50 protein-coding genes (2 of these 50 running past the window's edge) are annotated in these 56,688 nt (G+C 72.3%); 25 read left to right on the top strand and 25 right to left on the bottom strand.

The window, feature by feature from the left end:
• Window positions 1–393, top strand: partial view of a methylated-DNA--[protein]-cysteine S-methyltransferase gene (locus OF819_RS06425; protein ID WP_267242380.1) — the 3' portion only. It extends 93 nt beyond the left edge of the window; only the last 393 of its 486 coding nucleotides appear in the window; its start codon lies beyond the left edge, outside the window; its stop codon occupies window positions 391–393.
• A gap of 76 nt (window positions 394–469) precedes the next feature.
• Here OF819_RS06425 and OF819_RS06430 read toward each other — a convergent pair whose 3' ends face one another.
• Window positions 470–1,063: a TetR/AcrR family transcriptional regulator gene (locus OF819_RS06430; protein WP_267242381.1), complete on the bottom strand. Its 594-nt coding sequence runs from the start codon at window positions 1,061–1,063 to the stop codon at window positions 470–472.
• Window positions 1,064–1,175: 112 nt separating this feature from the next.
• Between OF819_RS06430 and OF819_RS06435 the strand changes: the two genes are divergently transcribed.
• On the top strand, window positions 1,176–2,186 hold the full coding sequence (locus OF819_RS06435; RefSeq protein WP_267242556.1) for an NADP-dependent oxidoreductase: 1,011 nt from the start codon (window positions 1,176–1,178) through the stop codon (window positions 2,184–2,186).
• A gap of 110 nt (window positions 2,187–2,296) precedes the next feature.
• On the opposite strand, the gene OF819_RS06440 is transcribed toward OF819_RS06435, so the two are convergent.
• The 3 genes from OF819_RS06440 to OF819_RS06450 all read right to left on the bottom strand — a co-directional run bounded on the left by OF819_RS06440 (window position 2,297) and on the right by OF819_RS06450 (window position 5,566).
• Window positions 2,297–3,022 (bottom strand): SIR2 family NAD-dependent protein deacylase, encoded by a 726-nt coding sequence (locus OF819_RS06440; protein WP_267242382.1) that lies wholly within the window; start codon window positions 3,020–3,022, stop codon window positions 2,297–2,299.
• Between the two features lie 188 nt (window positions 3,023–3,210).
• A complete protein-coding gene (locus OF819_RS06445) occupies window positions 3,211–3,711 on the bottom strand; it encodes an NUDIX domain-containing protein (protein ID WP_267242557.1) in 501 nt (166 codons plus the stop codon).
• Between the two features lie 169 nt (window positions 3,712–3,880).
• A complete protein-coding gene (locus OF819_RS06450; RefSeq protein ID WP_267242383.1) occupies window positions 3,881–5,566 on the bottom strand; it encodes a BCCT family transporter in 1,686 nt (561 codons plus the stop codon).
• 111 nt (window positions 5,567–5,677) lie between these two features.
• On the opposite strand from OF819_RS06450, the gene OF819_RS06455 reads away from it, so the two are divergent.
• Window positions 5,678–6,832 carry a glycerate kinase gene (locus OF819_RS06455; protein WP_267242384.1) on the top strand — a complete coding sequence of 385 codons (1,155 nt, stop codon included), beginning with the start codon at window positions 5,678–5,680 and terminating at the stop codon, window positions 6,830–6,832.
• Between the two features lie 739 nt (window positions 6,833–7,571).
• Here OF819_RS06455 and pssA read toward each other — a convergent pair.
• The 9 genes from pssA to OF819_RS06500 all read right to left on the bottom strand — a co-directional run bounded on the left by pssA (window position 7,572) and on the right by OF819_RS06500 (window position 18,553).
• The gene (gene pssA, locus OF819_RS06460) at window positions 7,572–8,429 is read right to left on the bottom strand and encodes a CDP-diacylglycerol--serine O-phosphatidyltransferase (RefSeq protein ID WP_267242558.1); all 858 of its coding nucleotides are present in this window, start codon (window positions 8,427–8,429) and stop codon (window positions 7,572–7,574) included.
• The gene (locus OF819_RS06465; protein ID WP_267242385.1) at window positions 8,422–9,078 is read right to left on the bottom strand and encodes a phosphatidylserine decarboxylase; all 657 of its coding nucleotides are present in this window, start codon (window positions 9,076–9,078) and stop codon (window positions 8,422–8,424) included. The genes pssA and OF819_RS06465 overlap by 8 nt, the downstream gene beginning before the upstream one ends.
• A 170-nt stretch (window positions 9,079–9,248) precedes the next feature.
• On the bottom strand, window positions 9,249–10,454 hold the full coding sequence (locus OF819_RS06470) for an acyl-CoA dehydrogenase family protein (RefSeq protein ID WP_267242386.1): 1,206 nt from the start codon (window positions 10,452–10,454) through the stop codon (window positions 9,249–9,251).
• Between the two features lie 3 nt (window positions 10,455–10,457).
• Window positions 10,458–10,982 carry a MaoC family dehydratase gene (locus tag OF819_RS06475; RefSeq protein WP_267242387.1) on the bottom strand — a complete coding sequence of 175 codons (525 nt, stop codon included), beginning with the start codon at window positions 10,980–10,982 and terminating at the stop codon, window positions 10,458–10,460.
• Window positions 10,983–10,987: 5 nt separating this feature from the next.
• The gene (locus OF819_RS06480; RefSeq protein ID WP_267242388.1) at window positions 10,988–11,956 is read right to left on the bottom strand and encodes an HpcH/HpaI aldolase/citrate lyase family protein; all 969 of its coding nucleotides are present in this window, start codon (window positions 11,954–11,956) and stop codon (window positions 10,988–10,990) included.
• Window positions 11,953–14,007 (bottom strand): protein meaA, encoded by a 2,055-nt coding sequence (locus tag OF819_RS06485; RefSeq protein ID WP_267242389.1) that lies wholly within the window; start codon window positions 14,005–14,007, stop codon window positions 11,953–11,955. The genes OF819_RS06480 and OF819_RS06485 overlap by 4 nt, the downstream gene beginning before the upstream one ends.
• Window positions 14,008–14,017: 10 nt before the next feature.
• Entirely contained in the window at window positions 14,018–15,355 is a 1,338-nt protein-coding gene (ccrA, locus tag OF819_RS06490; RefSeq protein ID WP_267242390.1) for a crotonyl-CoA carboxylase/reductase, read from the bottom strand.
• Window positions 15,356–15,726: 371 nt separating this feature from the next.
• Window positions 15,727–16,611, bottom strand: a complete 885-nt coding sequence (locus OF819_RS06495; RefSeq protein ID WP_267242391.1) for a TetR family transcriptional regulator — start codon at window positions 16,609–16,611, stop codon at window positions 15,727–15,729.
• 145 nt (window positions 16,612–16,756) lie between these two features.
• Window positions 16,757–18,553 (bottom strand): 3-hydroxyacyl-CoA dehydrogenase family protein, encoded by a 1,797-nt coding sequence (locus OF819_RS06500; RefSeq protein ID WP_267242392.1) that lies wholly within the window; start codon window positions 18,551–18,553, stop codon window positions 16,757–16,759.
• A gap of 315 nt (window positions 18,554–18,868) precedes the next feature.
• Here OF819_RS06500 and OF819_RS06505 point away from each other — a divergent pair, with 315 nt between their 5' ends.
• Window positions 18,869–19,435, top strand: a complete 567-nt coding sequence (locus OF819_RS06505) for a HEAT repeat domain-containing protein (protein ID WP_267242393.1) — start codon at window positions 18,869–18,871, stop codon at window positions 19,433–19,435.
• Window positions 19,436–19,683: 248 nt separating this feature from the next.
• Here OF819_RS06505 and OF819_RS06510 read toward each other — a convergent pair whose 3' ends face one another.
• Window positions 19,684–20,712, bottom strand: a complete 1,029-nt coding sequence (locus OF819_RS06510; protein WP_267242394.1) for an Rv2578c family radical SAM protein — start codon at window positions 20,710–20,712, stop codon at window positions 19,684–19,686.
• 136 nt (window positions 20,713–20,848) lie between these two features.
• Here OF819_RS06510 and OF819_RS06515 point away from each other — a divergent pair, with 136 nt between their 5' ends.
• The 3 genes from OF819_RS06515 to OF819_RS06525 all read left to right on the top strand — a co-directional run bounded on the left by OF819_RS06515 (window position 20,849) and on the right by OF819_RS06525 (window position 24,911).
• Window positions 20,849–21,292, top strand: coding sequence for an SRPBCC family protein (locus OF819_RS06515; RefSeq protein ID WP_267242395.1), 444 nt, complete (start codon window positions 20,849–20,851; stop codon window positions 21,290–21,292).
• Between the two features lie 247 nt (window positions 21,293–21,539).
• Complete coding sequence (locus OF819_RS06520; protein ID WP_267242396.1) at window positions 21,540–24,029, top strand: SpoIIE family protein phosphatase; 2,490 nt, start codon at window positions 21,540–21,542, stop codon at window positions 24,027–24,029.
• 141 nt (window positions 24,030–24,170) lie between these two features.
• A complete protein-coding gene (locus tag OF819_RS06525) occupies window positions 24,171–24,911 on the top strand; it encodes a class I SAM-dependent methyltransferase (RefSeq protein WP_267242397.1) in 741 nt (246 codons plus the stop codon).
• Between the two features lie 295 nt (window positions 24,912–25,206).
• On the opposite strand, the gene OF819_RS06530 is transcribed toward OF819_RS06525, so the two are convergent.
• Window positions 25,207–26,814, bottom strand: a complete 1,608-nt coding sequence (locus tag OF819_RS06530) for a hypothetical protein (RefSeq protein ID WP_267242398.1) — start codon at window positions 26,812–26,814, stop codon at window positions 25,207–25,209.
• A 218-nt stretch (window positions 26,815–27,032) separates the two neighbouring features.
• Between OF819_RS06530 and OF819_RS06535 the strand changes: the two genes are divergently transcribed.
• The 4 genes from OF819_RS06535 to OF819_RS06550 are packed head-to-tail and all read left to right on the top strand — an operon-like array spanning window position 27,033 to window position 32,312.
• On the top strand, window positions 27,033–27,866 hold the full coding sequence (locus tag OF819_RS06535) for a M55 family metallopeptidase (protein WP_267242399.1): 834 nt from the start codon (window positions 27,033–27,035) through the stop codon (window positions 27,864–27,866).
• Window positions 27,859–29,229, top strand: coding sequence for a M20/M25/M40 family metallo-hydrolase (locus tag OF819_RS06540; RefSeq protein WP_267242400.1), 1,371 nt, complete (start codon window positions 27,859–27,861; stop codon window positions 29,227–29,229). The genes OF819_RS06535 and OF819_RS06540 overlap by 8 nt, the downstream gene beginning before the upstream one ends.
• Before the next feature lie 12 nt (window positions 29,230–29,241).
• Window positions 29,242–31,377, top strand: a complete 2,136-nt coding sequence (locus OF819_RS06545; RefSeq protein ID WP_267242401.1) for a S9 family peptidase — start codon at window positions 29,242–29,244, stop codon at window positions 31,375–31,377.
• On the top strand, window positions 31,374–32,312 hold the full coding sequence (locus OF819_RS06550; protein ID WP_267242402.1) for a S66 peptidase family protein: 939 nt from the start codon (window positions 31,374–31,376) through the stop codon (window positions 32,310–32,312). Before OF819_RS06545 ends, OF819_RS06550 begins: the two co-directional genes overlap by 4 nt.
• 31 nt (window positions 32,313–32,343) lie before the next feature.
• On the opposite strand, the gene OF819_RS06555 is transcribed toward OF819_RS06550, so the two are convergent.
• Window positions 32,344–33,426, bottom strand: coding sequence for an adenosine deaminase (locus OF819_RS06555; protein ID WP_267242403.1), 1,083 nt, complete (start codon window positions 33,424–33,426; stop codon window positions 32,344–32,346).
• A gap of 77 nt (window positions 33,427–33,503) precedes the next feature.
• Window positions 33,504–34,250, bottom strand: a complete 747-nt coding sequence (locus tag OF819_RS06560) for a GntR family transcriptional regulator (protein ID WP_267242404.1) — start codon at window positions 34,248–34,250, stop codon at window positions 33,504–33,506.
• Between the two features lie 285 nt (window positions 34,251–34,535).
• Between OF819_RS06560 and OF819_RS06565 the strand changes: the two genes are divergently transcribed.
• The 3 genes from OF819_RS06565 (at window position 34,536) to OF819_RS06575 (ending at window position 37,012) form a co-directional block, all read left to right on the top strand.
• On the top strand, window positions 34,536–36,011 hold the full coding sequence (locus OF819_RS06565) for an MFS transporter (protein WP_267242405.1): 1,476 nt from the start codon (window positions 34,536–34,538) through the stop codon (window positions 36,009–36,011).
• A 123-nt stretch (window positions 36,012–36,134) separates the two neighbouring features.
• Complete coding sequence (locus OF819_RS06570; RefSeq protein WP_267242406.1) at window positions 36,135–36,392, top strand: LapA family protein; 258 nt, start codon at window positions 36,135–36,137, stop codon at window positions 36,390–36,392.
• A gap of 38 nt (window positions 36,393–36,430) precedes the next feature.
• The gene (locus OF819_RS06575; protein ID WP_267242407.1) at window positions 36,431–37,012 is read left to right on the top strand and encodes a GNAT family N-acetyltransferase; all 582 of its coding nucleotides are present in this window, start codon (window positions 36,431–36,433) and stop codon (window positions 37,010–37,012) included.
• A gap of 45 nt (window positions 37,013–37,057) precedes the next feature.
• Here the strand turns inward: OF819_RS06575 and OF819_RS06580 are convergent, their stop codons facing one another.
• Together OF819_RS06580 and OF819_RS06585 are read right to left on the bottom strand one after the other, a co-directional pair.
• Entirely contained in the window at window positions 37,058–37,411 is a 354-nt protein-coding gene (locus OF819_RS06580) for a VOC family protein (protein ID WP_267242408.1), read from the bottom strand.
• A 566-nt stretch (window positions 37,412–37,977) separates the two neighbouring features.
• On the bottom strand, window positions 37,978–38,787 hold the full coding sequence (locus tag OF819_RS06585; protein WP_267242409.1) for a methyltransferase domain-containing protein: 810 nt from the start codon (window positions 38,785–38,787) through the stop codon (window positions 37,978–37,980).
• 279 nt (window positions 38,788–39,066) lie between these two features.
• Here OF819_RS06585 and OF819_RS06590 point away from each other — a divergent pair, with 279 nt between their 5' ends.
• Both OF819_RS06590 and OF819_RS06595 read left to right on the top strand, forming a co-directional pair.
• Entirely contained in the window at window positions 39,067–40,347 is a 1,281-nt protein-coding gene (locus OF819_RS06590; protein WP_267242410.1) for an aminotransferase class I/II-fold pyridoxal phosphate-dependent enzyme, read from the top strand.
• 11 nt (window positions 40,348–40,358) lie between these two features.
• A complete protein-coding gene (locus tag OF819_RS06595) occupies window positions 40,359–41,432 on the top strand; it encodes an MBL fold metallo-hydrolase (protein WP_267242411.1) in 1,074 nt (357 codons plus the stop codon).
• 249 nt (window positions 41,433–41,681) lie between these two features.
• On the opposite strand, the gene OF819_RS06600 is transcribed toward OF819_RS06595, so the two are convergent.
• Both OF819_RS06600 and OF819_RS06605 read right to left on the bottom strand, forming a co-directional pair.
• Window positions 41,682–42,410, bottom strand: coding sequence for a DedA family protein (locus tag OF819_RS06600; RefSeq protein ID WP_267242412.1), 729 nt, complete (start codon window positions 42,408–42,410; stop codon window positions 41,682–41,684).
• A gap of 11 nt (window positions 42,411–42,421) precedes the next feature.
• Window positions 42,422–43,207 (bottom strand): MBL fold metallo-hydrolase, encoded by a 786-nt coding sequence (locus OF819_RS06605; protein ID WP_267242413.1) that lies wholly within the window; start codon window positions 43,205–43,207, stop codon window positions 42,422–42,424.
• Between the two features lie 418 nt (window positions 43,208–43,625).
• On the opposite strand from OF819_RS06605, the gene OF819_RS06610 reads away from it, so the two are divergent.
• From OF819_RS06610 to OF819_RS06630, 5 genes are all read left to right on the top strand, one after another.
• The gene (locus OF819_RS06610) at window positions 43,626–45,686 is read left to right on the top strand and encodes an alkaline phosphatase family protein (RefSeq protein ID WP_416370486.1); all 2,061 of its coding nucleotides are present in this window, start codon (window positions 43,626–43,628) and stop codon (window positions 45,684–45,686) included.
• A gap of 154 nt (window positions 45,687–45,840) precedes the next feature.
• Window positions 45,841–46,362 carry an ATP-binding protein gene (locus OF819_RS06615; RefSeq protein WP_267242415.1) on the top strand — a complete coding sequence of 174 codons (522 nt, stop codon included), beginning with the start codon at window positions 45,841–45,843 and terminating at the stop codon, window positions 46,360–46,362.
• A 64-nt stretch (window positions 46,363–46,426) separates the two neighbouring features.
• A complete protein-coding gene (locus OF819_RS06620; RefSeq protein ID WP_267242416.1) occupies window positions 46,427–47,743 on the top strand; it encodes a VWA domain-containing protein in 1,317 nt (438 codons plus the stop codon).
• Complete coding sequence (locus tag OF819_RS06625) at window positions 47,743–48,501, top strand: hypothetical protein (RefSeq protein WP_267242417.1); 759 nt, start codon at window positions 47,743–47,745, stop codon at window positions 48,499–48,501. Before OF819_RS06620 ends, OF819_RS06625 begins: the two co-directional genes overlap by 1 nt.
• Window positions 48,502–49,026: 525 nt before the next feature.
• The gene (locus OF819_RS06630; RefSeq protein WP_267242418.1) at window positions 49,027–49,452 is read left to right on the top strand and encodes a hypothetical protein; all 426 of its coding nucleotides are present in this window, start codon (window positions 49,027–49,029) and stop codon (window positions 49,450–49,452) included.
• On the opposite strand, the gene OF819_RS06635 is transcribed toward OF819_RS06630, so the two are convergent.
• The 3 genes from OF819_RS06635 to OF819_RS06645 form a co-directional block, all read right to left on the bottom strand.
• Window positions 49,442–50,269, bottom strand: a complete 828-nt coding sequence (locus OF819_RS06635; protein WP_267242419.1) for a helix-turn-helix domain-containing protein — start codon at window positions 50,267–50,269, stop codon at window positions 49,442–49,444. The two genes, OF819_RS06630 and OF819_RS06635, sit on opposite strands and share 11 nt — an antisense overlap.
• Window positions 50,270–50,315: 46 nt before the next feature.
• Window positions 50,316–50,741, bottom strand: coding sequence for an SsgA family sporulation/cell division regulator (locus tag OF819_RS06640; RefSeq protein ID WP_267242420.1), 426 nt, complete (start codon window positions 50,739–50,741; stop codon window positions 50,316–50,318).
• 236 nt (window positions 50,742–50,977) lie between these two features.
• Entirely contained in the window at window positions 50,978–52,036 is a 1,059-nt protein-coding gene (locus OF819_RS06645) for a phosphatidylinositol-specific phospholipase C domain-containing protein (protein ID WP_267242421.1), read from the bottom strand.
• A 239-nt stretch (window positions 52,037–52,275) separates the two neighbouring features.
• On the opposite strand from OF819_RS06645, the gene OF819_RS06650 reads away from it, so the two are divergent.
• Both OF819_RS06650 and OF819_RS06655 read left to right on the top strand, forming a co-directional pair.
• On the top strand, window positions 52,276–53,820 hold the full coding sequence (locus tag OF819_RS06650; protein WP_267242422.1) for an ATP-dependent DNA ligase: 1,545 nt from the start codon (window positions 52,276–52,278) through the stop codon (window positions 53,818–53,820).
• A gap of 116 nt (window positions 53,821–53,936) precedes the next feature.
• Window positions 53,937–54,242, top strand: coding sequence for a 4a-hydroxytetrahydrobiopterin dehydratase (locus OF819_RS06655; RefSeq protein ID WP_267242423.1), 306 nt, complete (start codon window positions 53,937–53,939; stop codon window positions 54,240–54,242).
• 36 nt (window positions 54,243–54,278) lie between these two features.
• Here OF819_RS06655 and OF819_RS06660 read toward each other — a convergent pair whose 3' ends face one another.
• Window positions 54,279–55,124, bottom strand: coding sequence for an NAD(P)H-binding protein (locus OF819_RS06660; protein ID WP_267242424.1), 846 nt, complete (start codon window positions 55,122–55,124; stop codon window positions 54,279–54,281).
• A gap of 95 nt (window positions 55,125–55,219) precedes the next feature.
• Between OF819_RS06660 and OF819_RS06665 the strand changes: the two genes are divergently transcribed.
• Window positions 55,220–56,206, top strand: a complete 987-nt coding sequence (locus tag OF819_RS06665; RefSeq protein ID WP_267242425.1) for an AraC family transcriptional regulator — start codon at window positions 55,220–55,222, stop codon at window positions 56,204–56,206.
• Window positions 56,207–56,233: 27 nt separating this feature from the next.
• Window positions 56,234–56,688, top strand: partial view of a class I SAM-dependent methyltransferase gene (locus tag OF819_RS06670; RefSeq protein WP_267242426.1) — the 5' portion only. 412 nt of this gene lie beyond the right edge of the window; only the first 455 of its 867 coding nucleotides appear in the window; the start codon lies at window positions 56,234–56,236; its stop codon lies off the right edge, out of view.

Below are 56,688 nucleotides of genomic sequence, written 5' to 3' on the forward strand. Positions count from 1 at the left end.
CACCAACGGCACCGCCCGCCCGAGGAGACCTTCGGCGAACCGGACCCGCGCCCCTTCGGCGAGACGATCCGCCAGCTGAACGCCTACTTCGCCCGCGAACTCACGGAGTTCGACCTGCCGCTGCACCTGGAGGGCACGCCGTTCCAGCGCAGCGTGTGGCAGCAGCTCCGGACGATCCCCTACGGCGAGACCCGCTCGTACGGCGAACTCGCCCAGGCCCTGGGCAAACCGGGCGCCTCCCGCGCCGTCGGCCTCGCCAACGGCAAGAACCCGATCGGGATCATCGTCCCGTGCCATCGGGTGATCGGCGCGTCGGGGAGCCTGGTGGGCTACGGGGGAGGGCTGGAGCGCAAGCGGCGGCTGCTGGCGTTCGAGAGCGGCACGTCCGGCTGAGCCCGGGGCGCTCCGACCGGGCGTCGGACCGCCCCTTGCCGAACGCGCGGCCGGGTTCGCCGGACCCGCGGCGGTTTCAGCCACGGGTTTGAGGGCGGCGCTTCTCCTCGGCGTCGCCGTTCTCTGCGCTTGCCAGGATCGCGCCCGCGACGACATCGAAGAGGTGATCGGAGCGTGGCGTGAGCGAGGGCTGATCACCGAGCCATGCGAGCGCCGCTACCAGCGCAAACAGATCGGTGCCGTCAATGTCGGTCCGCGCAGTGCCCGCGGCCTGAGCGCGGGCGAGGAGCCGTGTGCCGGCCGCGCGCATGGTGACGCACGAGGCATGGAGTGCGGACTCGGTGTCCTCGATGGCGGCCGTCAGCAGCGCCACAACGCCCCGGTACTCATGTGCGCAGGCGACGCAGTCGCGCAGCCACGCAACGAGTGCGTCTTCCGGCGAGCTCGACGTTTCAAGTTCGCCCGCCCTTGCCGTCAGCTCGTCGAAGCTCGTGCGGAGCAAGGCATCGAGCAGCGCCTCGCGCGTCGGGAAGTGCCGGAGCAGCGTGGCGAGCCCAACGCCGGCCCTCCGCGCGATGTCGCGCAGTGATGCGTCGACGCCCTGCTCGGTGATGACGGCGCCCGCAATGGCGAGTAGGTGGTCACGATTCTTCCTGGCGTCGGCACGCATCTGTCCCTCTTGACTATCCGGATCACTGATCCATATATTCGGATCAGTGATCCGGATAATGTGGATCGCTGATCCGAATAAGCGTATCCCCTGGCGGGGGTTGGAGAAGACGATGCCGACACACACGATGAGAGCGATCCGGCTGCATGAGCACGGCGGCCCTGAGGTTCTGCGCTACGACGAGGTGCCGATCCCCGAGCCGAGGCCGGGGGAGGTGCTCGTTCGCGTACACGCGGTCGGTGTCAACCCTCCCGACTGGTACCTGCGCGACGGGCTGACCAACCTGCCTCCGGAGACGAGGCCGAAGTTCGACCTGCCCGTGATTCCGGGGACGGACGTGTCGGGCGTCGTGGTGGCCGCCGCCGCGGACGTGGACGGCCTGTCCATAGGCGACGAAGTCTTCGGTCTCCTCCGGTTTCCCAGCTTCGACGGCAGGGCGTATGCCGAGTACGTGGCCGCGCCCGCGTCGGACCTCGCACGCAAGCCGGCCGGCATCGACCATGTGCACGCCGCCGGGGCGCCTATGGCCGGGCTGACGGCGTGGCAGTTCCTGATCAAGCTCGGACACGATCACCCGTCCCCCTTCCAGGCGGCGCGGCACCGTCCGCCGGCCCTCGGCGCCGACACGATGGTGCTCGTCAACGGCGCCGCGGGCGGCGTGGGGCACTTCGCACTGCAACTGGCGAAGTGGAAGGGCGCACATGTCATCGCGGTGGCATCGGGCGCTCATGAATCGTTCCTGCGCGAGCTCGGCGCCGACCAGTTCATCGACTACACCAGGAGTCGTCCCGAGGAACTCGTCCACGGCGTCGACCTCGTCCTCGACACCGTCGGCGGCCGCGACAGCAGTCGCTTCCTGCGCACGCTCAAGCGCGGCGGCGCCCTGTTCCCCGTGTTCTTCGGCGAATACGACGACGAAGAGACCGCGAAGCTCGGCGTCACGGTCTCAGGCACCCAGGTCCGCTCGAACGGCGCGCAACTCGCTGAACTGGGAGGCCTGCTCGACGCGGGCACGGTCCGGGTGGCGATAGACAGCACGTATCCGCTCGCGGATGCCCGAGCGGCGCACGAACGCGCAGCCCGAGGACACATCCAAGGCAAGATCGTGCTCACGGTCGCTTAGGAGACGAGCCGACTCACAGGCGCGGCGCGTTTTTTCGTTCAGGGCACGACGCCGACATGCGGTGTCCGGGGGGCTTCGGAGCGGTGGACCGCGGGCGGAGCCCCCGGGCGCTACACTGCGGCGATCCGCTTCAGCAGCGCCGGAAGCGCCGTGCCGATCGGCTCGCGGACAACCTCCGCGGCCAGTTCGTCGTACGGCGTCGGCTCCGCGTTCACCATGATCAGCCGCGCCCCGTGCTCCGCCGCGATGCCCGCGAGGGACGCGGCGGGCTGTACCTGAAGCGAGGAGCCGACCGCGATGAACACCTCGCAGGCCTTGGCGATCGACATCGCCTGGCCGAGGACGACCGGGTCCAGCCGCTGGCCGAACATCACCGTCGCCGACTTGAGGATGCCGCCGCAGTCCAGGCAGGGCGGGTCGGCCTCGCCCGCCGCCACCCGCCGGAGCGCCTCGGCCATCGGCGTACGGGCATGGCAGCCGGTGCACACCACCGTCCGCGCGGTGCCGTGCAGTTCGAGCACCTTGCGCTCGGGCATGCCGCCCAGCTGGTGCAGCCCGTCGACGTTCTGCGTGATCACCCGCAGCGAGACGCCGGGCTGCCGCTCCAGCTCGGCGACGGCTCGGTGCGCGGCGTTCGGCTCGGCCCGCCAGGCAGCGCTCTCCCGGCGCATCAGCCAGGAGCGGCGGCGGATCTCGGGATCGGCCATGTAGCAGTCGTAGGTGACGAGCTTCTCGGCCTCCGGATCACGCCGCCACAGGCCCTGGGGGCCCCGATAGTCGGGGATGCCGGAGTCCGTGGAGAGGCCGGCGCCGCTGAGGATGGCGACGAGAGTCATGCCGCGAGCGTACGCAGGGCCGGGCGGCGACGGCGAGCCGTTATCCGGAGCGCGCCGTCGACTGCGGACGGCGACCTCGAAGGACCGCAGCCGCGGCCCGCGGGCCTGTTCAGCGGCGGCCGTCCGTCCGACACCGGCTGTCGGCATGCAGCGGCCGGTGGCCGGAGTAGCCGCCCGCCGCCGCCAGGTCAGCCGCGGCCCGCGGCCGGGGGCCGTCCGTTCTCCAGTTCCACCGGGCCCGTCCGCGCCTCAAGCGCGTCGAGTGAGGCCAGTACGCGACGGCCCAGCGCCCCCGGCAGATGGGCGGGGATCTCGGGCCGGGAGACCGTGCGCCAGGAGAGCAGTTCCTCCTCCTGCAGCCGGATCGCCTTGAGCTGCGCCTCGCTCAGCACCCCGCCGTCGTACACGTACGCCACGATCGGCGGCCGCCCGGGCCCCGGCACCCAGTCGACCGCGAGCAGTGCGCCCAGCTCCACATCGAGGCCGATTTCCTCCAGGGTCTCCCGGCGCGCAGCCTCGCGTGGGCTCTCGCCGTGATCCGATTCGACGGTCCCGCCGGGAAGCGCCCACCCGGGACGGTAGTTGGGCTCCACGATCAGTACGCGGCCCTCCTCGTCCCGGAACAGCGCGGCCGCCCCGGCCAGGACGCGGGGCAGTGAGGCGATGTACGCGGCGTACGAGGCGGACAGGTCGGACGGAGCAGACGGGCCGGACGGAGCAGACGGGCCGGAAGGGCCGGAAGCGCTGGTCACACCTGGCAGCGTAGGACACGGGCGGCAGCCGGTGCGGGCGGCGCCCGCACCCGCGGCGTCCTGACGCCAGCCGGTGCAGCCGTATCCGGCGCAGCCCGTATCTCCTTCAGCCCGTCCGGTCGTCGCGCTCGTCGGTCTCGGAGCGGGACTTCGCCGCACGGCGCAGCCGGTGGTGCCGGTCCGGCGTCTGCTCGGTGATCGCCTCGCCGACCATCGCCTTGACCGCGTCGCGCAGCCCGTGCAGGGCGTGATGACGCGGCGGCCCCGCGCCCGGATCGGTCAGCAGCTCTGTCAGCAGCGCCCAGCACAGCCCCAGCATCACGATCACGAAGGGCAGCGCCACCAGAATCGTCGCCGTCTGCAGCGAGCTCAGTCCTCCCACGACCAGCAGCACCGCGGCGACCGACGCCATCAGCGCACCCCAGATGACGACCAGCCAGGTCGGCGGGTGCAGCGCCCCGCGGCTGGTGAGGGAGCCCATCACCAGCGAGGCGGAGTCGGCGCTGGTGACGAAGTACGTCATCACCAGCACCATGGCGACATAGGAGGTGACCGTGGAGAGCGGCAGCCCGTCCAGCATCCCGAACAGCGAGGCCTCCACGCCTTCGGCGACAGTCGCGCCCAGGTCTTCCTGGCCGGTCGAGTCCAGCCGGATCGCGGTGCCGCCCATCACGCAGAACCAGACGACGGTCGCGCCGCTGGGCACCAGCAGCACGCCGATCAGGAATTCCCGGACGGTGCGGCCGTGGGAGATGCGGGCGATGAACGTGCCGACGAACGGCGCCCAGGACAGCCACCACGCCCAGTAGAAGATGGTCCACGCGCCCATCCACTCGGCGTCGGTGAAGGCTCCGGTACGGGTGGCCATCGGCAGCAGGTCGTTCAGATAGCCGCCGATCGAGGCCGGGATCGTATCCAGGATGTAGACGGTCGGGCCGAGGAGGAAGACGAAGGTCATCAGCACGGCGGCCAGCACGATGTTGATCGTGCTCAGCCACTTCACGCCCCGGTGCAGCCCGGAGAAGGCCGAGACCACGAACGCCGAGCCCAGCACCGCGATGATCGTCAGCTCGGTGGAGATGTCGTCGGTGACATCGGCGGTCAGGTTCAGGCCCTTCGCCACCTGGAGCGCGCCCAGGCCCAGACTGGTCGCGGTGCCGAAGACGGTCGCGAACACGGCGAGCAGATCGATCACCTTGCCCTGCCAGGACACCGCACGGCGCGCGCCGATCAGCGGCACGAACGCCGCGCTGAGCCGATTGCCGCGGCCCTTGCGGAAGCCCGCGTACGCCAGGGCGAGCCCGGCGATGCCGTAGATCGCCCAGGGGGTGAGCGTCCAGTGGAAGAAGGAGGTCTCCATCGCGGCGGCCGCGGCGGCGTCGGTCCGCGCCTCGGCGCCGCTCGCGGGAGGCGGGCTCAGAAAGTGCTGGAGCGGCTCGCCGACGCCGAAGAACATCAGACCGATGCCCATGCCGGCGCTGAACATCATCGCGATCCACGCGAGGTTGGTGAACTCCGGCTCCGAGTCGTCGCTGCCGAGGCGCACCCGGCCGAACCGGCTGAAGGCGATCAGGACGCTCAGTACGAGGAAGATGTCGGCCGCGACGACGAACAACCAGGCGAAGTTGTTGAGGACCCAGCCCAGGGCGGTGGAGGAGGCGTCGTCGAAGGAGTCCTTGCCCAACGCCGCCCAGGCGACCACCGCCGCGACCGCCACGACGCCGATGCCGACGATGGTGTGATCGGGCCTGGCTTCCTCAGGCTTCAGATGATCGATCGGTTCCGTGCTCATGGCGTCACACTATGGTGTGCCAAGTCCGGGCATGGTGGGGTGGCACGCCGTCTGGGGGTGCGGATAGGGTCGGGGCGGCGCGACTGCCTGTTCGACAGCAAAGGATGCAAGGTGACGGACGGAGCAGTGATTCAGCCTGCGCGCGTGCTGGTCGCGGCTGACAAGTTCAAGGGCTCGCTGACGGCCGTGGAGGTCGCGGAACGCGTGGTGACCGGCCTGCGGCGGGCGGTTCCGGGGCTCGCGGTCGAGACGCTGCCCGTGGCGGACGGCGGGGACGGCACCGTCGCGGCGGCGGTCGCGGCCGGTTTCGAGCGGCGCGAGGTACGGGTCACCGGGCCGCTCGGGCAGCCCCTGACGGCGGCGTTCGCGCTCCGGGACGGCACCGCGGTGGTGGAGATGGCCGAGGCGTCCGGCCTGCAGCATCTGCCTGAGGGGGTGTTCGCCCCCCTCACTGCGACGACGTACGGCTCCGGGGAACTGCTGCGGGCCGCGCTGGACGCGGGCGCGCGCACGATCGTCTTCGGCGTCGGCGGCAGCGCGACGACGGACGGCGGGGCGGGGATGCTGGCGGCGCTCGGGGCGCGCTTCCTCGATGCGCGGGGTGAGCCGGTGCCGCCGGGGGGCGGCGGGCTGCGGGAGCTCGCCATGGCCGATCTGTCCGGTCTCGACGCCCGCTTCAAGGATGTGGAGCTGGTCCTCGCCAGCGACGTCGACAATCCGCTGACCGGGCCCAAGGGCGCGCCGGCCGTCTACGGCCCGCAGAAGGGGGCGAGCGCGGAGGACGTCGCCACGCTGGACGCGGCGCTGGCCCATTACGCGTCCGTGCTGGAGACGGCGATCGGTCCGCGGGCGGCGGAGTGCGCGCTGGCGCCCGGGGCGGGCGCGGCGGGCGGCATCGGCTACGGGGCGCTGGTCGGGCTCGGCGCGAGCTTCCGTCCCGGCATCGAGGTCATGCTCGACGTGCTCGGCTTTGCCCCGGCGCTAGAGCGCGCGACCCTCGTCATCACCGGTGAGGGCTCACTCGACGAGCAGACCCTGCACGGCAAGGCCCCGGCGGGCGTGGCGGCGGCGGCCCGCGCACGGGGTGTCGAGGTCGTCGCGGTCTGCGGCCGCCTGGCCCTGCCCCCCGCGGCCCTCGGCCGCGCGGGCATCCGCCGCGCCTACCCTCTCCTCGACCTGGAGCCCGACCCGGCCCGCTGTATGGCGGAGGCGGGGCCGCTGCTGGAGCGGGTGGCGGAGACGATCGCGTGGGACTTCCTGGGCTGAGGGGGCGTTTCCCCCACCCCGCCCTTCCCCTACGCCCAGGGGGCGTGGGGGGACCCCCACCCCGCAACTGGGGGCTCCGCCCCCAGCCCCCCTTCGGGGGGAGCGCTTGCGGGGCTGCCGCCCCGCACCCCGCTTCCCGGCGGCTCCGAGCCGGGGGTGATGGCCGCCCCGGTCCGCGGCAGAGCTCTGGCCCCCGCCAGGGGGTTCGGCGTTGGGAGCTGTCGGCGGGGGTGGCCCGGTGGCTGGGGTCTGGCCCCGTTCGGGGGTTTGGCGGCCGGTGGGCCGGTGGCTGAGCTGGTCCGGCGGCTGGAGTCCGGCGGTGCTTGGGGTTTTGGGGTTGGGAGTTGTTGGCGGGGGTGGTCTGGTGGCTGGGGTCTGGCCCTGCTCGGGGGTTGGTGCGCCCGGTGGGTCGGTGGTTGAGCTGGTCCGGTGGCCGGAGTCCGGCGCTGTTCGGGGTTTTTGGGTTGGGAGTTGTCGGCGGGGGTGGCCTGGTGGCTGGGGTCTGGCCCCGTTCGGGGGTTGGGGCCCGGTGGGCCGGTGGCTGAGCTGGTACGGCGGGCGGAGCCCGGCCCCCGCTCGGCGGCTTCGCGCTGGGTCGGCGGCGTTGCACGGGCCGCACACCGCGGAGGCGCTGCGGGGCGTCGGCCCCGGCCCGTCGCAGGGGCGGAGGCGAAAGGGGTGGGCCCCCGGCGCACAGTGGATACTGCGCGCCGGGGGCCCACCCCGTGTCGCCGTCACGTCACGGCAGCTGCGACGCCGCCGCCCTCGCCTCGCGGCGGTTGTAGCGGAACGTGTTCACCCGGCGCGCCGTCGCGAAGAGCGGGATCACCGCGCCCAGCACCACCTGGAGCGCGCAGCCCGTCTGCAGCAGCAGCTGGCCGCCCGGGGCGTCGAACGCCCAGGCTGCCAGCAGGCCCATCGCAGAGACGATCCAGCCGAGCATCGCCACCGCGAGGACACCCCGCGGCTTGGGGTACTCGACTCGGCTCACCATCAGCCAGGCGGTGCCGATGATCGCCAGCAGGGTGGGGATGAAGGGCAGCTCAAGGAGCACGATCGAGACGACCGTGAGCGCCCCGAAGGGGGACGGCATGCCTTGGAACATGCCGTCCTTCATCGTCACGCAGGAGAATCTGGCAAGCCGCAGCACCACCGCCAGCAGCACCACGATCGCCGCCACCGCCGAGACCCGCTGGTGCGCGTCGTCGGCGACCATGCCGTAGACCAGTACGAAGTATGCCGGCGCCAGCCCGAAGCTGATCAGGTCGGACAGATTGTCCAGCTCCGCGCCCATCGGCGAGCTGCGCAGCTTGCGCGCGACCAGACCGTCGAACAGGTCGAAGATCGCCGCGCAGAGCATCAGGATCACGGCCGTCGCGGCGGAGTGCCGCGCCATGCCGGTCTCATCGCTGCCGGTGAGGTGCGGAATCAGAATGCCGGTGGTGGTGAAGTACACCGCCATGAAGCCGCAGGTGGCGTTGCCCAGGGTGAGGGTGTCCGCTATCGACAGCCGCAGCGACAGCGGCATGTCCTCCGTGTCGTCTTCTTCCTCGGTGTCCGCCGCCCAGCCGGCCGCCTGTGTGTCGGGGTCAATCACGGTCAAGGCGAGTCACCCCCGCGGTCGTGGTCTGCCCGACCTCGACGGCGACCTCGACACCTTCCGGGAGGTAGATGTCAACGCGCGAGCCGAACCGGATGAGTCCGATGCGCTCGCCCTGTTCGACCTTGGCGCCCTGGGGGGTGTACGGCACGATCCGGCGGGCCACGGCGCCGGCGATCTGCACCATCTCGATGTCGCCGAGCTCGGTGTCGAAATGCCATACGACGCGCTCGTTGTTCTCGCTCTCCTTGTTGAAAGCGGGAACGAATCCGCCGGGGATGTGCTCGACGGAGGTCACGGTGCCCGCGAGCGGAGCACGGTTGACGTGGACGTTCAGCGGGCTCATGAAGATCGCGACGCGGGTGCGTCCGTCCTTCCACGGCATGATGCTCTGCACCACGCCGTCGGCGGGCGAGATGACCCGGCCCTGGGCGATCTCGCGCTCGGGGTCGCGGAAGAACCACAGCATGCCCGCCGCGAGGGCGGTGGCAGGCACGGCGATGGCCGCGGCACGCCTGGAACGGCGCGAGCGCGCCAGGCTGAGTGCCGCGGTGGCGACGGTCGGCAGAAGCCACGGCGATGCTCCGCGCGCGAGGCGTACGCCGAGGAGGCTGTCGCGAGGTGCAGAGGTTTGGCTGTGGGGCATGGATGACCTTCGTAGCGGATGATGCCGCGCTGGCAACGGGGGGACGGCGGCTTTCCGGCGATGTTATCGGGTGCGGGCCGCAACTGGGAAAGCCAGAAGTCGAGTCGGCGGCCGGAAGCGGATAACAGGGTGTGATCTTCTTCGCGGCCAAACCGGCTCAAACGCGACAATCATCCCTGGAATCGGTACTCCTCAAGCAGCCGACGCCCAATGATCATTTTCTGGATCTCGGCGGTACCTTCACCGATCAGCAGCATCGGAGCCTCGCGGTAGAGGCGCTCGATCTCGTACTCCTTGGAGAAGCCGTAGCCGCCGTGGATGCGGAAGGCGTCCTCGACGACTTCCTTGCAGTACTCGGAGGCGAGGTACTTCGCCATCCCTGCCTCCAGGTCATTTCGTTCCCCGGAGTCCTTTTTGCGAGCTGCGTTGACCATCATCGCATGAGCGGCCTCGACCTTGGTAGCCATCTCCGCGAGCTTGAACTGAATCGCCTGGTGCTGGGCGATCGGCTTGCCGAAAGTATGACGCTGCTGGGCATATGAGACACCCAGTTCGAACGCACGCTGTGCGACGCCGCAGCCACGTGCCGCGACATTGACGCGCCCGACCTCGACCCCGTCCATCATTTGGTAAAACCCTCGGCCGGTGGTCCCGCCGAGCACCCGATTGGCCGGAATGCGCAGTCCGTCCATGATGAGTTCGGTTGTGTCGACGCCCTTGTAACCCATCTTGTCGATCTTCCCGGGGATGGTCAGTCCGGGCCGGACCTCGCCGAAGCCGGGCTCCTTCTCCACCAGGAAGGTCGTCATCGACTTATGCGGCGGGGCGCCTGCGGGGTGTCCTTCGTCACTTCGCACCAGCACGGCCACCAGCGTCGAGGAGCCGCCGTTCGTCAGCCACATCTTCTGGCCGTTCAGGACGTACTCCTCGCCGTCCTTGACCGCCTTCGATGTGATGGCCGACACATCAGAGCCGAGCCCCGGCTCGGACATCGAGAACGCGCCGCGCACCTCGCCGAGCGCCATCCGGGGGAGGAAGGTGTCCTTCTGCTCCTGCGTGCCGTGCTGCTTGAGCATGTACGCCACGATGAAGTGCGTGTTGATGATGCCGGAGACGGACATCCAGCCGCGGGCGATCTCCTCCACGCACAGCGCGTAGGTGAGCAGCGACTCGCCCAGTCCGCCGTACTCCTCGGGGATCATCAGCCCGAACAGGCCGAGCTCCTTGAGCCCTTCGACGATCTGTGTCGGGTACTCGTCGCGGTGCTCCAGCTCGGTGGCGACCGGGATGATCTCCTTGTCGACGAAGTCCCGGACCGTGGCCAGGATCTCCTGCTGGACGTCGGTCAGCCCGTGCGTCTGGGCGAGTCGGGTCATGGCTTACTTCTCCGCCTTCTTCGAGGGCTCGGCCAGCTCGGGCCTGCCCGGCTGCTCCCCGCCCCGGTCCTTGATGTACGTCTCGGTCGGCACCATCACCTTGCGGCGGAAGACGCAGACCAGCGTGCCGTCCTGCTTGTAGCCCTTGGTCTCCACATACACGATCCCGCGGTCCGACTTGGACTTCGAGGGCGTCTTGTCCAGCACGGTCGTCTCGCCGTAGATCGTGTCCCCGTGGAAGGTCGGGGCGACATGCCGCAGCGACTCGATCTCCAGATTGGCGATCGCCTTGCCGGAGACGTCCGGCACGGACATGCCGAGCAGCAGCGAGTAGATGTAGTTGCCCACGACGACGTTCTTGCCGAAGTCCGTCGTCTTCTCCGCGTAGTTCACATCCATGTGAAGCGGGTGGTGGTTCATGGTGAGCAGACAGAACAGGTGGTCGTCGTACTCGGTGACGGTCTTCCCCGGCCAGTGCTTGTAGACCGCCCCGACCTCGAACTCCTCGTAGGTGCGTCCGAACTGCATGGTGCTCAGGCCTCCGGCTTCTCGAACTTCGATGTGCGGGTCATGCCGGCGGCGCGGCCCTTGCCCGCGATGACCAGGGCCATCTTCCGGCTGGCCTCGTCGATCATCTCGTCGCCGAGCATCGCGGAGCCCTTCTTGCCGCCCTCCTCCGAGGTGAAGTAGTCATAGGCGTCGAGGATCAGCTCCGCGTGGTCGTAGTCCTCCTGCGAGGGCGAGAAGACCTCGTTGGCCGCGTCGACCTGGCCGGGGTGCAGCACCCACTTGCCGTCGAAGCCCAGCGCGGCGGCGCGGCCGGCCACCTCGCGGAAGCCGTCGACGTTCTTGATCTGGAGGTAGGGGCCGTCGATCGCCTGGAGGTCGTTGGCGCGGGCGGCCATCAGGATCTTCATCAGGATGTAGTGGTACGCGTCCGCCGGGTAGCCGGGCGGCTGCTCGCCGACGACCAGCGACTTCATATTGATGGACGCCATGAAGTCGGCGGGGCCGAAGATGATGGTCTCGACGCGCGGAGACGCCTGCGCGATCGCGTTGACGTTGTTCAGCCCCTGCCCGTTCTCGATCTGCGCCTCGATGCCGATCCGGCCGACTTCAAAGCCCATCGTCTTCTCGATCTGCGTCAGCAGCAGATCAAGCGCTGTGATCTGCTCGGCGCTCTGGACCTTGGGCAGCATGATGCAGTCGAGGTTCGGGCCCGCGCCCTCGACGACCGTCACGACGTCCCGGTACGTCCAGTGGGTCGTCCAGTCGTTCACCCGGACGACCCGCGTCTTGCCCGTCCAGTCGCCCTCGTTGAGGAACTTGACGACGGTGTGCCGCGCCTCGGGCTTGGCCAGCGGTGCGCAGGCGTCCTCAAGGTCCAGGAAGACCTGGTCGGCCGGCAGCCCCTGGGCCTTCTCCAGGAAGCGGGGATTGGACCCGGGCACCGCGAGGCAGGAGCGGCGCGGGCGCAGCCGGTTCACAGGCGGCGTAGTCATGCGGGGACCTCCGTGTTTTCGAGAGGGCTGAGCTTGTTCGCTGTGCGGATCTCGTCGACGATACGGCCGATGATCTCCGTGATGCCGAAGTCCTTCGGGGTGAAAACGGCGGCGACGCCCGCCGCCTTCAGTTCGGCGGCGTCGGCGTTGGGGATGATCCCGCCGACGATGACCGGAATAGGGGTATCTCCCGGGCCGCTTGGCCCAGGGGAAGCGGCCGCCCCGGCCTCGCGCAGCCGGTGCAGCACATCGGGCACCAGCTCGGCGTGCGAGCCGGACAGGATCGACAGGCCCACGCAGTGCACATCCTCCGCGAGCGCGGCGCTGACGATCTGCTCGGGGGTGAGCCTGATGCCCTGGTAGACCACTTCGAAGCCGGCGTCACGGGCCCGTACGGCGATCTGCTCGGCGCCGTTGGAGTGGCCGTCCAGACCGGGCTTGCCGACCAGCAGCCGCAGCCGGCCGGTCCCCAGCTCCTCGGCGGTGCGGGCGACCTTCTCCCGTACGACGGCGAGCGGCGAGCCCGCCTCAGCGGCCACCGCGACGGGGGCGCTGGAGACCCCGGTCGGGGCGCGGAACTCGCCGAAGACATCGCGCAGCGCCCAGGCCCACTCGCCGGTGGTGACGCCCGCGCGGGCGCACTCGACGGTGGCGGCCATCAGATTCTCCGTGCCGGCCGCGGCCTTCTTCAGCGCGGACAGCGCCTCGGCGGCCCGCGCCTCGTCGCGGCCCGCACGCCACTCGTGCAGCGCGGCGACGACCCGTGCCTCGTTCGCCGGGTCCACCGTCATGATCGCGGTGTCCAGATCGGCGGTGAGCGGGTTGGGCTCGGTCGACTCGAAGCAGTTCACACCGACGATCTTCTCCTCGCCGGCCTCGATCCGCGCCCGGCGCTCGGCGTGCGAGGCGACGAGCTGCGACTTGAGATAGCCGGACTCGACGGCCGCCATGGCGCCGCCCATCTCCTGGATATGCGCGATCTCCGCGAGCGACTCCTCGACCAGGGCGTCCACCTTGGCCTCGATCACATGCGAGCCGGCGAAGATGTCCTCGTACTCCAGCAGATCGCTCTCATGGGCGAGGACCTGCTGGATGCGCAGCGACCACTGCTGGTCCCAGGGGCGGGGCAGGCCCAGCGCCTCGTTCCAGGCCGGAAGCTGCACCGCGCGGGCGCGGGCGTCCTTGGACAGGGTCACCGCCAGCATCTCCAGCACGATCCGCTGGACGTTGTTCTCCGGCTGCGCCTCGGTCAGCCCGAGCGAGTTGACCTGGACGCCGTAGCGGAAGCGGCGCTGCTTGGGGTTCTCGACGCCGTATCGCTCGCGGGTGACCTGGTCCCAGATGCGGCCGAAGGCGCGCATCTTGCACATCTCCTCGACGAAGCGGACGCCCGCGTTCACGAAGAAGGAGATACGGGCGACGACATCGCCGAACTTCTCCCGCGGCACCTGCCCGGAGTCGCGCACCGCGTCCAGGACGGCGATCGCGGTGGACATCGCATAGGCGATCTCCTGGACGGGCGTGGCCCCGGCCTCCTGCAGGTGGTAGCTGCAGATGTTGATGGGGTTCCACTTGGGGATGTGCGCCACCGTGTACGTGATCATGTCGGTGGTCAGGCGCAGTGAGGGGCCGGGCGGGAAGACATGCGTCCCGCGCGACAGATACTCCTTGACGATGTCGTTCTGCGTCGTGCCCGACAGCTTGGCGGCGTCGGCGCCCTGTTCCTCGGCGACCACCTGATAGAGCGCCAGCAGCCACATGGCGGTGGCGTTGATGGTCATGGAGGTGTTCATCTGCTCCAGCGGGATGTCCTGGAACAGCCGGCGCATGTCCCCGAGATGGGAGACCGGGACCCCGACCCGGCCCACCTCGCCGCGGGCGAGGACGTGGTCGGGGTCGTAGCCGGTCTGCGTCGGCAGGTCGAACGCCACCGACAGACCCGTCTGGCCCTTGGCGAGGTTGCGCCGGTAGAGCTTGTTGGACGCCTCGGCCGTGGAGTGACCGGCATATGTCCGCATCAGCCACGGCCGGTCCCTCTTGCGCTCTGTCATGGTAGGAACCTCAAACGTTCCGGAAGCGGTTAATGGCGTCGAGGTGCTTGGCGCGCATCTCCTCGTCGCGCACGCCCAGGCCCTCCTCGGGGGCGAGGCAGAGGACGCCGACCTTGCCCTGGTGGACGTTGCGGTGGACGTCGTGCGCGGCCTGGCCGGTGTCGTCGAGGGAGTAGACCTTGGACAGCGTGGGGTGGATCTTGCCCTTGGCGATCAGGCGGTTGGCCTCCCACGCCTCACGGTAGTTGGCGAAGTGCGAGCCGATGATGCGCTTGAGCGACATCCACAGATAGCGGTTGTCGTACTCGTGGTGGTAGCCGGAGGTGGAGGCGCAGGTCACGATGGTGCCGCCCTTGCGGGTGACGTACACGGACGCGCCGAAGGTCTCCCGGCCGGGGTGCTCGAAGACGATGTCGACGTCCTCGCCGCCGGTCAGCTCGCGGATGCGCTTGCCGAAGCGCTTCCACTCCCTGGGGTCCTGGGTCTGCTCGTCCTTCCAGAACTTGTAGCCCTCGGCGTTGCGGTCGATGATCGCCTCCGCGCCCATGGAGCGGCAGATCTCCGCTTTCTGGTCGCTCGACACGACACAGATCGGCGTGGCGCCGCCGGCGAGGGCGAACTGGGTGGCGTAACTGCCGAGTCCGCCGCTCGCGCCCCAGATCAGCACATTGTCGCCCTGCTTCATCTGCGCGCCGTTGCGGGAGACCAGCTGGCGGTACGCGGTGGAGTTCACCAGGCCCGGGGCCGCGGCCTCCTCCCAGCTGAGGTGGCCGGGCTTGGGCATCAGCTGGTTCGACTTGACCAGCGCGATCTCGGCGAGTCCGCCGAAGTTGGTCTCGAAGCCCCAGATGCGCTGCTCGGGGTCGAGCATGGTGTCGTTGTGGCCGTCGGAGGACTCCAGCTCGACGGAGAGGCAGTGGGCGACGACCTCGTCGCCCGGCTGCCAGGCGTTGACGCCCGGTCCGGTGCGCAGCACCACGCCCGCGAGGTCGGAGCCGATGATGTGGTACGGCAGGTCATGGCGGCGGGTCAGCTCGCTGAGCCGTCCGTAGCGCTCCAGGAAGCCGAAGGTGGACAGCGGCTCGAAGATCGAGGTCCAGACGGAGTTGTAGTTCACCGAGCTGGCCATGACCGCGACGAGCGCCTCGCCGGGTCCGAGCTCCGGCAGCGGGACGTCGTCGACATGGAGGGACTTGCGGGGGTCCTTCTCCCGGGTTTCGAGGCCGGCGAACATCTCGACCTCGTCCTTGTGCACGGTGACCGCGCGGTACGACTCGGGGAGCGGCAGTGCGGCGAAGTCGTCGGAGGTGCTCTCCGGCGACGAGATCGCGTCCAGGATTTCCTTCACGGTGTTGCCTCCGGCAAACGGTGCGTTGAGGGAACGCAGAGGGGTACGTCGGAGCTTTGCTTGCTGCTGCTGTGGAGGTGGTGTGCCGTCGGTTCGGCGGGTGGTGCTGTGGCAGCGCGCTGTGGGCGCGGCAAAGGTGCCTGTGACGCAGGCGTCCGGGCGCACAGATGGTCTGCGGGGACAGTCGGCGTACGAGAGGTCTCTGCACGCCGGCCGCCCGGACAACCTCAACGTATGGCACGGCGTGCCAGGTGACAAGACACTGCGTGCCAACAATTTCTCTCAATTGTCATCCCGCGGGCACGCATGAGCAACAACGGCCGCCCCGTCGGGGCGGCCGTTGCGGACGGTGTGCTGTTGTGCGCGAGAGGTCAGTCCCCGGCGAGGGCCTTCCGGATGGCGCTCATGACCTCTTCCAGCGGCGCGTCCGTCCGGGCGACCGTCACCACCACGTCCCGGGACTCGGCCGCCGCCTCCGAGGGCTCGGCGGCCTCCGCGCCCTCCATGGCTTCCACGGCCTCCGCGCCCTCGGCGCCCCTCGGGCTTCTGGCCGCCAGTCCCCGGCCCACGCCGATGCCTGTGCCGAAGGTCTCCCGGACGATCGCGAAAGCGTGGTCGAGCTGCGCCTCGACATCGCCCTTGCCGCCCGCGCGCAGCCAGCGCCGCAGCACATGGTTGTGCGCGGTGACGACCGCGGACGCGGCCACCTCCGCCAGCAGCGGATCGTCATTGCCGTCGTGGTGGTCGCGTTCGTCGAAGTGGCCCAGCAGATAGCGGGTGAACAGCCGCTCATAGCGGGCCACCGAGGCGATCTCCCGCTCCCGCAGCGTCGGCACCTCGCGGGTGAGGCGGTAGCGCTCGACGGAGACCGCGGGGGAGGCCGCGTACATCCGCATGACCTCCTTGATGCCCCGGCACACGGTGTCGAGGGGGTGCTCATGGGCCGGGGCCGCGTTCAGCACCGCCTCCGCCCGCACCAGCGTGTCGTCGTGGTCCGGGAAGATCGCCTCCTCCTTCGACCGGAAGTGCCGGAAGAAGGTGCGGCGGGCGACCCCGGCCGCGGCCGCGATCTCATCGACCGTCGTCGCCTCGTACCCCTTCGTGGCGAACAGCTCCATGGCCGCGGCCGCCAGCTCACGGCGCATCTTGAGGCGCTGTGCGGCGGCCCGGCCGCCCGCCGTGCTCTCGGCGGCGCCGGGTGCGGCGGCGGTCGTCTGGGCGGACTTGGGCGGCGCGGACTTGGACGGCTGGGACATGCCCTGAACGTACTGCATTCGTGCAGGAGAGCGCGCCTGAGGGGCCGGGAGCGGGCCCGGCGGTCCGGCCGGGCCGCCGGGGGCGGGGCCGCCCGCCGACGGCTCGGCCGCCGGATCGAGCAGCCCGCCCCAGCCCCCGTACGGCTCAGCGCCGGGCATATTCGCGGAAGCCGCGCCCCGTCTTGCGGCCCAGGCAGCCCGCGGCCACCAGGTGCTCCAGCAGCGGCGCGGGCGCCAGGCCCGGGTCGCGGAACTCCTGGTGCAGCACCTTCTCGATGGCCAGCGAGACATCCAGGCCGACCACGTCCAGCAGCTCGAAGGGGCCCATCGGATAGCCGCCGCCGAGCTTCATCGCCGCGTCGATGTCGTCCAGCGAGGCGTAGTGGTCCTCGACCATCTTGATCGCGTTGTTGAGGTACGGGAAGAGCAGCGCGTTCACGATGAACCCGGCCCGGTCCCCGCAGTCCACCGGATGCTTCTTGATCTTCGCGGTCACCTCGCGGACCGTGGCATGCACCTCGGGCGAGGTCAGCACGGTGCGGACCACCTCGACCAGCTTCATCGCCGGGGCCGGGTTGAAGAAGTGCATCCCGATGACGTCCTGCGGGCGCGAGGTGGCGCGCGCACAGGCGACGACCGGCAGCGAGGAGGTGGTGGTGGCGAGCACCGCGCCCTCCTTGCACACCTTGTCCAGCGTGGCGAACAGCTGCTGCTTGACCGCCAGGTCCTCAGCGACGGCCTCGACCGCCAGATCGACGTCCGCGAAGGAGTCCAGCGTGCCGGCCGGAGCAATGCGCGCCAGTGCGCCGTCGCGCGCCTCCGCCGTCATCCTGCCCTTGTCGACGGAGCGGGAGAGCGACTTGGCGATACGGGCCTTGGCCGCCTCCGCCTTCTCCTGGCTGCGCGCCGCGAGCACCACGTCATAGCCGGCCTTGGCGAACACCTCGGCGATGCCGCTCGCCATCGTCCCGGAGCCCGCCACGCCGACCGAGCGCACATCACGGGTGTCCACGGCCTCGGCCGCCCGCTGCTTGGGCGTCAGCTCGTCCGCCACCAGCACATCGGTGCCCGGCGCGGCGTAGGTGTAGAAACCGCGGCCCGCCTTGCGGCCCGTCAGCCCCGCCTCGCTCAGCTGCTTCAGAACCGGCGCGGGCGCGTGCAGCCGGTCGCCGGAGGCCGCGTACATCGCCTCCAGCACGGTGCGCGCGGTGTCGACGCCGATCAGATCGAGCAGCGCCAGCGGGCCCATGGGCAGCCCGCAGCCGAGCTTCATCGCGGCGTCGATGTCCTCGCGGGAGGCGTACTTGGCCTCATACATCGCGGCGGCCTGGTTGAGATAGCCGAACAGCAGCCCGTCGGCGACAAAGCCGGGCCGGTCGCCCACCGCGACGGGCTCCTTGCCCAGCTCGCGGGCGAGGGCGGTGACCGCCTCCACGGCGTGCGGGGCGGTCAGCACCGAGGAGACCACCTCGACCAGCTTCATCGCCGGCGCCGGGTTGAAGAAGTGCAGCCCGAGGACCCGCTCCGGGTGCTCGGAGTCCGCGGCCAGCCGGGTGACGGAGAGGGCGTTAGTGCCGGTGGCGATGATTGCGCCGGGGCGGACGATCTCGTCCAGCGCACGGAAGACCTGCTGCTTGGCCTCGTATGACTCCGGGACCACCTCGATCACCAAGTCCGCGTCCGCGGCGGCCTGGAGATCGGAGAACGTGCGGAAACGGGCGAGGGTGTTGCGGCGCTCCTCCTCCGTGATGCGTCCGCGCTCCACGGCGCGCGCGGTGGCTGCCTCAAGGGCGTCGACCGCCTTGCGGGCGGCGACGTCGCTGATGTCGATGCCGATGACCTCGCGGCCGGCGCGGGCGAGCACCTCGGCGATGCCGGTGCCCATGGTGCCGAGGCCGACGACGGCGACGGTGCGCAGAGGGGTGTCCGAAGGCGTGTCCATCACAGGACTCCAGGGATGAGTGACGACTGATGAACGGCGTATGAGGGGAACGCCGTGAGGCGCGCGCGGCGCACGGGAAACGCGGCCACGCGGCGCAGGGCAGTGCGTGGCGAAGGGCCGACGGACTCTGTCCCGGAGTCCCGTCGTACTGCGTGCCGAAACCGACTGCACTCTCGGCGGCTGCGTCACCAGGCCACCGGGAGCCGAGCGGGGGTAACCCGCTCACTTGAGATTAACTCGCGGGTAACGAGCGCGCCAGTGCCGGGCGGGTGTGATCTGGGTCGCGACCGGCCGGACGCCGATAGGCTGACGGTCATGGACGCGGAGTTACGGTCACTGGCGGAGCGGCTGCGGAAGGAGTCGGGGGGCTCCGAGGAGTACGAGCGGCTGCTCGTCACCGAGGACGGGGAGGAACTCGCGGATGTGCTCACCGCACACGAACGCCCCTTGTGGGCGCGGGAGATGGCGGCCTTCAGACTCGGCTGCGCCGGTGACAGCCGGGCCTTCGAGGCGCTGGTGCTGCTGCTCAACCACCGCGACCCGGCCCGCAATGTCTCCGCGGCCGTCGCGCTGTCCCGCCTGAACGACCCGCGCACCCCCAAGGCGGCCGCCGCGCTGGCCACGAACGAGCTGCGCGTCGCCTATGCGCTACTGCCCGTGCGCCTGCTCACCAGGCTGCGGGCCCCGGAGTCCGCCCCCGCCCTGATGACCGTCCTGCGCCGCCGGCTGGCGCCCGGCGATCCGTACTGGAAGGTCGCGCTGGCGTGCGTGGAGGGGCTGGGCGCGCTGGGCGACAAGCGCGCGGCGCCGCTGCTGGATACGGCGCGGACGCATCCCCGCCTGTGCGCGGCGGCGGAGGCGGCGCTGGCCCGGCTGTCCTGACCCGGGGCTTAAGCCCCCGGACCCCCGCGCCTCAATCTCCCCCAGCTACCGCTGGGAGGTACCCCCAGGCGGGGCTGGGATTTGGCGTAGCCAAATTCAGCCCGTCCGGCGTTTGAGGACACGGCCGAAGGCCGTACAGGGGGTGTGGGGGCTTAAGCCCCCAGTTTCGGGATGGGGGTCCCCCCACGCCCCCTGGGCGTAGGGGGAGGGCGGGGTGGGGGAAAACGCACGCCGCAGGCGGAACCGGCTCACAGGAGCGTCAGCTGCGTGCCCCGCTCCGGCTCCGCCACCGGGCGGGCGTTGCCGCGAGACCCGCCGCGGCCCGCCGTGGGCCCCACCCCGAACTCCGCCGCCAGCTCATGCACCTGCCGTGTAACCCGCCGCTGGTACCACCGCGGCGCATACGCCCCGTCCCCGTACAACCGCTCGTACCGCCCCACAAGCTGCGGATGCGTCCGCGCCAGCCACGCCATGAACCACTCCCGCGCCCCCGGCCGCAGATGCAGCACCAGGGGCGTCACCGACGACGCGCCCGCCGAGGCGATCGCACGAACGGTCGCGCGGAGCTGGTCCGGGCGGTCTGAGAGGAAGGGGAGCACCGGGGCCATCAGCACCCCGCACCCGATGCCGCTGTCGGCGAACGCGCGTACGACGTCGAGGCGGCGCTCGGGCGAGGGGGTGCCCGGCTCCACCGTGCGCCACAGCTCGCCGTCGGTGAAGCCGACGGAGACGGAGATCCCCACGTCCGTCACATCGGCCGCCTGCCGCAGCAGCGGGAGGTCCCGCAGGATCAGCGTGCCCTTGGTGAGGATCGAGAAGGGGTTCGCCCGGTCGCGCAGCGCCTCGATGATCCCCGGCATCAGCCGGTAGCGGCCCTCCGCCCGCTGATAGCAGTCCACGTTGGTGCCCATGGCGATATGCGCTCCCTGCCAGCCGCGCGCGGCGAGCTGCCGTCGCAGCAGCTCCGGCGCGTTGATCTTCACCACGATCTGGCTGTCGAACCCGAGGCCCGTGTCCAGGTCCAGATAGCTGTGCGTCTTGCGGGCGAAGCAGTACACACATGCGTGTGTACAGCCGCGATACGGGTTGACGGTCCACTCGAACGGCATCTGCGACGCCCCCGGCACCCGGTTCAGAATCGAACGCGCCCGGATCTCATGGAAGGTGATCCCCCGGAATTCCGGGGTGTCAAAGGTTCTGGTGGTCACCGCCGAGGCGCTGAACAGCGCGGGGTCTGCGGCTGCCGCGGGGTTCTCGGCCAGATGGTCCCAGCGCATGGGCGCCTCCTCAGTCGCTCTGGCCACAGAATAGAACACATGTTCCCTTGATCGCCGCAACCCTGATTTGGGCGGCCGCAGCCGAGGTGGTTGGCTAGCGCTGCCCGAGCAACAACCGAATGCTGGAGGAACAGGAATGGCGCAGGTCGAGGCCACCACAGAACGGATCATCTCGGCGGACGCGGAGACGGTGTTCGATGCGCTGGCCGACTACGAGAACACCCGCGCAAAGCTCCTGCCCGAGCACTTCAGCGAGTACGAGGTCAAGGAAGGCGGCGACGGCGAGGGCACTGTCGTCCACTGGAAGCTCCAGGCCACCAGCAAGCGGGTCCGCGACTGCCTGCTTGAGGTGACCGAGCCGACCGACGGGCAGCTCGTCGAGAAGGACCGCAACTCCTCGATGGTCACCACCTGGATCGTCACCCCCGCGGGCGAGGGCAAGTCGAAGGCCGTCGTCACCACGGTCTGGAACGGCGCCGGCGGCATCGGCGGCTTCTTCGAGCGCACCTTCGCGCCCAAGGGCCTCGCCCGGATCTACGACCTGGTGCTCGCCAAGCTCGCCGCCGAGGTTGAGAAGTAGCCATCGGGCTCACCGGTTCGAGTGGTTTCCCCGCGGCCTGTGGTGCGCGTCAGCGCCACGGGCCGCGGGCGCTCTCCAGGAAGGGCCCGGAGACTGGCTCTTCGTCAGCTTCTCCATGGATTCGCGTTCTCCATGGATTCGCGCGGGCGCACGACCTATTCCCGCGTTGCCCCGCGCATGGCGGACCAAGAGCCGTACGGTGGTGGCGAGGCCGCGGCCAGGGCCGCGGGGAAGGAGCCTGACACCCATGGACAGTGGTGTTCCGCCGGAGCCGCAGTCGCGCGCCGCAGCCGGGCGGATTCCGCTTGCCGTGGTCGTCGTGGACGGGAGCGGGCTGGTGTCCCACTGGTCCACCGGGGCGCGGCGGCTGTTCGGACCGGACAGGCAGGAGGCGGTCGGACAGCCGGTCGTCGAGCTGCTCCCGGTCTCCGGGGCCCTCTCCGCGGACGGCGAGCCCGGCATGTACGGCCCTGAGCCGTCCCCGTACGACCCGGCGGCACTGGGCCCCGGGCTCGACGCCTCCCTGCACGGGCTGACCGCCTACCCCGCCGCGGGACGGGCCCGGATCTCCCGGCAGCCCCGCGTCGCGGAGGACGGACGACGCGACGACCGCGTCGACGTGCTCTGGTGGGCCTACCCGCTGATCGGCCCCGGCACCGGGCGGCTCCTCGTGCTCGCCGCCGACGCCGCCAGGCTCGCGACGGACGACACGAGCGCCGACGCGGCCGCAGACGCAAGCCCCCGCGCGGCCGCAGACGCAAGCGCCGCCGAGCGCATCGCACCCGGCTTCGCCCTGCACACCGAATTCCCCGGCTTCGACGAACTCGCGCTGCGGCTGCCGGAGATCCTGCCCAGCATGAGCGTGCAGGAGTCCTCCCGCATCGTCTCCCAGGTGCTGGAGCTGGGCTATCCGGTGCTGGAGTTCAGCCACCACGACCGGGTGCCCGTCACCCCCGACTGGGGCGTGCCCAAACGCGCCGAACGCACCGCGCGCCGCCGCGCGGCCCGGCAGGCGGCCGCCGCCGGAGAGCAGGTGGACGCCGCCGACCTGGCGAAGGACCTCGAATACGCCGCCGTACGCGAACGGCTTGAGTTCCTCAACGAGGTCAGCGGACGCATCGGCTCCTCGCTCGACCTCGCCCGGACGATCCAGGAAGTCAGCGCGGCCGTCGTGCCGCGCTTCACCGATGTCGCCGGAACCTATCTGCGCGAGCAGGTCATCGCAGGCGAAGGCTTCCCCGACGGGCCGCCCGACGCCACCACCATGTGGCACCGCGTCGCCGTCGAGCATGTGGACGAGCCGGGCCGCTGGGACGATGTGGTGCCGGTCGGCGAGGCCATGCCGTTCCCCGTGCACACGCCCTTCTTCCAGTGCATGACCACAGGCGAGCCCGTGCTGGTGCCGCGGATCAGCGAGGAGATGGGCACCGCCATCGCCTCACAGTTCGAAAAACGCGACATCCGGCCGCTGATCAACGGCCGCTCGATGCTCGTCGTACCGCTCAAGGCGCGCAACGTCGTGCTCGGCTTTATGATCCTGCTCCGCCACCCCGAGCGCCCCCTCTTCAACGACATGGACCGGGTCACCGGCGCCGAACTGGCCGCCCGCGCCGGGCTCGTCCTCGACAACGCCCGGATGTACACCTACCAGGAGACCGTCGCCGAGACCCTCCAGGACTCGATGCTGCCGCAGGTCACCCCGCGCATGCCGGGCTGTGACACCGCCACCCGCTATCTGCCGGGCGCCATGCTCGGCCGGGTCGGCGGCGACTGGTTCGACACCGTCAAACTGCCCGGCTCCCGGACGGCCCTGGTGGTCGGCGACGTCATGGGCCACGGCCTCAACTCGGCCGCGATGATGGGGCAGCTGCGCACCGCCGTCCACACCATGGCCGCCCTCGACCTGCCGCCCGAGCAGCTGCTGCGCAATCTCGACGATCTCGCCCAGCGGCTCGGCGAGCACTATCTGGCGACCTGTCTGTACACGGTCTACGACCCGATCCGCCACGAGCTGCGCATGGCCAACGCCGGTCATGTCCCTCCGGTGCTGGTGCGCGCCGCCGACGGACGCAGCGAACTGCTGCATCTGCCCACGGGTGCGCCCATCGGCGTCGGAGGCGTGCCGTTCCGCTGCGTCCGCGTCCCGGTGTCGCCGGGGGACCGGCTCATCATGTGCACCGACGGACTGGTGGAGGTACGGGGCGAGGACATCGGCGTCGGTCTGGCGACGCTCTGCGAGTCGGCCGCGCACCCCGCCGCCTCCATGGACGCGGCCTGCGACACGATCATCCGCGCCCTCAACACCCGCGGCGGCCGCAAGGACGACGTCGCCCTCCTCATGGCCCGGCTCAACGGCATAGACGGAGGCTCAGTCGCCTCCTGGGAGCTGACGCTCGATCCGCGCGAGGCACGCCGGGCGCGTCTGCTCGTCCGGGAACAGCTGGCCAGATGGGAGCTGCACAGCGTGGCCGAGACCGCCGAACTGCTGGTCGGCGAGGTGACGGCCAACGCGGTACGCCATGCCAAGGGCACCCGCGCGACGCTGCGCCTGGTGCGGGCGGACGCCCTGGTGTGCGAACTCGCCGACGCGGACCCGGCGCTGCCCGCCCTGCTCGACGCGGGCCCGGACGACGAGCGGGGGCGCGGACTGCATGTGGTGAGCACCCTGGCGCGGGAGTGGGGCACCAGCCACACACCGGAGGGCAAGACCGTCTGGTTCGAACTGTCCCTGTCATAGGCGGCTCCCAGGCAGCCTGCTCTTCGGCGCTCTGCTCGAACTCCTCGTGAAGGAACGGTCGGCCGGCGGTCCCGGTGCTTGTCGTCCGCGCCCGGGGCAGGTAGACCGATCTTGACAAGGTGCCGACCATGGGGAGCGGTCATGAGCGTGACGGATCATTACAAGGACGCCTGGGAGGGGTTCTGGAGCGAGGCCCCCGATGTGCCCGGAGAGGTCTTCTGGGACACCGAGCCCGCCCTCGCCGCGGAAGCGCACCTCGCGCTGTTCGAACCGCATCTCGCCGATCCCGCCCTGACCCTGGTCGACCTGGGCTGCGGCAACGGCACCCAGACCCGCTTTCTGGCCGACCGCTTCCACCAGGTGCTGGGCGTGGACCTCTCGGCGGCCGCGGTCGAGCGCGCCAGACGACAGGATCCTTCGGGGGAGCAGCGCTTCAGAGAGCTCGACGCCGTCGATTCGGACGCGGTCGCCCAGCTGCACGCCGAGCTGGGCGACGCCAATGTCTATATGCGCGGAGTGCTGCATCAGTGCGTGGACAAGGACCGGCAGGCCCTCGCCGACACCATTGCGACGCTTGTGGGGCAGCGGGGCAGGGCGTTCGTGGTGGAGCTTGGAGAGGAAGCGGGGGCGCGGCTTATGGCTCTGGCGCAGCGTGCGGCGGGACCGCCGGCCAAGCTGCTGCCGGTGCTGCGGCACGGCATCGCGCCGGGCGCGGTCGCGGACGCGGAGGTCGGCCGGCTCTTCGCCGCCGCGGGGCTCGATGTGATCGCCGAGGGTGAGCTGCCGCTCGCCACCACCGAGCATGCGTCCGACGGCTCCCGGCTGGAACTGCCCTCCAGATGGCTGGTGGTGGGGCGGGCCAGCGCCCGGGACAACGGCTGAGCCGTCTCGCCGAACCGCGCGAGCCGAACCGCGCTCGGCGAGGTGCCGCGAGGTGTCGGCTGAGGCGTCGGCTGAGGGCTGGGGTGAGACGCCGGGCTGAGGCGTCGGCTGCGCGCCTGCTGAGGTGCGGGCTGAGACGCCCGGCTGAGCGGCGGGCCGAGGTGCCGGGCTGAGTGGCGGCAGGGCAAGGCCCTGAGGCCGGCCGTGTCCCCGTCCGCTCGCGGATGAGGACACGGCCGGCCGGGCAGGCCGCGTGCCGGGCCCTGCCCCCGGCACGCGACAGCCACGGAAGCCGTCAGCTCGTCGCGACGCCGACCTCGCCGTCGGTGAGCAGCCACTCCTTCTCCACCCGCCCCAGCGGAATCCGGTGCGACAGCACAGGCGTGCCGAAGACGGACAGCTGGAGCTGGAGATGCCCGCTCAGGGCGAAGCCGCCGTGCAGCCGCCAGGCGGCGGACGCCGAGGCGGAGGCGTCCGCCCCGCCGGTGACCGAGGCCTCGGCGCCCGCGGTGACACCGGCCCGGACGTACGGCGCGAAGTCCGCGGTCACGCCGACCGTGCCGTACAGGCCGACGGAGGCCTCCGCGCCCAGCACGGCCTTGGCCTGGCCCGCGGCCGTCACGGACGCCGTGACCGGGGAGCTCTTCGTCTGCGACTCGGCGACCGGAGTCCAGCCTGTGGCGGGCGCATAGCTGCCGCCGAACCGGAAGTCGCCCTTGACGTCCTGGGTGACGTCCAGCGTCACCCGGCCGTCCGCCTCGACCTGGAGATAGCAGGTGAGGTCGAGGTTCACCACGACCGGCACCGGGCCGACCTGGATCACCGGGTCGGCGTGCAGCTTGGCGAAGGGGATCCGCAGCGGCTCGGCGGCGGCCGCCGCCCGGCCCTTGAAGGACCACTGCGAGGTCCAGTCGCCGGACAGTCCGAGGAACGCGGCGCCGGGGCCCTGCTTGTCCGGCTGGCTCTGCTGCTGACCGGAGCTGCCGTCGTACGAGAACGCCACCTCCGGGGCCAGTTGCACAAAACCGGACACCGACGCGGAGGCCGAGACGGGAGCGCCCTCCGCCGTGGCCACGGATGTGCCGACGTCGAGCCGCAGACTGCCGAGGGGCAGCCGGCCGGCGTTGGGGCCGAAGCGGGCCCCGCCCGGCTTGGCCCAGGAGAACTTCACCCCTTTCAGCAGGGGTTCGACGTCGACCGAGGAGGGATCGACGGGTATCCGGCCCTCGGCCTTGTCGTCGTCGAGGAGCGCGGCGAGCGTGGTGGGCCTGGTGGCGACCTCGGTGCCCTGGCCGGTCTGCGCCAGCACCTCGGTCACCTCGGCCAGCAGCCCGTCGGGCGCGCCGGGCGCGGGCGCGCTGGCGATGATGTCGCCGGGGGCCACCGGGGCGTCTCCGCCGGGCGACGCCGGGCTCTTGCCGGGGGTGTCCGGGCTCGCGCCGGGACCGTCCGTGTCCGCGCCGGGACCGTCCGGGCCGGTGCCGGGGGCGTCCGGGCTCGCAGTGGGACCGTCCGGGCCGGTGCCGGGAGCGGTCGGGCTCGCATCGGGGCCGGTCGGGCCGGACGTATTCCTGCCGCCCTGCGGCGGCGCGGATATGACGGCCCGCCGGGTCTTGCTGTCGTACGAGGCGACCTTCAGGGCGCTCCGCTGCGCGCCCGCACCCTGCCCCACCTTCCGGCCCGAGCGGGCCACCGCCGCGGGCGTGGCGGAGCCGGACTGAGCCGGTGTCACCTCCAGCTCCCGTGAGGTGTCAGACCCCGGCGTCGCACCGGGGGAGACGGAGACGGGGACGGAGGGCGCGGCGGGGGCGGCGTCGGGCTGCCCCTCTGTGGAGCATCCGCTCACCGTGAGGGTGAGAGCGGCGAGGGCGGGGACCAGTAATCTCCTGGCTGTGGTGCGCACGATGGATCCTCGGCGGAGTGTCGGGGGGTGGCGGTCATTACCTTCCGGTAATGAGGGAAGGATCATGCCATGTTCCGCCAACTATCCGCACACAGGGGGGAGTTGCCCCGAGCCGCCGCCGTTCCCGCTCGTACACGGCCGCGGTGCGAGCCCAACGCCGCCCGGCCGTGACACCGCCTCTTGGCCCGCCGCTTCCGCGGCGCGTAACGTGGCAGGGCATGAAGATCCTCATCAGCGCCGACATGGAAGGCGCCACAGGCGTCACCTGGCCGGCCGATGTGCTGCCCGGCACCCCTCAGTGGGAGCGCTGCCGGCCCATGTTCACCTCCGATGTGAATGCGGCGGTGCTGGGCTTCTTCGACGGCGGCGCCGATGAAGTGCTGATCAACGAAGCGCACTGGACCATGCGCAATCTGCTGCTGGAGCAGCTCGACGAGCGGGTGCAGATGCTCACCGGCAAGCACAAGTCCCTGTCCATGGTGGAGGGCGTGCAGCACGGCGACGTGGACGGCATCGCCTTCGTCGGCTACCACACCGGCGCGGGCATGGACGGCGTGCTCGCCCACACCTACCTGCCCAACGCCGTCACCGGGGTGTGGCTCAACGGCGTGCGGGCCAGCGAGGGCCTGCTGAACGCGCATGTGGCCGCGGAGTACGGCGTCCCGGTGGTGCTGATCACCGGGGACGATCTGACCTGCGCCGACGCGGACGGTTATGCGCCCGCCGCCCGCAAGGCCGCGGTCAAGGACTGCGTGTCCCGCTATGCCGCGGTGTGCCGCACCCCGGCGCGCACGGCAGCGGACATCCGCGCCGCGGCCAAGGAGGCCGCGGCGCTCGCGGTGCGCCATGAGCCGGTGCGGGGCGGGCCGTTCACGGTGGCTCTGGAGTTCGACGCCGAGCACCTCGGGGCGGCGGCCACGGTGGTGCCCGGTGTCGTATCCGAGGGTGAGCGGCGCGTCGCCTATGACAGCGGGACGATGTATGAGGCCATTCGCACATTCAAAGCGGTCACAACGATCGTCTCCGCGGCCATGGAGGAGCAGTATGGCTGATGTGACAGCCCGCCACGCCCACCCCGACCGTGCCGAAGCGGCCCCGCCCGTCGACGCGCAGGCGTACGAGGAGGCGGTGAGCTTCACCTCCGACCTCATCCGCATCGACACGGCCAACCGCGGGGGAGGCGACTGCCGGGAGCGGCCCGCCGCCGAGTATGTCGCCGAGCGCCTCGCCGGAGCGGGGCTCGAACCCGTCCTGCTGGAACGCACACCCGGCCGTGCCAACGTCGTGGCCAGGATCCCCGGCAGCGACCCCTCCGCCGACGCACTCCTCGTCCACGGCCATCTCGACGTGGTGCCCGCCGACGCCTCCGAGTGGACCGTGCCCCCGTTCTCCGGGGAGATCCGCGACGGCGTGGTGTGGGGCCGCGGCGCGGTCGACATGAAGAACATGGACGCGATGGTGCTCGCGGTCGTACGGTCCTGGGCGCGGGCCGGAATCTCCCCCCGGCGCGACATCGTGATCGCCTACACCGCCGACGAGGAGGACAGCGGCTCCGACGGCGCGGCCTTCCTCGCCGACGCCCACGCGGACCTCTTCGAAGGGTGCACCGAAGGCATCGGCGAAGCGGGGGCCTTCACCTTCCACGCCGGCCGGGGCCTGCGGCTCTACCCGGTGGCGGCCGGTGAGCGCGGCACGGCCTGGCTCAAGCTCACCGCGCACGGCAACGCGGGCCATGGCTCCAAGCCCAGCCCCGCCAACGCCGTGACAAAACTGGCCCGGGCCGTCGCCCGGATCGGCGAGTACGAGTGGCCCGTGCGGCTCACGGCGACGGTCCGGGCCGCACTGACGGAGCTGGCCGCGCTCCAGGGCATCGAGACGGACCTCCACGCGCGCGACCTTGACGTGGAGGCCCTGCTGGAGAAGCTCGGCCCGGCCGGGGCGCTCGTCCGCCCCACCGTGCGCAACAGCGCCAACCCGACCATGCTGGACGCCGGATACAAGATCAATGTGATCCCGGGGCGCGCCGTCGCCTTTGTGGACGGGCGGACGCTGCCGGGCCACGAGGAGGAGTTCGCGGCCACCATGGACCGGCTGACCGGCCCCGACGTCGAGTGGGAGTTCCACCACCGGGAGATTCCGCTTCAGGCCCCGGCGGACTCCCCGACCTTCGCCCGGCTCAGAGCCTCGCTGGAGCGGTTCGACCCGGACGCGCGCGTTGTGCCGTTCTGCATGGCGGGCGGCACGGACGCCAAGCACTTCGCCCGGCTCGGCATCGAGGGATACGGCTTCTCACCCCTGAAGCTGCCCGAAGGCTTCGACTACCCGGCGATGTTCCACGGAGTCGACGAACGCGTACCCGTCGAGGCGCTGCACTTCGGCGTGGACGTGCTGGACCACTATCTGAAGTCCGCATAGGGGGAGTTGGGCATGGTATCCACGGGGGCGTACGGGACATGGCCGTCGCCGATCGGCGCGGCGCTCGCCGCCTCGCACGACGGTCGGCCGGAGTTCCTCGGCATGGTCGGCGACGAGGTGTGGTGGACCGCGCCGCGCCCGGCCGAGGGCGGCCGGCGGACCCTGGTCCGCCGGCGCGCCGACGGCGGCGAGGAGTCGGCGCTGCCCGCGCCGTGGAACGTCCGCAGCAGAGTCATCGAGTACGGCGGACAGCCCTGGGCCGGGACCCCGCAGCCCGGCGGCCGCGGACCCCTCGTGGTCTTCGTCCACTTCCCCGACCAGCGGCTGTACGCCTACGAGCCCGACGCTCCCGGCGCGACGCCGCGGCCCCTCACGCCCGTGTCGGACGTCGGGGGCGGGCTGCGCTGGGCCGACCCGCGCATCCGGGCGGAGCACGGCGAGGTCTGGTGCGTGCTGGAGGAGTTCACCGGCCCCCGGCCCACCGACGTACGCCGGGTGATCGCCGCTGTGCCGCTGGACGGGTCCGCCGCCGCGGACCGCGCCGCGCTGCGGGAGCTCACCGATGACCGGCGGCGCTTCATCACCGGGCCGCGCCTCTCCCCGGACGGCAGGCGGGCCGCCTGGCTCGCCTGGGACCATCCGCAGATGCCGTGGGACGGCACCTCGGTCCTGATCGCCGACATCGCCGACATCGCCGATATCACCGACAGCACCGACGGGGCGGACAGCACCGAGGTCACCGGCGGCGGCACCGCTGACGCCGCCGGCGGGGCGCGGCTCACCGGGGTCCGCTGTGTGGCCGGAGGAGCCGACGAGTCGGTCGCCCAGGTCGACTGGGCCCCCGACGGCTCGCTGCTGCTCGTCTCCGACCGCGGCGGCTGGTGGGAGCCGCAGCGCATCGCGGCGCACACGCTGGCCGCGTCGTCCCCCGGAGCCGAGCCGCCGCCCGCGCCGCCCGCGACCACCCCTCAGGAGCCGCTGCCGCGCACAGAGCTGTGCCCCGGCCGGGAGGAGGAGTTCGGCGGACCGCTGTGGAAGATCGGCCTCAGCTGGTTCGCCCCGCTGGCCGACGGGCTGATCGCCGTCATCCACGGCAAGGGCGCCACCGCCCTCGGCATACTGGACCCCGAGACCGGCGAACTGGTCGACGCCGCGGGCCCCTGGACCGCATGGGCGCCCACGCTCGCCGTGCACGGCGAGCGCGTCATCGGCGTCGCGGCCAGCCCGCGCAGCGCCGCCGAGGTCGTGGAACTGGACACCCGCACCGGGCGCACCCGCGTCCTGGGCTCAGCCCATGACGACCCGGTCGACCCCGCGTACTACCCCGAGCCGCAGCTCCGCACCTTCACCGGGCCCGGCGGCCGCGAGATCCACGCCCATGTCTATCCGCCCCACAGCCCGGACCGGGTCGCCCCCGACGGCGAACTCCCGCCGTTCGTCGTGCGCGCCCACGGCGGCCCCACCGGCCATGCCCCGGCCGTACTCGACCTGGAGATCGCCTACTTCACCTCGCGCGGCTTCGGCGTCGTCGAGGTCAACTACGGCGGCTCCACCGGATACGGACGGGAGTACCGCGACCGGCTGCGCGAGCAGTGGGGCGTGGTCGACGTCGAGGACTGTGCGGCGGTCGCCCGCACCCTCGCCGCCGAGGGCACCGCCGACCCGGCGCGGCTCGCCATCCGCGGCGGCAGTGCCGGCGGCTGGACCGCGGCCGCATCCCTGACCGGCACGGACGTCTACGCCTGCGGGGCCGTCAGCTACCCCATCCTCGATCTGGCGAGCTGGGCCGACGGCGAGACGCATGACTTTGAATCGCAGTATCTGCGGTCGCTGGTCGGGCCGCGGGAAGAGGTGCCGGGCCGCTACCGGGAGCGCTCGCCGCTGCACCACGTCGACCGGATCAGCGTGCCGTTCCTGCTGCTCCAGGGCCTGGACGATGTGATCTGCCCGCCCGCGCAGTGCGAGCGGTTCCTGGAGCGGACGGCCGGACGCGGCATCCCGCACGCGTACATCGCCTTCGAGGGGGAGGGGCACGGCTTCCGCAGAGCCGACACCCTGATCCGCGCACTGGAAGCCGAACTCTCCCTGTATCTCCAGACCTTCGGCATCGAGCGGCCCGACACCCCGGTGCTGGAGCTGAGGAAGTGACCGCGTCATCGCCGTCCCTGACCCGCCCTCGGCGGCTGCGGCCGGGGGACAGGGTCGCCGTCGTGGCCCCCGCGGGGCCCGTGCCCGAGGAGCGGCTGGAGTCCGGGCTCGCCGTCCTGCGTGACTGGGGGCTCGACCCCGTGACACCGCCCCACGTCCGCGGGCGCCACCCGGACCTGCCCTATCTGGCCGCCGCCGACGCGGTGCGGGCGCGCGAGCTGACCGAGGCATGGTGCGAGAAGTCCGTGTCCGCCGTACTCTGCGCCCGCGGCGGCTACGGCGCCGCCCGCATGGCCGATCTGCTCGACTGGACGGCGATACGGGCCGCGGGCCCCAAGGTCTTCGTCGGATACAGCGACATCACCACACTGCACGAGGCGTTCGCCCGGCGCATGGGCCTGGCCACGCTGCACGGCCCCATGGCAGGCGCGCCCGGCTTCCTCGGCGACCCGGCCACCCGGGAGTCGCTGCGGGCCGCGCTCTTCGAGCCGGAGTCGGTCCGCGTGCTGGGGCTGGATACCGCCCGCACCCTGGTGCCCGGCCGCGCGCGGGGCGTCACCTTCGGCGGCTGCCTCACCCTCCTCGCGGCCGACGCCGGCACCCCGCACGCCCGCCCCGCCGCCCACGGCGGCCTGCTGCTGATCGAGGACGTCGGGGAGGAGGACTACCGGATCGACCGGGCGCTCACCCAGCTGCTGCGCGCGGGAACCCTGGACGGCGTCATGGGCGTCGCCCTCGGGTCATGGGCGCGGTGCGGACCGTACGACAGAGTGCGGGCGGTGCTCCGCGACCGGCTGGGCGGGCTGGGCGTTCCGGTCGTGGAGGAACTGGGATTCGGCCATGGCTCCCCGGCGCTCACGGTGCCCCTCGGCGTCAGCGCCGTACTGGACGCCGACGCCCGCACGCTGACGCTGGACGAGCCCGCCCTGCTCTGACCCCGCCCGCCCGGCTCTGACCCCGCGCGCGCTACTTCGACGAGGCCGCCTCGCGCAGTGCCGCATACCCCGGGCGGATCACCTCGTCGATCAGCCGGCGGCGCTCCGGCAGCGGCAGGAACGCCGACTCGACCGCGGCCACGGTGAACTCCTCGAAGACCTCGGGGCCGTAGCCGAACGCCTCCGCCATGTGCTGGAACTCCCGGCTCATCGTGGTGCCGGAGACCAGGCGGTTGTCGGTGTTCAGCGTGATCCGGAACCCGAGGCGGCGCAGCAGGTCGATGGGGTGCGTGGCGTAGTCCTTCGCCGCGCCCGTCTGCAGATTGGAGGTCGGGCAGACCTCCAGGGCGATGCGGTTGTCGCGGACGTAGGCCGCGAGGTGGCCCAGCGTCGCCGAACCGTCGTCGTGCACGGTGATGTCGTCCGTGATGCGCACGCCATGGCCGATGCGCTCCGCGCCGCAGATCTGCACCGCCTCGTGGATCGACTCCGCGCCGACCGCCTCGCCCGCGTGGATCGTGAAGTGGCAGCTGTGCCGCTTCAGGTGCTGGAAGGCGGGCAGATGGCGGGCGGGCGGGTTGCCGATCTCGCCGCCCGCGATGTCAAACCCCGCCACCCCGCGCTCACGGTGCGCGACGGTCAGCTCGGCTATCTCCAGGGAACGGTCCGTGTGCCGCATGCCGGTGAGCAGCGCCCGCACTGTGATCCGCCCGCCGGTGCGGCGCTCGCCCTCCCGGAAGCCGGCGTTGACCGCGTCCACGACCTCGTCGAGCGTCAGACCGCGTTCCTGGTGCTGCTCGGGGGCGTACCGCACCTCGGCGTACACGACGCCGTCGGCCGCCAGATCCTCGGCGCACTCCGCGGCGACGCGCTCCAGCGCCTCACGGGTCTGCATCACCGCGCAGGTGTGGGCGAAGGTCTCCAGATAGCGCTCCAGCGACCCGGAGTCCGCGGCGTCGCGGAACCAGACCCCAAGCGCCTCCGGCTCCTCGGTCGGCAGCCCGCGGTAACCGCACTCACGGGCCAGTTCGATGATGGTGGCGGGGCGCAGACCGCCGTCGAGGTGGTCGTGGAGGACGGCCTTGGGTGCGCGCAGGATGTCAGACAAGTGCATACCCGCTGAGTGTACGGCACGCCAAGCTCAAGCCTTGCCGGTGTTTGAGGGCGGGGGGCCTGGGGCGGAGCCCCCGGTTATGTCGTGTGGAGCACCGGCAGGGCGGGCGCGCCCGTCGGCAGCATGTGCTTGGCCGCGAGGACCGGCGTCTGTGCGACCCGGATCACCTGGGTGACCAGCACCGCGGGCGTGTCCGCCGAGCGGTCCAGCTGTTCGCCGCGGCGCTGCCCGAGCACGGTCGCCGTCACGGCGCTGTGCCCGGTGAGCTGGATGCCCCGGGACGCCCCCGCGAGCACCGAGAGCATGGACGCCGCAGGGGCGGGCTCGGCGCGCAGGGCCTGTGCGAACGCCGGATGGACACGTTCCAGCACCTCCTCCTCCGCGGCCCACTCCTGGCTGAGCGCCGCCGCCGTGCCCTCCCCGGTCAGCAGCGACTCCCAGAAGCGCAGCTCCGCGCGGGCCGCGGCCAGCAGATGCTGGGCGGTGAAGTCGGTGGGTTCCTCCACCGCGCGCAGCAGCGGCCGCACCCGCAGCGCGGCCCCCGCCGACAGCAGCTCCTCAAGCGGCTGGACACGCTCGTAACCCCGCCGCGGCACACGGTCGTTGACCGTTCTGCCCACGCCGCGGCGCACCGTCAGCAGGCCGTCCTCCTGGAGCAGCAGCAGCGCCTCGCGCAGGGCGGGTCGGCTCACCCCCAGCGCGCCGGCGAGCCGGGGCTCGGACGGCAGGGTGGAGCCCGGCGGATAGGTGCCGTCGTGGATGGCGTCCGCGATCCGCTCGTACAGCGCGACGACCGGTCTGCGCTGCTGTGCGCTGACTGCCACTGCTCCTCCTCGGCCCAACCTGTCAGCTAGCTCTGATCGCCACGCTATGCCGGTTCCCGCGGCCGGGCAACGGCCGACGCGTCGCCGTCTGCCCGTCCCGAGCTGGGATTTCAGCCCAAATCGAGGGTGCTGCGCAATTCACGGCCCGGAAGGTCTTGACGTTCTACGCACGTAGATTCCACTCTGTGTGAGCCGCAACTTGTCAGACAAGTGACGAGCAGCGGAAATTTTGCAAGACAGCAAGACAGCAAGACGTCACACGACATCCGAGGCAAAGGGGCCGACATGTCGACCAGGCTGGGCCGGACACCGTCCGGGGCCGCATCCGATCTCACAGGCCGCGGCAGCATGCTGCTCGCCATGGTGCTGGCCGTTCTCGGCTATCAGATCAACGCCACGATGCTCAGCCCCGCGCTGCCCGACGTCATCGAGCGCCTCGGCACCTCGACCGCGGCCGCCGGCCTCTCCCAGACGCTGTTCTTCCTGATGGCGGCCATCGGCCAGGTCACCCTCGCCCGCCTCAGCGACCAGCGCGGCCGCAAGCCGATGATGATCGTCTGCGCCTTCGTCCTGATCGCCGGCAATCTGCTCTGCGTCTTCGCGCCCAACATCGAGATCTTCATCGCCGGCCGCATCCTCCAGGGCGTCTCCGCGGCGATGTTCACACTCGCCTTCCTCACCCTGAACCAGCTGCTCAGCCCGGCGGGCTTCGGCAAGGCGGCCGGCATCATCACCGCGGTCAACGGCGGTCTCGCCGGAATTGACGCCATCGCCGGCGGCCAGATCGCCGACACCATCGGCTTCCGCGGCATCTTCGTCTGCTCCACGCTGATCGCCGTCGCCGGGCTGATCGGCGTCCGCCGGTACGTCCCCGACGTCCCGCCGACCGCCGCCGACGGCCGTTTCGACTCGCGCGGCATCACCGCCCTCGCCCTGGGCCTCACCGGGGTGCTCGTCGGCCTGGCGCAGGGCGCGAGCTGGGGCTGGACCTCGCCGCTCACCGCCGCCTTCCTGCTCGGCGGCCTCGCCTCCCTCGTCTTCTTCGTCCTCTCGCAGAAGAGCGCGCCCAACCCCGTCATCGACATCGAGGTGCTGGCCTCGCGCCGCGCCTGGCCGCTGCTGATCACCACCGTGTGCACGCTCGGCGGCGCGTTCGGCGCGATCGCCCTGACCATCCCGCTGTTCTCGCAGGACGCACGCGTGGGCCTCGGCCTCTCCGCCGTCGCCGCCGCCGTGCTGTTCCTGACCCCCATCCAGCTGATCGGCGTCATCTCCGCGCCGCTGACCGGGCGGCTCGGGCCCCGGATCGGCTGGCGTACGGTCGTGGTCGCCGGCGCGGTCGCCAACTTCGCGATCTTCCTCCTCGCCACGCTCTTCCTGCACCACGAGTGGGTCCTCATCGCCTCGCTGGCCGCGCTCGGCGTCACCTACGGCGGCTTCATGCTGACCGGTCTCAACGGCCTGGCCGTCACCACCGCCCCCAAGGACAAACCGGGCTCCCTCTCCGGCCTCAACGGCGCCTGCTTCGGCATCGGAGCGTCGCTGGGCATCGCCCTCGCCTCCGCGATGATCACGGCGGGCAGCGATGCGCAGGGGCCGACCGAAGCGGGCTATCAGCACGCGATGTACGCGGCGCTCGCGCTGCTGGCGCTCGGCGTGGTGTCCTCGCTGCTGATCCAGCGGCCGGACGAGGACGGCACGCCGGGGTCCGCACAGGATCAGGACGAGGACGAGCCGCGTCTCATCCTCGCGCACCACTGACCCGCCCCCTCAGCCGGGCCCGCCGGGAACCGGGGCCGCCGCGACGACCAGGCTGCGCGGCCCCGTCACCCGTATGGCCCGCCCCAGCCGCTCATGGGACCGGGATCCGTCCATCCTGGTCCCATGAGCCCCAGGGAAGCATCGAGCAGCGGCGGCAGCAGGCGACGCGGCGGCAGCATCCGTGACTGGCTCACCCCGGCCAGGGTCACCGTCCTGGTGATCGCCCTCCTCGCGATCATCTTCATCTTCGAGAACACCCGCCAGGTCAAGATCCGGCTGTTGATCCCCGAGGTCTCCATGCCGCTCTATCTGGCGCTGCTCGCGATGTTCGCGGTCGGCGTGCTGTGCGGAAGCTACTTCTTCCGCAGACGGGAGCGATGAGCGGCCGTCAGGGCTGCACCACTGGCTAGGCTGCCGCGATGCACGAACCGTCAGCCCCCCGTCCCGCCGCCCACGCCGCCTTCCTCGCCGTCGGCCCCCGCGTGGGCATACGCCCCATCTCCTACGGCGACGGCCGGGAGTTCACCGCCCGCGCCCGCGAGAGCGCGGAGCACTGCCGGCCCTGGCTGTTTCCGCCCGAGACCGCCGAGAAGTACGCCGCCTACGCGGGCCGGCTCATCGAGGACCCGGCACACGCCGGATTCCTCGTCTGCATGCGCGACAGCGGAGCGATCGCCGGCTTCGTCAACGTCAACAGCATCATCGGCGGTGCGTTCCAGTGCGGCTTCCTCGGCTACGGCGCGTTCGCGCACGCCGTCGGCCGCGGGCTGATGTCCGAGGGGCTGCGACTGGTGCTGCGCCATGCCTTCGGCCCGATGGGCCTGCACCGGCTGGAGGCCAACATCCAGCCCGGCAACGCGCCGTCCATCGCGCTCGTCCGGAGAGCGGGTTTCCGGCTTGAGGGCTTCTCGCCGGACTATCTGTTCATCGACGGCGCGTGGCGCGACCACGAACGCTGGGCGATCACCAGGGAGATGACCGCCGATGCGATGACGCGGTGATGTTCGGTGATGCGGCGCGGTGGCGCGCGGTGACGCACAGTGACGTCAGGCCGCCGGGCCGCGGTCCACATACTCGAAGACGGAGCCGTCCGGGTGCACGGCGATCAGATTCCGCCCTGCCGGGGTCGGCACCGGGCCCGCGACGACCCGCGCGCCCACCGCCTCCAGTGTGGCGCACGCCTGCTCCACATCGCGGACCGCGATCGTCGCCGACACCTTGCGCAGCACTTCCAGTTCCGACTCCGGGCCGCTCATCAGCAGAAAGCAGCCGACAGCGGCCGCGGAGACGCCGCCGCGCTCGAAGCGATGGGCGGGGGCGCCGGTGAGGTGTTCGTAGAACGAGGCTGCGGTGTCCAGGTCGTCGACGCAGATGCGGAGCGTGGTACCGAGGATCTCCATACCTGTGAGCGTAGGGCCTCTTCGGGGGGCTTTCCCCTCCCCGCCCCTTCCCGTAACTGGGGCTCCGCCCCAGACCCCGCTTTACGGGGGCTCCGCCCCCGGACCCCCGCGCCTCAATCGCCGGCGGGGCTGGATTGTGCGGCTCCTCGCGCTTCAAGCGTCGGCGGGGCTGGGTTTCCGGCCCCTGCCTCGATCGGCGGCGAGGCTTGATTTCCGGCCTTGCGTCTTAAGCCTCGGTGGGGCTGGACTTCTGGTCCCTCGGCCCTCAGGCTCCCCCAGCTACCTCCCCCAGACTCCGTCTGGGGGTACCCCCAGGCGGGGCTGGAGAACCCAGCCCGTTGGGGGTGCCTCCGTGCGGGCAGCCCCGGGCAGAGTCCGGGGGGAGTTTGAGGACACGGCCTTCAGGCCGTACAGGGGCGGGCGGGGCGAAGCCGCCGCTTCTCGGGCGTGGGGCGGCAGGCCCGCAGCCCGCACCCCCGAAGGGGGCAGGGGGCGGAGCCCCCAGGTGCGGGAAGGGGGGTTCCCACACCCCCCGGAGAGGGCCGGGGGCCCACCCCCCCGGCAGTTCACACGCGGCAGAGGATTTCACCGTGCGGCACCAGAAACCACGCGTCCTCCGCCCGGCCCCACGCGCGCCAGGCGTCGGCGAAGGCGGCCAGGTCCTCGGCGGTGGCGTGGCCGCCCTCGACCGCGAGGCGGGCATAGTCGGATTGGGTCGTGCGCTCCGCCCACAGGCCGCTCCACCAGGCCCGTGACTCCTCGTCGGCGAAGCACCAGGCGTCGGCGGACGCCGTGATGTCCGTGAACCCGGCCCGCCGGGCCCAGGACAGCAGCCGCCGGCCGGCGTCGGGTTCGCCGCCGCTCGCGCGGGCCACCTGGCGGTACACCCGCTGCCATGCGTCGAGAGCGGGCACTTCGGGGAACCAGGTGAACGCCTGGTAGTCGCTGTCGCGCGCGGCGACGATCCCGCCCGGCCGGCACACACGCCGCATCTCGCGCAGCGCCCCGACCGGGTCCCCCACGTGCTGGAGCACCTGATGGGCGTGCACCACGTCGAACGAGTCATCGGCAAAGTCCAGGGCGTGGACGTCGGCGACCGAGAAGCGGACGGTGTCCAGACCGCGGACTTCCGCGGTCGCGCGTGCCTGGCGCAGTACGTCCTCGGCGGCGTCGACGCCGGTCACCCGGCCCGGCGCCACCAGTTCCGCGAGGTCGGCGGTGATGGTGCCGGGACCGCAGCCGACGTCCAGCACCTCCATGCCCGGCCGGAGTTCGCCGGCCAGATACGCGGCCGAGTTCGCGGCGGTCCGCCACTGGTGCGAGCGCAGCACGGACGCATGGTGCCCATGGGTGTAGACGGCGGTCTCTTTCGGCACGGCCGGCTCCTCTCCGCTGCCCCGGCCCTGGCGGCCTGGGGTCCGATGTGAGGCCCACCGTACGCCAGTTGGCCACAATGCGAGATGTGTGTCTTGTTATATGGACGGACAGCGGCGGCGGAGAGCTGCCGTCAACTCCCGCGGGAACGCAGGAGTGCGCCCGGTACGCCCACACAGCCGTGCGCGCCCGCCCGCCCGGCGGGATGACGCGAAGCTTCGTATAAAGGGGGCATGGACGGGGCAGAGGTACGGCGGCACAGGCACGGCGGAGGTGACGGCATGCGGCAGACGGCTCCGGAAGGCCGGGGGCCCGTCCGCTACGGGCCCTCCGCGCCCGAGACCGGGCTGCCCGTCCTCCCCGAGCTCGCCGACGTGCTCGCCGCCGCGGCTGGGCACGCCGCCGAGCCGCCCGGCGGCGGCCTGCCGCTGCGGGAGGCCGCCTGCGCCTACTGGCAGCGGCGCGGGCTGCGCACCCGTCCCGAGGAGGTGGCCGCGGCCCCCGGCGCCCAGCCGCTGCTGTTCGCGCTGCTCGCCGCATACGGCGGCGATGTGCTGATGCCCCGCCCCTGCCCCGCCTGGTGGACCCCGCAGGCGCGGCTGCTGGGCAGGCCCGCCTACCATGTGCCGACCCCGGCCGAGTGCGGCGGCGTGCCCGATCCGTACGCCCTGCTGGAGACCGTGCGCCGGGTGCGTGCCGAGGGCGGCTCCCCGCGGCTGCTGCTGCTCTCCGTCGTCGACGACCCGACCGCCACCGTCGCCCCGCCGGAGACCGTCCGGGAGGCCTGCGAAGCGGCCGTCGGCGAGGGGCTGCACATCATCAGCGACGAGACCTGGCGCGACACCCTCCACCGTCCGCACGACACCGTGCTGTTCAGCCCCGCCGAGATGTGGCCGGAGGAGGTCACCGTCATCAGCGACCTCGCCGGGGCGCTCCTCCCGGCGGCCTGGCCGGTCGCCGTCGCCCGGTTTCCGCACACCGACCGGGCGGCCGCGCGCCGCGCCAGGACCCTCGACATCCTCACCGCGCTGGGAGCGGAGGCGGCGGGACCGGTCGCGGCCGCCGCCGCGTACGCCCTCGGGGAACCCCCGCCGGTCGCCGAGCGTGCCGTACGCGCCGCCGCGCTGCACGCCCGGATCACCGCCGCCGTGCACCGCGCCGTGCTCGGCTCCGGCGCGCTCGCCCGGCCGCCGCAGGCCGGCCGCCATCTCTACGCCGATCTGGGCCCGCTGCGCGCCCCGCTCGCGCAGCGGGGCGTCACCGACTCCATGGAGCTGGAGGAGTATCTGACGCGGCGGCTCGGCACGCCGACGCCGGGCGGGCACCGGTTCGGGGACGAACTGGGCGCCCTGCGTGTGCGGCTGGCCACGGGACCGCTGCTGGGAACTGCTCACGACCAGCGGTGTGAATCCCTCACCTCACGGACGCCACTGGAATTGCCGCACGTCGCGGACGCGTTGAGGATTCTTGAATCGGCTTTCGACGAGCTGAACGACGAACTGAGCGACGCGCTGAGCCGACGACACCGCGCCGGACGGCCGGCGTCGCACGAACGGCGTTGAACGGAGCCGCGATGACGGAACAGGCGGAGCGTACGGAGCCCCCGCATCGGCCGCGACCGGAGCAGCCCGGGGAACCGGGCGAGTCGCCGCCGCCCCGCTCCCGGTCCCGCTCCGTCACCCGCCCGCTGTACGAGCTGCGCCGCTGGCCCCGCTCCTTCGCCGACCGGCTGACCGCGCCGCTGCCCGGCGTACGGGCGCTGGCGCGCCTGGCCAGGGAGGGCGCCGTGCGCCCCGGCGCGGAAGGGCTGCGCGACACCCCGCTGCTGCCCTTCGTCCCCGGTCCGCTGCCCGCCGCGGACCCCTCTGGCCTCGCCGTCACCTGGGCGGGCCACGCCAGCTGGGTGCTGTCCATCGGCGGGCTGACCGTCCTGACCGACCCCGTCTGGTCGCACCGCATCCTCGGCACCCCGGCCCGGCTCACGCCCGTCGGGGTGCGCTGGGAGGACCTGCCGCGCGTTGACGCCGTCGTCATCAGCCACAACCACTTCGACCATCTGGACGCGCCCACGCTGCGGCGGCTGCCGCACGGCACGCCGGTGTTCGCCCCCGCGGGGCTGGGTCGCTGGTTCCGGCGCCGCCGCTTCAGCCGGGTGACCGAACTCGACTGGTGGGAGGGGGCCGAACTGCCCGCGCCCGGCGGGCGGAGGGTCCGCTTTGACTTTGTGCCGGCCCACCACTGGTCCAAGCGGACGCTCACTGACACCTGCCGCTCCCTGTGGGGCGGCTGGGTGCTCACCTCCTCCTCCGGCCGCTCCGTGTACTTCGCGGGCGACACCGGTTACGGACACTGGTTCAAGGAGATCGGCCGCCGCCACCCCGGCCTCGATGTGGCGCTGCTGCCGATCGGCGCGTATGAGCCGCGCTGGTGGCTCGGCGATGTGCACACCGACCCGGAGGAGGCGGTGCGCGCCTTCGAGGACCTCGGGGCGCGGAACATGGCGCCCATGCACTGGGCGACCTTCGTGCTCTCCGCCGAGCCGGTCCTCGAACCCCTCACCCGCGTACGCGCCGCCTGGGCCCGCACGGGCCGCCCGCGCGACGAACTGTGGGACCTGCCGGTGGGAGGCTCACGGGTGCTCCCGTAACACCACGGGGCTCGCACAAGCGACGGCGCGTCGCCCGCCCGCGTCGCCCTGCCCGGGGGCTCCGCGCCCCGAGAGCTCCTCGTCGCGGGCCGGGAGCCGCCTGTCGTCCGGCGCTCCTGTACGCGGGCGGCCGGACGCCACGGCTTCGCCCGCTTCGCCCGGCGGCCGCGCTTGCGCCGCGGGCGGCGCGGCCGCAGGCCGTACGGGACTCCCGGCCCCCGCCCGGCCCCCGAAGTGCGCGGCGCGGCGTCAGTCGCCGGACTGCGGGCCGTCCGGCTGGAGGCTGCGCGTGCGGGGGCCCGGAGGACCGCCATCCGGGCCGTCGCCGCCGTGGCCGCCGGCTCCGCGGAGCCTCCGCCACAGCGTCGGCACCCCGCTGATCAGCAGCGCGAGCGTGACCGCCGCCAGCACGCCCTGCCATGCCTCGTCGAAGAGCGACCCGCCCAGAATCCCGATGAGCTGGTACGTCGCCGCCCAGGCCAGACACGCCGGCACATCGCCCCGCACGAACCTCCGCATCGGCATCCGGGCGAGCAGACACGCCATCATCACCGGAATCCGCCCCGCGGGCACCAGCCGGGACAGCACCAGCACCGTCACCCCGTGCTCCCGCAGCTTCCACCGCGCCTGCTCCAGCCGGTCGGGGGCGGCCCGCACCCGCAGGGCGGCCAGCCAGCGCGAGCCGTTCTTCGAGCGGACGCCCCGCCCGCCGAGCCAGTAGAGCGCCACATCGCCGAGGAACGCCGCGAACGCCGCCACCAGGAACACGAACAGCAGCGCCAGCGGGGCCGTCTGATGAAACGCCACCACCGCCGCCGAGCTCACCACCGCTCCCGTCGGCACCACCGGCACCAGCGAGCCCAGCGCCACCAGCAGAAACAGGGTGGGATAGCCGACCGCCTGCTGCGTCGACTCCGGCGGCAGCCGGGTCACCGTCTCGGAGAGCTGCCAGAGCCCCTCGGACGCGCTCTGGGCCATGCGCACTGGGTTCACCGGGCGGCCCCCGGCCGGACCCGCTCGCCATGCCCGAGCCGGTGGACGGTCACATCCGGGGCCAGCCGCGCCGCCTTGCGTACGAACTCCACACCCGGAGCGTAGAACTCATGCGGCCGGACCCCGTCCATCCCGATCGGCCAGTACGTGCCGTAGTGCACCGGCACGGCGGCGGCCGGCCCCAGCGCCGCGAGCGCCTGCGCCGCGCGGGCCGCGTCCAGATGGCCGTGGCCCAGGTACGGGCCCCAGCCGCCCACCGGCAGCAGCGCCACGTCCACGGGGCCCACTTCCTTGGCCATCGTGTCGAAGAGCCCGGTGTCGCCTGCGAAGTAGGTCCGCGCCTCCCCGTCGACGACATAGCCGAGCGCCGGCGAGCGGCGCGGCCCCACCGGCAGCCGCCGCCCGTCGTGCAGCGCGGGCACGGCACGCACCCGTACACCCCCGTCCACCGTCACCTCATCCCCCGGAGCCATCTCCGTGACCCGCAGTCCGGCACTGTGCACGAGCCGCCGCAGACCGGGCACGGCACGGGACGCCCCGCTCGGCACGATCAGCGCGGTGCCAGGGGCGAGCCGGGCGAGCGACGGCAGATGCAGATGGTCGGCGTGCAGATGGGAGACCAGCACCGCCTCGGCCGCCGCCGCCCGCGGCGGCGGCAGCGCACCGCGCCGTCTGCGCAGATGCGCCAGCCGGCGCACGAACAGCGGGTCCGTCAGCAGCCGGACCCCGGAGTCCTCGATGGTGCAGGTGGCATGACCCCACCAGGTGATCTCCACCGGCACGAGCGCGCCTCCTCGCCGTAGCGCCGGACGCCGGCCCCGGCGTCCTCTCTTACGAGACTAGGCCGTGCCGTCAAAGTCCCGTCCGCCGGGCGGACGACACTCCCTAAGCCGTGTCCGGCGAGAGCTCCGCCCGGCAGCCCCTTCCGGGGAGGGCTGCATGCGCTGGCCTTGACCGTGCCTGGGGGAGATTGAGGCGCGGGGCTCGAACATGTGAACGCGGTGTCGGTCTCCCCGTACACCGCTCCACCGGATCACGGCCCCCGCTGTGCCAGGCTGGAGAGCGGCTGGCGGAGTGCGAAAGCCAGCGGCGCGCGGCGAGAGGCGGGGTGAGACGGGCGTGGGCGGCGCAGGGCGATGGCGGACGGCGGGCAGAGCCCTGCTGCGCGTGACCGTGGTGTGGGCGGTGTCCACGCTCACCATGCTGGCGCTCGCCGGTGCGCTCCCCGATTTCCAGCTGCAGTCTCCCGGCGGGGACAGCATCACCAGGACGGCCGTCACCGCCGCCTGGGGCGCGGGCGCGTTCGGCCTGCTCACCGCGCTGGTGTGGCCGGTGGTCGTACGGGCGCTGCTGCTGGTGCCCGCCCTGGTCCTGGGCTTGCTCGTCTTCTTCCTCAACGGCTCGCTGCTGCTGATCGCCCTCTGGCTGATCCCGGACGGGCGCGGGGCGGCCGAACCGGAGACCGCGGTCGTCGTCGCGGCTGTCATGTCCGCGGTGGCCTCCGCCACCTCCACCGCCCTCGCCGTGCGCGACGACGACGCCTACCGCCGCAGGCTCTACCGGCTCGCCCACCGCCGCGGCCCCCGCGCGGCGGGCGACGGCGGGGAGCAGCCGCCCGGCACGGTCTTCGTCCAGCTCGACGGGGTCGGCTGCGAGGTGCTGCGGCGCGCCGCGGCCGACGGAGTGATGCCCACCGTCGCCGAGTGGCTGGACACCACGCACCGCCTCACCCCCTGGCACACGGACTGGTCCTCCCAGACCGGCGCGAGCCAGCTCGGCATCCTGCACGGCACCAACCACGATGTGCCCGCTTTCCGCTGGTACGAGAAGGACCGCGGCCGGCTGATGGTCAGCAACCGGCCGGCCAGCGCGGGCGAGCTCCAGCGCCGCGCCGTCGAACGCACCGGCGACGCCGGGCTGCTCGCCTCCGACGGGGCCAGCCGCGGCAATCTGTTCAGCGGCGGGGCCGGCCAGGTCGCCCTCGTCCTGTCCGTGGCGGCGCGCCGCGGCCGGGCGAACCGCTCGCGCGCCGGCTACTTCGCCTACTTCTCCGACCCCGCCAACGCGGTCCGCACCGCGGTGTCCTTCATCGCCGAAGTGCTGCGCGAGATAGGCCAGTCGACCCGGTCGCGGCTGCGCGGCGACCGGCCGCGGGTCGGCCGCGGCGGGCTCTACCCCTTCATCCGGGCCTTCGCCACCGTCGTCGAACGCGATGTGGTGGTCGCCGCCGTGATGGGCGACATGCTGGCCGGGCGCAGCGCCGTCTACGCCGACCTCGTCGCCTATGACGAGGTGGCCCACCACTCGGGGCCGCACAGCAAGGACGCCTCGATGGTGCTGGAGCGCCTCGACCGCTCGCTCGCGCTGATCGCCAAGGTCGCGGAGCACGCCCCGCGCCGCTACCGGATCGTGGTCCTGTCCGACCACGGCCAGAGCCCCGGAGAGACCTTCGAAGCCGCGTACGGGCTGACGCTGAAGGATCTCGTACGGGCCGGCTGCGGGCTGCCGGTGTCCCGGCGCGCCGAGCGCTCCAAGAGCGGCGCGGAGGCGCGTGACGCGGCCCGCGACGCCCTGCGCAGCGCCTTGCACCGCACGCTTGACCAGGGCGCGGAGGAGCAGCCTGCCACCGGCTCTGAGCCCGTCGTGCTCGCCTCCGGGAATCTGGCGCTGATCTCCTTCCCCGACACCGAGGAACGGCTCAGCCGCGAGCAGATCGACCGCCGCCACCCCGCGCTGCTGCGGACCCTGGCCAACCATCCGGGCATCGGGTTCCTGCTGGTCCGCAGCGAGGAGCACGGCTCGGTGGCGCTGGGGCGGGACGGCACGGCCACGCCGCTGGCCGAACTCGCCGACGGCGCACCGCCCCTGACGGGCTTCGGGCGCGGCGCGGCCGCCGCCGTACGCCGCACCGACGCCTTCCCGCATGTCGCCGACATCATGGTCAACTCGATGTACGACCCCGGTACGGGCACGGTGCACGCCTTCGAACCGCAGATCGGCTCGCACGGCGGTCTGGGCGGAGAGCAGTCCCATGCCTTTCTGCTGTACCCGGCGGAGCTGTCCGCGCCGGTGGCCGAGGGCGCGGAACTGGTCGGCGCCGAGCAGCTGCACAGGGTGCTGCGCCGCTGGCTGGGGGAGGGGCACGGGCCGCGGATCTCCACCGCGGGCGATACGGGCGACGCCGGTGACACGGGTGATGCGGGTGTTACGGGTGATACGGGCACGGCCGAGCCCTCCACTCCCGCGCCGACGTCACCATAAGCCCGTCGCGGCAAGCGCGCCGCGGCGAACGCTCTGTGTTGCGCGGGCGACCGTGTGACGTCACCCTGAGAGTGACCCAGAAGCGACACAAGCTCACTCTTCGTACTCGGGGCCCAGAGCCGAACGGGTGGCAGGTCGCGGTGAGGAGCTGGTCATGGACCACCAGTCCGCCTGCCGCTACACCTTGGACGTGCAGGCATCCATCGAGCGGATCCCACAGATCCGGCGCATTCTCGCGGCGCACCTCCGGTACTGGAGCCTTGAGGCGCACATCGCTCCGGTCTGCCGCGCCGTCGACGAACTCGTCGCCAACGTCGTATGGCATGTGACCGGAGACAAGAGCTGTGTCGTGGAGCTCCGCTGGACCGGCCGCCATGTGATCGCCTCCGTCGCGGACACCGACCGCCGGATGCCCAAGCTGACCAGTTCGCATCCGGCGAGAGGCGGGCTGGCCACGGTCGCCGCCCTCAGCGACAGCTGGGGGACCTGCGCCACCGCGACCGGCAAGGTGATCTGGTTCAGCAGACGGGTGAAGGCCGCCCAGCGGGTGCCGCGCTCCTCGCTCGTTCCGCTCGACGCCGTACGGGAGTTCAAGCCGCTGCCCGCCAGGCAGCTGCCCATGGAGCCGGCCCCCGCGGCGGCGGACCGCGTACTGGAGACGACAGCGGCCAACTGACCCGGTCCGCGAGGGATGTGACGCCGGTTTTGGACCGGGGCGGGATCGTCAATACGATCCGCGGATGATCATTAGAAAACGGCTTGCGGCCGGGGTGTGCGGGCTGCTCGCCACCCTCGCCGTCGGGCTCTTCCCCTCCGGCGCGGCCGCCGGCGCCGCCGACGCCGTGCCTCCCGCCAAGTCCTCCGCAGAACCCGCTCCGAAGGTCGACCTCGTCCTCGACGTCAGCGGCTCCATGCGCACCCGCGACATCGACGGACAGAGCCGGATGGCCGCCGCGAAGCAGGCCTTCAACGAGGTGCTCGACGCCGTCCCGGAAGAGGTGCGGCTCGGCATCCGCACCCTCGGCGCGAACTACCCCGGCGAGGACCGCAAACTCGGCTGCAAGGACACCCGGCAGCTCTACCCGGTCGGACCGCTGGACCGCACCGAGGCGAAGACCGCCGTCGGCACGCTCGCCCCCACCGGCTGGACGCCGATCGGACCGGCGCTCCTCGGCGCCGCCGAGGACCTCGAAGGAGGCGACGGCACCCGGCGGATCGTGCTCATCACGGACGGCGAGGACACCTGTGCGCCGCTCGACCCGTGCGAAGTCGCCCGGGACATCGCCGCCAAGGGCGTACATCTCGTCATCGACACGCTCGGGCTCGTCCCCGACGCCAAGACCCGCCGACAGCTCACCTGCATCGCCGAGGCCACCGGCGGCACCTACACCTCCGTGCGGCACACCGACGAACTGTCCGGCAGAGTCAGCCAGCTCGTCGAACGCGCCGCCGACCCCGTGGTCACCCCCGTGGCCACGGAGGGCGCCGCCCAGTGCACGGACGCGCCGCAGCTCAAGCCCGGTCTCTACGCCGACCGCGAGGAGTTCGGCGAGCACCGCTGGTACCGGGTGGACGTACCGCCCGGCCAGGAGCTGCGCGCCTCGGTGAGCATCGCGGCCGACCGCGCCGTCGACGATGACTACGGAGTGCTCCTGCGGGCCGTGACCGTGCACGGCCGGGAAATCGTACGGGGCGCGGAGGCGGGCAGCGGCCGCACCGACGTCATCTCCACCGGGCTGCGCTATCCGAAGCCGCCGCTCGACGACGAGGACGACGCGAACGGCTCCGGCGAGGCGGGCGAACCGGCGGCGGAGACCGTCTGCCTGGAAGTCAGCAGCTCCTTCTCGGCCCCCGACGCGGTCAAGAAGTCCCCGGGCCTGCCGGTCGAGCTGGCGATCGACCTGGTGGACGGTCCCGACGAGGCGTCCGACGTCGCCGCCTTCGGCCTCGGCCGCGGCTGGTGGCTGCTCGCCGTCCTCGCCCTCGCCGGACTGCTCGCCGGACTGCTCTGGGGCTGGATCTCACGCTGGCGCGTCGCTGTCTGGAGGACCCACTGATGCGCGTGTTCACCCGAATGGCGTCACTGTCCCTCGCGGCGGCCGCCTTGCTGACCGCGGCCGCACCGGCCGCCCTGGCCGCGGGACCGACGGAACCGACGGAACCGACGGAGGCGGGCACTTCCTTCCGCACCGCGACGGCGGTCAGGCAGGGGCAGCCCGCCACCGCGCAGGGGTCCACGGGCGACTACCTCTACTGGTCCTTCCCCGCGGACGCCGGGCAGCGCCCTGTCGTCGAGGCCGAGGTCACACTGCCCGAGGCCGCGAGCCGCCAGGGCGCGGCGACCTGGCGGCTCGACGTCTACGACGGGCTGCGCCGTCACCAGCCGTGCAAGTACGGCATGCCCAGCCGTACGGCCGCGCAGGACGCCTCCTCCGTCAAGCTGACCTGCACCCTGCGCACCGTCCGCTCCTGGGCGGACACCTGGTCGAATGAGCCGCTCCCCGGCACGTACTACATCCGCCTCACTGTCGCCCGGCTGCCCGAGGAGGACCTCGGCCTGCCGGTGACCGCCCGGATCGAGGCGACCTCCACGGACCGCGGCGGCGCCTACGCGGTGGACGGGGCCCTCGCCGCGCCCCTGGCGCCGGGCGCGGGGAAGAGCCCGGAGGGCGACGAGCGGTCCTCCGGCTGGTGGAGCGACCGGTGGGTGTGGACGGCCGTGGGCGGTGTGCTCGCGGCGCTTGCGGGAGTCGGCGGGCATCGGCTGACCCGCGGCCGCGGTCGCCCACCGGGTCAGGCCCCGGGCGGGGCCTGACCCCTCCCCGGGGGGCTCCGCCCCCCGGACCCCCGCGCCTCAATCTCCCCCGGCTACCTCCCCCAGCTACCTCCCCCAGACTCCGTCCGGGGGTGCCCCCACGGAGGTGTCCCCACGGAGGTGTCCCCACGGGGCTGGGTTTCCGGGCCCCGCGCCTCAATCGCCGGCGGGGCTGATCGTGCAGCCTCTCCCCCCGAAGGGGGGCTTGGGGGCAGAGCCCCTACTTACCGGCATTGGGGGGTCCCCCATGCCCCGTGGGCGTAGGGTCTGGGGCTTGCCCCAGTTTCGGGAAGGGGCGGGGAGGGGGCTGCATCCGGCATGCGGCTCCGCCCCGCGGCCCCCGCAGGGCCACCGCCATGACCTCGCAGGTAATCGACGCCCCCCACCCCACTCCGCCACGCTGACCTCACCGGGTCCCGGGCGGCGCACTCCGTCCGGGCCCCGGAACCGGTCCCGGCCCCGGCCTCGCACCGGGGGCCGGGGACGGACCTCGCCCGATCCGACCGGACGAAAGGCTGATGCGCCATGTCGACCACCCTGCTCACGGGGCTCGCCCGCACCACACGACCGCAGATCGCGCTGCGCCGCTTCCTGGCCCTTGACGCCGTGGTGACCGGTGTCAACGGGCTGGCCTATCTCGCGGCGTCCGGGCCGCTCGGACGGCTTCTGGGGGTCGACGCCGGACTGCTGCTCGGGCTGGGCCCGCTGCTGGCCGTGTACGGGGCGGGCGTCGGGGCGCTCGCGCTGCGGCCCGGTCCGCCGCGGCTGGCGGTGCAGGCCGTGGTGGAGATCAATCTGGCGTGGGCGGCGGTCAGCCTCTTCGCCCTGGCGCTGTGGCTGACGCCGACCGCGGCGGGGGCGGTGTGGATTTTGCTGCAGGCCCTGGTCGTGGCGGGCTTCGCCGTACTCCAGTGGTCGGCCCTGCGCGCGGTCGGCGTTGCTAGGAGCTGAGCGTCCGGAGGTGTTCGGCGGTCGCCGGGTCGGCGGGCAGCAGCGTCTCGATGGCCAGTTCGGCGACCGTCACGTCCAGCGGCGTGTTGAACGTGGAGATCGACGAGACGAACGACAGCAGCCGCCCCTCGTGCTCGATGAGCAGCGGCAGCGCGATGGCGGGATGCGGCGGCGGGCACGGCCCGTCCGTCCGGTCCGTCAGCTCCGGCAGGGGATAGGCGGCGACCTCGTCGTACAGCTCGCGCAGGGCCTGCGACCGGACGAGCGTGAGCTGGTGCTCCAGCCGGGCCAGCAGATGTCCGCGCCACTCGCGCAGATTCCGGATGCGTGCCGCGAGTCCCTCGGGGTGGAGGGTGACGCGGAGCGCGTTGAGGGGCTCGGCGAGCAGATGCTCCGGCAGTCCGGCGAGCAGCATGCCGATCCCGCGGTTGGCGGCCAGCACCCGGTATGAGCCGTCGACGATGAGCGCCGGATAGGGCTCGTACCCGCGGAGCAGCTGCTCCAGGCTCTCGCGCACCACGGCCATGGAGGGGGCGTCGAGGGGCGTCTCGGTGTAGCGGGGCGCGTAACCGGCTGCCAGCAGCAGGGCGTTGCGTTCGCGCACGGGCACGTCGAGGCAGTCGGCGAGGCGCAGGATCAGCGTTTCGCTGGGGCGCGAGCGGCCGTTCTCGACGAAGCTGATGTGGCGCGCCGACGAGTCGGCGCGCAGGGCCAGTTCCAGTTGGCTCAGCCGCCGTCGCTCACGCCACTCGCGCAGCAGCGGCCCCGCTCCGGGGGCGATGTCCCGGCCGGAGCGGGCGGTTTCGGCGATGGTCATGGCCCGACCGTAGTACGAAGGGACTCCGCGGGGCGGGGTGTGCGGATCAGCCGTGGGCCTCCCCGAGCAGCAGGGCCAGCGCCTCCTCCACATCCATGCCGTCCGCTTCGCCGCCGGCCGGCACGACGCCGTACGACAGGGCCAGGAAGTGCCGCATGGCCGCCGAGCCGAACTGGAGCAGCGCCACCCCCTCGGGGGAGCGCAGCTCGACCATGGTGTGGGTCAGGCCCCACGGCCAGATGTGCACATCGCCGGCCCCCGATGGGCCGCTCAGCCCGGACTCCAGCAGGCTGCGGGCGAAGACCCAGGTCACGCCGGTGTCGGCGAGGGATGCCTCGGCCGGGAAGTCCATGCGCACCGCGTACGGGTCCTCGGCGGTGTAGCGCAGCCGCACCGGGATGGCGGGGCCGGTCTGCGGGGCGGCATCGCAGATGAGCCGGGCCGGGGCCGACTGCGCGACGGTGGAGGACATCGACTCGCTCCTTTGGCTGCGGGCGTCCGTGAGGCAGGTCCACAGGGGCGAACTGACCCTGTTCTCCTTACGACGCCGTGGAGGGCGGAGCGATTACATGCGACCCATGAGTAGGTGATGTGATGTGCATCACTCAACGAAGAAGCCCCGGCCGGCACGGGGGCCACCGGCCGGGGCGGTCTGAGTAGGTGAAGCTTAAACCATCATGGTGCGGTGCGCTGCGCCCGGGGGAGGGGCTATGGCTGCTCGCCCCTCGGGACCACCGTGGCCAGCACCGACGGGAGCGGGTACCAGTCGGCGGAGACGACGCTGGCGTGCCGCCCGGCCAGCAGGGTGACCCGGTCCCGGGCCTCGGCCTCCGTCGGGCTGACCGCGTCGATGGCGGGGGCGACATTGTGGGCGGAGGTCATGACGACCAGATAGCCGTTCCGGTCGTACCACGCGGTGTCGATCGAGCCCCCTGCGTACGCGCTCGCGTCGCCGTCGAAGACGACGAACCAGGGCCGGAGCCCGGCGTCCGCGTACCGCGTGCGCGGATCGCCCGAGGCGGCCCCGTGCACCGCGGGGAACGCGGCCGCCTCGCCCAGCCGGCCCGCCGCCTTGAGGGAGCGCAGGTGCATCGCGTACTCACGGTCGGTCCACAGTGAGTCGAAGGGGTTCTGCTCCTCAAGCGTTCCCGGGATCAGCTCGATCACGAACTTGCCCGCCAGCGCCGAACGGCTCGGCCAGCCGTCCGCCCGGACCGCGGTGTCCAGATCGGGGTGGCCGCCGGCCAGATCGGCCGGGCGGAACAGGGCGTCGCCCAGGCGGTCGGTGAGCAGCGCGTCGAGCGCGGCGGGGCCGCGGCCGTGGTTCCCCTGGAAGCCGTCCTTCATCTCGATCTTGACCAGAATCGGACGGTGGCCGGGGTTGGCGTCATGCCAGGCCCGCATATCGGCGAGGCAGCCGCCGAGGTCCTGGTTTCTGGCCCGTGTGCGCAGCTGGTCCGCATGGGCCGCGTTCTCGCAGTTGTTGTCATTGCCGAAGGGGTTGCTGTGCGAGACGCGCCACGAGCGGCCGAATCCATTGGTCCATACGTCGAGTTCGAGCATGCCCGCGCCGGAGTCGAGGGCGTCGGCGAAGTAGCCGTACTTGTCCTTCTCGTATGCGTTGTGCACGCCGACCCAGGTCGATGCGGCGTAACTCAGTTCGCCGGGGTGTGCGGCGCGGGGGGCGGCGGCCTGGGCGGGTGCGAGTGCGACGGTGAGCAGTCCGGTCGCGGCGGCGGTCACGGCGGCGCGCGAGAGCTTCCCCATGGGTCCCCTGTCTGTACGTCGATGGAATGCGGGTGCCTTGAGGTGCTCATGTCTCCCCCCAAGTCGACGGAATCGTAAGCGAGTTGCGTGAACATCGGGAGAAGGGTCCGGCCATCCGCGGTCGCTGGCGGGGGTGCGGGCGGGTGAGGCGGGCGCGGTGCGGAGGGGGGCGGGGGCGGCTGCGGCGAGACGGCGGCGTCCGGCGTGCGGGCAGGCGCGGCGCAGGTCACGATGGGCGCATGCTGTTCGCCCGCCTCGCCGAGGTCTCGCGTGAGGTCGCCGCCGCCCCGGCCAGATCGCGGAAGACCGCCGTGCTGGCCGGGCTGTTCGCCGCGGCGGGGCCCAAGGAGACGCCCCTCGTCATCTCGTATCTCGCCGGGCGCGTGCCGCAGGGCCGCATCGGCGTCGGCTGGAGCACCCTCAAGGACCCCGTGCCGCCCGCCGCCGCTCCCTCGCTGACCGTCGCCGAGGTGGACGCCTCCCTCGACGCCCTCGCCCGGGTATCCGGGCCCGGCGCACAGCGCGAACGCAAACGGCTGGTCGCCCGGCTCATGGGCGCGGCGACCGAGGAGGAGCAGCGGTTTCTGTACCGCCTCCTCACCGGGGAGGTGCGCCAGGGCGCCCTGGACGCCGTCGCACTGGAGGCCGTCGCCCAGGCCGCCGGGGCATCCGCGGACGAGATGCGGCGCGCCGTGATGCTGGAGGGCTCGCTGCCCCGCGTCGCCCGGGCCGTCCTCGCCGAGGGGCCGGGCGCGCTCGCCCGGTTCCGGCTGCGGGTGGGCACCCCGGTGCAGCCGATGCTGGCCCATACCGCCGCCTCCGTCGGCGAAGCCGTACGCACCCTCGACGCCGCCTGCGCCGTCGAGGAGAAGCTCGACGGCATCCGCGTCCAGGTCCACCGGTCAGGCGGCGAGGTGCGGATCTACACCCGCTCGCTCGACGACATCACCGAGCGGCTGCCGGACGTCCGCGCCGCCGCGGCCGGGCTGGCGGGGGATCAGTTCATCCTGGACGGCGAGGTCATCGCACTCGACGACAGCGGACGGCCGGCGGCCTTCCAGGACGTCGCCTCCCGTGTGGGCTCCCGCGCCGACGTGCTCGCGGCCCATGCGGCGCTGCCGCTCTCGCCGGTGTTCTTCGACGTGCTCGCCGCCGAGGGCGAGCCCGTACTCGACCGGCCGGGCGCCGAGCGCCACGCCGTGCTGGCGCGGCTCGTCCCCGAGCCGATGCGGGTGCGCCGCACCGTCGTCGACGACCCCGCCTCCGGGGAGCAGATCACCGCCGCCGAGGAGTTCTTCGCCGAGACCCTGCGCCGCGGCCATGAAGGCGTCCTGGTGAAGTCGCTGGCCGCCCCCTACAGCGCAGGCCGCCGCGGCCGCTCCTGGCTCAAGGTCAAACCCGTGCACACCCTCGATCTGGTGATCCTCGCCGCCGAATGGGGGCACGGCAGACGCACCGGGCTGCTGTCCAACCTCCACCTCGGCGCACGCGCCGCCGACGGCGGCTTCGTCATGCTCGGCAAGACGTTCAAAGGGCTCACGGACGAGATGCTGCGCTGGCAGACCGACCGGCTGCGGGAACTCGCCCTCGACGACGACGGGTTCACCGTGACCGTACGCCCGGAGCTCGTCGTGGAGATCGCCTACGACGGCGTCCAGCGCTCCCCGCGCTACCCCGCGGGCGTCACACTGCGCTTCGCCCGCGTACTGCGCCACCGCCCCGACAAGCCCGCGGCCGAGGCCGACACCGTCGAACAGGTCCTCGCCGCACGCGGGGCCGCGTGAGGGCGACGGATCTCCGCGAGGCGCGGGGTCCGGGGGCGGCGCGAAAGATCCGCCGATACCGCCTAGGGTGGCTGCCACCGCCCGCAGCCGGCCCCGACCCAGGAAGGTATGCGCCCATGCCCACCGAGCGTTTGTCGCAGAAGGAGATCGAGGACCGGCTGCGGGAGCTTCCCGGCTGGTCCCTGGAAGGCGACCGGATCGTCCGCTCGTACCGGCTCGAAAGCCACTTTGCGGCGGCCGCGATGGCCGTGCACATCGCCCGGATCCAGGACGAGCTGAACCATCACTCGGACCTCACCCTCGGCTACAACACCCTGGGTCTGTCCGTCCACACCCACGACGCGGGCGGCGCGGTGACGGCGAAGGACTTCGCCCTGGCCGAACGCGTCGAACAGATCGCCCCGTCCCACGGCGCGGTGTAGCGGCCGGGCCCGTAACGGGGGCGGAGCCCCCCGCCGTCAAACGCCCCACGCGCCCGCGCGCACCGCATCCCCGGCGAAGGCCGAGAAGTCCTTCGGCTCACGGCCCAGCACCCGCTTCACCTCGTCCGTCAGGGACGCGTTGTGTCCGTCCAGGAGCGAGGCGAACAGCTCCGCCGCCCAGCGGGCCTCCGCCGCCGGGAGGCCCTGGCCGCCGAGCATCGCCGCGTACTCCTCGCCGGACACCGGCCGGTACCGCACCGCGCGGCCCGTCGCACGGGCCAGCTCCTCGGCGGCCTCGGCGAAGGTGATCAGCCGAGGGCCCGTCAGCTCCAGGGTCTCGCCCGCGAAGGCGTCCCCGGTGAGCGCCGTGGCCACCACGTCCGCCAGATCGTCGGCGTCGATGAACGGCTCGGCCGCCTGACCGGCCGGGAAGGCGAACTCGCCCGCGCACACCCCCTCGTACATCAGCCCCTCGCTGAAGTTCTGCGCGAAGAAGCTGCCCCGCACCACCGTCAGCGCCACCCCCGACTCCCGCAGCGCGGACTCCGCCTTGGCCGCCTCCGGCTCGCCGCGCCCCGAGAGCAGCACCAGCCGGCGCACCCCGGCCCGCTCCGCGAGCCGGCCGAAGGTCCGCATCGCCCCGTCCGCGCCGGGGGCCGCGAGATCCGGGTAGTAGGCAACATAGGCGGCGTCCGCGCCCCGCAGCGCCGCGGCCCAGGTGGAGTCGTCCTCCCAGTCGAAGGGCACCTCGCCCCGGCGCGATCCTGCCCGCACCGTGAGCCCGAGCGCCCGCAGCCGGTCCGCCACCCGACGGCCGGTCTTCCCCGTCGCGGCCGTCACCAGCGCCGTGGTGTTCTGCGTCTGTGTCAGGTTCTCTGTCATGCCCCCAGATTCCCTCGGCGCTTATGGACTCTCCATGCTCCACAGGCTCAATTCCATACGCGTACGTCTACGATGGCGCGTCTACGATGGCGGCCATGGACGCACTCGCCGGGCTGCTCGACGGTCCCCGCGCCCGAGGGGCTTTTCTGCTGCGCATGGTCATGGCCCCGCCGTGGTCCGTGCGGGTCGAGGACCGCGCGCCGCTCTGTCTGATGTGCGTCGACCGTGGCGAGGCCTGGGTCGTCCCCGAATCCGGCGACCCCGTCCTGCTGCGCCCCGGCGATCTGGCCATCGCTCGCGGACCGGCCCCGTACACCGTGGCCGACGACCCGGACACCCCGCCGCAGGCGGTCGCCGGGCCCGGCGGGAGCTGCCGCACGCTCCGGGGCGAGCCGCTCGCCCAGTCGATGGACCTCGGGGTGCGCACCTGGGGCAACGCCCCCGACGGGCCTGTGAGCATGCTGATCGGCGCCTACCAGATGCCCGGCGAGGTCGGCGGACGGCTGCTGGACGCGCTGCCGGGGCTGCTGTGGCTGCCGGGCGACTCCTGGACCTGTCCGCTGCTGCCCGTCCTCGACGAGGCGATCACCCGCGATGAGCCCGGCCAGAGCGTCGTACTGGACCGCACCCTGGACCTGCTGCTGATCGCCGCCCTGCGTGCCTGGTTCTCCCGGCCCGACGCCCGCGCCCCGGCCTGGTACCGGGCGCTGGGCGACCCGGTCGTGGGCCGTGCCCTGCGGCTGCTCCAGGACGATCCGGCGCATCCGTGGACCGTGGCCTCGCTGGCGGCCCGATGCGGCGTGTCCCGCGCCGGGCTGGCCCGCAGATTCACCGAGCTGGTCGGCGAGCCCCCGATGGCGTACCTCACCGGCTGGCGGCTCGCGCTCGCCGCCGATCTGCTGCGGGAGACCGACGCGACCGTGGACGCCGTGGCCGGAAAGGTGGGCTACAGCGGCGCGTTCGCCCTCAGCGCGGCCTTCAAACGGGTGCGCGGCATCAGTCCGCGGGAGCACCGGGCCGTGAGCCGCCGCTCGGCCCCGTACGGTCAGTCTTTGCCACAACCGCAACAAAGCTCGCGCTGACCTTCGGCTCCGCGCGACCCTGACCCCATGACCCGTCACCACCATGACACCACTCAGATGGACTGGGCCGAGATGGCCCCGATGCTTGAGCGCGGCGCCGAACTCGGCACCCCCGTCTACCGGCAGGCCGCGGCCTGGCTCGGCGAGCTCGCGCCGCCCGCCTCGGTGCGCCGCATCCTGGACGTCGGCAGCGGACCGGGCGTGCTGACCACACTGCTCGCCGAGGCGTTCCCGTACGCGGAGGTCGTCGCCGTCGACGCCACGCCGCCGCTCCTGGAACGTGCCCGGGCCCGCGCCGAGCGCCTCGGACTCGCCGACCGCGTCCAGACCCGGCACGCCGAACTGCCCGGCGACATCGACACACTGGGCGAGGCCGATCTGATCTGGTCCGGCAACGCGCTGCACCACATCGGGGACCAGCGCGCCGCGCTGGCGGGCCTGGCCCGGCGCTTGCGCCCCGGCGGTCTGGTCGCACTCGTCGA

This window comes from Streptomyces sp. PR69 (assembly GCF_026420845.1).
Taxonomy (GTDB): Bacteria; Actinomycetota; Actinomycetes; order Streptomycetales; family Streptomycetaceae; genus Streptomyces.

Coding starts and splice junctions, on each gene's coding strand:
- OF819_RS06430 (WP_267242381.1), bottom strand. CDS start 1,063: ATGCGTGCCGACGCCAGGAAGAATCGTGACCACCTACTCGCCATTGCG.
- OF819_RS06435 (WP_267242556.1), top strand. CDS start 1,176: ATGCCGACACACACGATGAGAGCGATCCGGCTGCATGAGCACGGCGGC.
- OF819_RS06440 (WP_267242382.1), bottom strand. CDS start 3,022: ATGACTCTCGTCGCCATCCTCAGCGGCGCCGGCCTCTCCACGGACTCC.
- OF819_RS06450 (WP_267242383.1), bottom strand. CDS start 5,566: ATGAGCACGGAACCGATCGATCATCTGAAGCCTGAGGAAGCCAGGCCC.
- OF819_RS06465 (WP_267242385.1), bottom strand. CDS start 9,078: ATGCCCCACAGCCAAACCTCTGCACCTCGCGACAGCCTCCTCGGCGTA.
- OF819_RS06470 (WP_267242386.1), bottom strand. CDS start 10,454: ATGACCCGACTCGCCCAGACGCACGGGCTGACCGACGTCCAGCAGGAG.
- OF819_RS06475 (WP_267242387.1), bottom strand. CDS start 10,982: ATGCAGTTCGGACGCACCTACGAGGAGTTCGAGGTCGGGGCGGTCTAC.
- OF819_RS06480 (WP_267242388.1), bottom strand. CDS start 11,956: ATGACTACGCCGCCTGTGAACCGGCTGCGCCCGCGCCGCTCCTGCCTC.
- OF819_RS06485 (WP_267242389.1), bottom strand. CDS start 14,007: ATGACAGAGCGCAAGAGGGACCGGCCGTGGCTGATGCGGACATATGCC.
- OF819_RS06495 (WP_267242391.1), bottom strand. CDS start 16,611: ATGTCCCAGCCGTCCAAGTCCGCGCCGCCCAAGTCCGCCCAGACGACC.
- OF819_RS06500 (WP_267242392.1), bottom strand. CDS start 18,553: ATGGACACGCCTTCGGACACCCCTCTGCGCACCGTCGCCGTCGTCGGC.
- OF819_RS06505 (WP_267242393.1), top strand. CDS start 18,869: ATGGACGCGGAGTTACGGTCACTGGCGGAGCGGCTGCGGAAGGAGTCG.
- OF819_RS06510 (WP_267242394.1), bottom strand. CDS start 20,712: ATGCGCTGGGACCATCTGGCCGAGAACCCCGCGGCAGCCGCAGACCCC.
- OF819_RS06515 (WP_267242395.1), top strand. CDS start 20,849: ATGGCGCAGGTCGAGGCCACCACAGAACGGATCATCTCGGCGGACGCG.
- OF819_RS06520 (WP_267242396.1), top strand. CDS start 21,540: ATGGACAGTGGTGTTCCGCCGGAGCCGCAGTCGCGCGCCGCAGCCGGG.
- OF819_RS06525 (WP_267242397.1), top strand. CDS start 24,171: ATGAGCGTGACGGATCATTACAAGGACGCCTGGGAGGGGTTCTGGAGC.
- OF819_RS06535 (WP_267242399.1), top strand. CDS start 27,033: ATGAAGATCCTCATCAGCGCCGACATGGAAGGCGCCACAGGCGTCACC.
- OF819_RS06540 (WP_267242400.1), top strand. CDS start 27,859: ATGGCTGATGTGACAGCCCGCCACGCCCACCCCGACCGTGCCGAAGCG.
- OF819_RS06545 (WP_267242401.1), top strand. CDS start 29,242: ATGGTATCCACGGGGGCGTACGGGACATGGCCGTCGCCGATCGGCGCG.
- OF819_RS06555 (WP_267242403.1), bottom strand. CDS start 33,426: ATGCACTTGTCTGACATCCTGCGCGCACCCAAGGCCGTCCTCCACGAC.
- OF819_RS06565 (WP_267242405.1), top strand. CDS start 34,536: ATGTCGACCAGGCTGGGCCGGACACCGTCCGGGGCCGCATCCGATCTC.
- OF819_RS06570 (WP_267242406.1), top strand. CDS start 36,135: ATGAGCCCCAGGGAAGCATCGAGCAGCGGCGGCAGCAGGCGACGCGGC.
- OF819_RS06575 (WP_267242407.1), top strand. CDS start 36,431: ATGCACGAACCGTCAGCCCCCCGTCCCGCCGCCCACGCCGCCTTCCTC.
- OF819_RS06580 (WP_267242408.1), bottom strand. CDS start 37,411: ATGGAGATCCTCGGTACCACGCTCCGCATCTGCGTCGACGACCTGGAC.
- OF819_RS06590 (WP_267242410.1), top strand. CDS start 39,067: ATGCGGCAGACGGCTCCGGAAGGCCGGGGGCCCGTCCGCTACGGGCCC.
- OF819_RS06595 (WP_267242411.1), top strand. CDS start 40,359: ATGACGGAACAGGCGGAGCGTACGGAGCCCCCGCATCGGCCGCGACCG.
- OF819_RS06600 (WP_267242412.1), bottom strand. CDS start 42,410: ATGGCCCAGAGCGCGTCCGAGGGGCTCTGGCAGCTCTCCGAGACGGTG.
- OF819_RS06610 (WP_416370486.1), top strand. CDS start 43,626: ATGCTGGCGCTCGCCGGTGCGCTCCCCGATTTCCAGCTGCAGTCTCCC.
- OF819_RS06615 (WP_267242415.1), top strand. CDS start 45,841: ATGGACCACCAGTCCGCCTGCCGCTACACCTTGGACGTGCAGGCATCC.
- OF819_RS06620 (WP_267242416.1), top strand. CDS start 46,427: ATGATCATTAGAAAACGGCTTGCGGCCGGGGTGTGCGGGCTGCTCGCC.
- OF819_RS06625 (WP_267242417.1), top strand. CDS start 47,743: ATGCGCGTGTTCACCCGAATGGCGTCACTGTCCCTCGCGGCGGCCGCC.
- OF819_RS06630 (WP_267242418.1), top strand. CDS start 49,027: ATGTCGACCACCCTGCTCACGGGGCTCGCCCGCACCACACGACCGCAG.
- OF819_RS06635 (WP_267242419.1), bottom strand. CDS start 50,269: ATGACCATCGCCGAAACCGCCCGCTCCGGCCGGGACATCGCCCCCGGA.
- OF819_RS06640 (WP_267242420.1), bottom strand. CDS start 50,741: ATGTCCTCCACCGTCGCGCAGTCGGCCCCGGCCCGGCTCATCTGCGAT.
- OF819_RS06645 (WP_267242421.1), bottom strand. CDS start 52,036: ATGGGGAAGCTCTCGCGCGCCGCCGTGACCGCCGCCGCGACCGGACTG.
- OF819_RS06650 (WP_267242422.1), top strand. CDS start 52,276: ATGCTGTTCGCCCGCCTCGCCGAGGTCTCGCGTGAGGTCGCCGCCGCC.
- OF819_RS06655 (WP_267242423.1), top strand. CDS start 53,937: ATGCCCACCGAGCGTTTGTCGCAGAAGGAGATCGAGGACCGGCTGCGG.
- OF819_RS06660 (WP_267242424.1), bottom strand. CDS start 55,124: ATGACAGAGAACCTGACACAGACGCAGAACACCACGGCGCTGGTGACG.
- OF819_RS06665 (WP_267242425.1), top strand. CDS start 55,220: ATGGACGCACTCGCCGGGCTGCTCGACGGTCCCCGCGCCCGAGGGGCT.